At 46.6% G+C, this 56,961-nt stretch carries 57 protein-coding genes and 2 tRNA genes (2 of these 59 running past the window's edge); 23 read left to right on the top strand and 36 right to left on the bottom strand.

The genetic code is table 11. The features are described 5' to 3' along the window. On the top strand, positions 1 to 1,086 hold the 3' portion of the coding sequence (locus SYN6312_RS18410) for a site-specific DNA-methyltransferase (protein WP_015125377.1). The gene continues 1,002 nt to the left of window position 1, outside the view; only the last 1,086 of its 2,088 coding nucleotides appear in the window; its start codon lies off the left edge, out of view; it ends in the stop codon at positions 1,084 to 1,086. 7 nt (positions 1,087 to 1,093) lie between these two features. Then, positions 1,094 to 2,218, top strand: coding sequence for a helix-turn-helix domain-containing protein (locus tag SYN6312_RS13175; protein WP_015125376.1), 1,125 nt, complete (start codon positions 1,094 to 1,096; stop codon positions 2,216 to 2,218). A 320-nt stretch (positions 2,219 to 2,538) separates the two neighbouring features. Here the strand turns inward: SYN6312_RS13175 and SYN6312_RS13170 are convergent, their stop codons facing one another. Beyond that, a complete protein-coding gene (locus SYN6312_RS13170) occupies positions 2,539 to 2,814 on the bottom strand; it encodes a helix-turn-helix domain-containing protein (RefSeq protein ID WP_015125374.1) in 276 nt (91 codons plus the stop codon). Between the two features lie 168 nt (positions 2,815 to 2,982). On the opposite strand from SYN6312_RS13170, the gene SYN6312_RS13165 reads away from it, so the two are divergent. The 4 genes from SYN6312_RS13165 to SYN6312_RS13150 are packed head-to-tail and all read left to right on the top strand — an operon-like array spanning position 2,983 to position 5,182. Further along, positions 2,983 to 3,246, top strand: a complete 264-nt coding sequence (locus SYN6312_RS13165) for a hypothetical protein (protein WP_015125373.1) — start codon at positions 2,983 to 2,985, stop codon at positions 3,244 to 3,246. Beyond that, positions 3,237 to 4,628 carry a helix-turn-helix domain-containing protein gene (locus tag SYN6312_RS13160; protein ID WP_015125372.1) on the top strand — a complete coding sequence of 464 codons (1,392 nt, stop codon included), beginning with the start codon at positions 3,237 to 3,239 and terminating at the stop codon, positions 4,626 to 4,628. The genes SYN6312_RS13165 and SYN6312_RS13160 overlap by 10 nt, the downstream gene beginning before the upstream one ends. Position 4,629: 1 nt before the next feature. Beyond that, positions 4,630 to 4,959: a hypothetical protein gene (locus tag SYN6312_RS13155; RefSeq protein WP_156804797.1), complete on the top strand. Its 330-nt coding sequence runs from the start codon at positions 4,630 to 4,632 to the stop codon at positions 4,957 to 4,959. Then, the gene (locus tag SYN6312_RS13150; RefSeq protein WP_015125370.1) at positions 4,952 to 5,182 is read left to right on the top strand and encodes a hypothetical protein; all 231 of its coding nucleotides are present in this window, start codon (positions 4,952 to 4,954) and stop codon (positions 5,180 to 5,182) included. The genes SYN6312_RS13155 and SYN6312_RS13150 overlap by 8 nt, the downstream gene beginning before the upstream one ends. Here SYN6312_RS13150 and SYN6312_RS13145 read toward each other — a convergent pair whose 3' ends face one another. The 3 genes from SYN6312_RS13145 to rpsF form a co-directional block, all read right to left on the bottom strand. Further along, positions 5,183 to 6,259, bottom strand: a complete 1,077-nt coding sequence (locus SYN6312_RS13145) for a hypothetical protein (RefSeq protein ID WP_015125369.1) — start codon at positions 6,257 to 6,259, stop codon at positions 5,183 to 5,185. Between the two features lie 116 nt (positions 6,260 to 6,375). Next, positions 6,376 to 6,449 (bottom strand) — tRNA-Arg (locus tag SYN6312_RS13140). A gap of 292 nt (positions 6,450 to 6,741) precedes the next feature. Continuing rightward, entirely contained in the window at positions 6,742 to 7,053 is a 312-nt protein-coding gene (rpsF, locus tag SYN6312_RS13135) for a 30S ribosomal protein S6 (RefSeq protein WP_015125368.1), read from the bottom strand. Positions 7,054 to 7,201: 148 nt separating this feature from the next. Between rpsF and SYN6312_RS13130 the strand changes: the two genes are divergently transcribed. Together SYN6312_RS13130 and SYN6312_RS13125 are read left to right on the top strand one after the other, a co-directional pair. After that, positions 7,202 to 7,975, top strand: coding sequence for a fumarylacetoacetate hydrolase family protein (locus tag SYN6312_RS13130; RefSeq protein ID WP_015125367.1), 774 nt, complete (start codon positions 7,202 to 7,204; stop codon positions 7,973 to 7,975). A 101-nt stretch (positions 7,976 to 8,076) separates the two neighbouring features. Next, positions 8,077 to 8,859: a YdcF family protein gene (locus SYN6312_RS13125; RefSeq protein ID WP_015125366.1), complete on the top strand. Its 783-nt coding sequence runs from the start codon at positions 8,077 to 8,079 to the stop codon at positions 8,857 to 8,859. On the opposite strand, the gene SYN6312_RS13120 is transcribed toward SYN6312_RS13125, so the two are convergent. Next, positions 8,827 to 9,831, bottom strand: coding sequence for a CHAD domain-containing protein (locus SYN6312_RS13120; protein ID WP_015125365.1), 1,005 nt, complete (start codon positions 9,829 to 9,831; stop codon positions 8,827 to 8,829). The two genes, SYN6312_RS13125 and SYN6312_RS13120, sit on opposite strands and share 33 nt — an antisense overlap. Before the next feature lie 120 nt (positions 9,832 to 9,951). Here SYN6312_RS13120 and SYN6312_RS13115 point away from each other — a divergent pair, with 120 nt between their 5' ends. Both SYN6312_RS13115 and SYN6312_RS13110 read left to right on the top strand, forming a co-directional pair. Next, positions 9,952 to 11,982 (top strand): asparagine synthase-related protein, encoded by a 2,031-nt coding sequence (locus SYN6312_RS13115; protein WP_015125364.1) that lies wholly within the window; start codon positions 9,952 to 9,954, stop codon positions 11,980 to 11,982. Positions 11,983 to 12,014: 32 nt separating this feature from the next. Continuing rightward, complete coding sequence (locus SYN6312_RS13110) at positions 12,015 to 12,290, top strand: PqqD family protein (RefSeq protein WP_015125363.1); 276 nt, start codon at positions 12,015 to 12,017, stop codon at positions 12,288 to 12,290. Positions 12,291 to 12,331: 41 nt separating this feature from the next. Here the strand turns inward: SYN6312_RS13110 and trxA are convergent, their stop codons facing one another. Beyond that, entirely contained in the window at positions 12,332 to 12,649 is a 318-nt protein-coding gene (trxA, locus tag SYN6312_RS13105) for a thioredoxin (protein WP_015125362.1), read from the bottom strand. A gap of 226 nt (positions 12,650 to 12,875) precedes the next feature. On the opposite strand from trxA, the gene corA reads away from it, so the two are divergent. Continuing rightward, the gene (corA, locus tag SYN6312_RS13100) at positions 12,876 to 14,090 is read left to right on the top strand and encodes a magnesium/cobalt transporter CorA (RefSeq protein ID WP_015125361.1); all 1,215 of its coding nucleotides are present in this window, start codon (positions 12,876 to 12,878) and stop codon (positions 14,088 to 14,090) included. Here corA and rppA read toward each other — a convergent pair. After that, the gene (rppA, locus tag SYN6312_RS13095; protein ID WP_015125360.1) at positions 14,066 to 14,800 is read right to left on the bottom strand and encodes a two-component system response regulator RppA; all 735 of its coding nucleotides are present in this window, start codon (positions 14,798 to 14,800) and stop codon (positions 14,066 to 14,068) included. The two genes, corA and rppA, sit on opposite strands and share 25 nt — an antisense overlap. Positions 14,801 to 15,070: 270 nt before the next feature. Here rppA and SYN6312_RS13090 point away from each other — a divergent pair, with 270 nt between their 5' ends. The 3 genes from SYN6312_RS13090 (at position 15,071) to dapF (ending at position 17,451) form a co-directional block, all read left to right on the top strand. Beyond that, positions 15,071 to 15,871 (top strand): DUF2092 domain-containing protein, encoded by an 801-nt coding sequence (locus SYN6312_RS13090; RefSeq protein WP_015125359.1) that lies wholly within the window; start codon positions 15,071 to 15,073, stop codon positions 15,869 to 15,871. Positions 15,872 to 15,923: 52 nt separating this feature from the next. Next, positions 15,924 to 16,529 carry a hypothetical protein gene (locus tag SYN6312_RS13085; RefSeq protein WP_015125358.1) on the top strand — a complete coding sequence of 202 codons (606 nt, stop codon included), beginning with the start codon at positions 15,924 to 15,926 and terminating at the stop codon, positions 16,527 to 16,529. Between the two features lie 64 nt (positions 16,530 to 16,593). Beyond that, the gene (dapF, locus tag SYN6312_RS13080; protein WP_015125357.1) at positions 16,594 to 17,451 is read left to right on the top strand and encodes a diaminopimelate epimerase; all 858 of its coding nucleotides are present in this window, start codon (positions 16,594 to 16,596) and stop codon (positions 17,449 to 17,451) included. On the opposite strand, the gene SYN6312_RS13075 is transcribed toward dapF, so the two are convergent. The 7 genes from SYN6312_RS13075 to kdpA all read right to left on the bottom strand — a co-directional run bounded on the left by SYN6312_RS13075 (position 17,448) and on the right by kdpA (position 24,156). Continuing rightward, the gene (locus SYN6312_RS13075; RefSeq protein WP_015125356.1) at positions 17,448 to 18,569 is read right to left on the bottom strand and encodes a universal stress protein; all 1,122 of its coding nucleotides are present in this window, start codon (positions 18,567 to 18,569) and stop codon (positions 17,448 to 17,450) included. The two genes, dapF and SYN6312_RS13075, sit on opposite strands and share 4 nt — an antisense overlap. 9 nt (positions 18,570 to 18,578) lie before the next feature. Then, the gene (gene kdpC / locus SYN6312_RS13070) at positions 18,579 to 19,148 is read right to left on the bottom strand and encodes a K(+)-transporting ATPase subunit C (RefSeq protein WP_015125355.1); all 570 of its coding nucleotides are present in this window, start codon (positions 19,146 to 19,148) and stop codon (positions 18,579 to 18,581) included. Positions 19,149 to 19,216: 68 nt separating this feature from the next. Next, positions 19,217 to 19,489: a potassium-transporting ATPase subunit F gene (locus tag SYN6312_RS13065; RefSeq protein WP_015125354.1), complete on the bottom strand. Its 273-nt coding sequence runs from the start codon at positions 19,487 to 19,489 to the stop codon at positions 19,217 to 19,219. Between the two features lie 16 nt (positions 19,490 to 19,505). Further along, positions 19,506 to 21,587, bottom strand: a complete 2,082-nt coding sequence (gene kdpB, locus SYN6312_RS13060; protein ID WP_015125353.1) for a potassium-transporting ATPase subunit KdpB — start codon at positions 21,585 to 21,587, stop codon at positions 19,506 to 19,508. Positions 21,588 to 21,727: 140 nt separating this feature from the next. After that, positions 21,728 to 22,180, bottom strand: a complete 453-nt coding sequence (locus SYN6312_RS13055) for an HNH endonuclease (protein WP_015125352.1) — start codon at positions 22,178 to 22,180, stop codon at positions 21,728 to 21,730. After that, entirely contained in the window at positions 22,167 to 22,409 is a 243-nt protein-coding gene (locus tag SYN6312_RS13050; protein WP_015125351.1) for a hypothetical protein, read from the bottom strand. Before SYN6312_RS13050 ends, SYN6312_RS13055 begins: the two co-directional genes overlap by 14 nt. Before the next feature lie 55 nt (positions 22,410 to 22,464). Then, positions 22,465 to 24,156, bottom strand: coding sequence for a potassium-transporting ATPase subunit KdpA (kdpA, locus tag SYN6312_RS13045; protein WP_015125350.1), 1,692 nt, complete (start codon positions 24,154 to 24,156; stop codon positions 22,465 to 22,467). 323 nt (positions 24,157 to 24,479) lie between these two features. Between kdpA and SYN6312_RS13040 the strand changes: the two genes are divergently transcribed. Together SYN6312_RS13040 and SYN6312_RS13035 are read left to right on the top strand one after the other, a co-directional pair. Then, complete coding sequence (locus SYN6312_RS13040; protein ID WP_015125349.1) at positions 24,480 to 25,550, top strand: sensor histidine kinase KdpD; 1,071 nt, start codon at positions 24,480 to 24,482, stop codon at positions 25,548 to 25,550. Between the two features lie 36 nt (positions 25,551 to 25,586). After that, a complete protein-coding gene (locus tag SYN6312_RS13035) occupies positions 25,587 to 26,255 on the top strand; it encodes a response regulator transcription factor (protein WP_015125348.1) in 669 nt (222 codons plus the stop codon). Between the two features lie 372 nt (positions 26,256 to 26,627). Here SYN6312_RS13035 and SYN6312_RS13030 read toward each other — a convergent pair whose 3' ends face one another. From SYN6312_RS13030 to SYN6312_RS21055, 7 genes are all read right to left on the bottom strand, one after another. After that, entirely contained in the window at positions 26,628 to 27,149 is a 522-nt protein-coding gene (locus SYN6312_RS13030; RefSeq protein ID WP_051021028.1) for a transposase, read from the bottom strand. A gap of 40 nt (positions 27,150 to 27,189) precedes the next feature. Continuing rightward, complete coding sequence (locus SYN6312_RS13025) at positions 27,190 to 27,645, bottom strand: winged helix-turn-helix domain-containing protein (RefSeq protein WP_041430857.1); 456 nt, start codon at positions 27,643 to 27,645, stop codon at positions 27,190 to 27,192. A gap of 122 nt (positions 27,646 to 27,767) precedes the next feature. Further along, a complete protein-coding gene (locus SYN6312_RS13020; RefSeq protein ID WP_015125346.1) occupies positions 27,768 to 28,877 on the bottom strand; it encodes a hypothetical protein in 1,110 nt (369 codons plus the stop codon). A 978-nt stretch (positions 28,878 to 29,855) separates the two neighbouring features. Next, positions 29,856 to 30,962 (bottom strand): tyrosine-type recombinase/integrase, encoded by a 1,107-nt coding sequence (locus SYN6312_RS13010; RefSeq protein WP_015125344.1) that lies wholly within the window; start codon positions 30,960 to 30,962, stop codon positions 29,856 to 29,858. 140 nt (positions 30,963 to 31,102) lie between these two features. After that, positions 31,103 to 31,176 (bottom strand) — tRNA-Pro (locus tag SYN6312_RS13005). A 60-nt stretch (positions 31,177 to 31,236) separates the two neighbouring features. Further along, entirely contained in the window at positions 31,237 to 31,542 is a 306-nt protein-coding gene (locus SYN6312_RS13000) for a hypothetical protein (protein WP_015125343.1), read from the bottom strand. 423 nt (positions 31,543 to 31,965) lie between these two features. Then, a complete protein-coding gene (locus SYN6312_RS21055; RefSeq protein WP_051021026.1) occupies positions 31,966 to 32,301 on the bottom strand; it encodes a transposase in 336 nt (111 codons plus the stop codon). A 3-nt stretch (positions 32,302 to 32,304) separates the two neighbouring features. Between SYN6312_RS21055 and brnA the strand changes: the two genes are divergently transcribed. The 3 genes from brnA (at position 32,305) to SYN6312_RS20135 (ending at position 33,231) form a co-directional block, all read left to right on the top strand. Then, positions 32,305 to 32,550 (top strand): type II toxin-antitoxin system BrnA family antitoxin, encoded by a 246-nt coding sequence (brnA, locus tag SYN6312_RS19055; RefSeq protein ID WP_371257404.1) that lies wholly within the window; start codon positions 32,305 to 32,307, stop codon positions 32,548 to 32,550. Positions 32,551 to 32,669: 119 nt separating this feature from the next. Then, on the top strand, positions 32,670 to 32,957 hold the full coding sequence (locus SYN6312_RS12990; RefSeq protein ID WP_015125342.1) for a DUF433 domain-containing protein: 288 nt from the start codon (positions 32,670 to 32,672) through the stop codon (positions 32,955 to 32,957). 10 nt (positions 32,958 to 32,967) lie between these two features. Beyond that, on the top strand, positions 32,968 to 33,231 hold the full coding sequence (locus tag SYN6312_RS20135; protein WP_216594150.1) for a DUF5615 family PIN-like protein: 264 nt from the start codon (positions 32,968 to 32,970) through the stop codon (positions 33,229 to 33,231). 293 nt (positions 33,232 to 33,524) lie between these two features. On the opposite strand, the gene SYN6312_RS12980 is transcribed toward SYN6312_RS20135, so the two are convergent. The 11 genes from SYN6312_RS12980 to SYN6312_RS12925 form a co-directional block, all read right to left on the bottom strand. After that, complete coding sequence (locus SYN6312_RS12980; protein ID WP_015125341.1) at positions 33,525 to 34,250, bottom strand: CBS domain-containing protein; 726 nt, start codon at positions 34,248 to 34,250, stop codon at positions 33,525 to 33,527. Positions 34,251 to 34,307: 57 nt separating this feature from the next. Next, the gene (locus SYN6312_RS12975; RefSeq protein ID WP_015125340.1) at positions 34,308 to 35,018 is read right to left on the bottom strand and encodes a hypothetical protein; all 711 of its coding nucleotides are present in this window, start codon (positions 35,016 to 35,018) and stop codon (positions 34,308 to 34,310) included. Positions 35,019 to 35,113: 95 nt separating this feature from the next. After that, on the bottom strand, positions 35,114 to 35,929 hold the full coding sequence (locus tag SYN6312_RS12970; protein ID WP_015125339.1) for an N-acetylmuramoyl-L-alanine amidase: 816 nt from the start codon (positions 35,927 to 35,929) through the stop codon (positions 35,114 to 35,116). A gap of 41 nt (positions 35,930 to 35,970) precedes the next feature. Next, on the bottom strand, positions 35,971 to 36,996 hold the full coding sequence (locus tag SYN6312_RS12965; RefSeq protein WP_015125338.1) for a hypothetical protein: 1,026 nt from the start codon (positions 36,994 to 36,996) through the stop codon (positions 35,971 to 35,973). Between the two features lie 46 nt (positions 36,997 to 37,042). Beyond that, positions 37,043 to 38,422 (bottom strand): N-acetylmuramoyl-L-alanine amidase, encoded by a 1,380-nt coding sequence (locus tag SYN6312_RS18405; RefSeq protein ID WP_015125337.1) that lies wholly within the window; start codon positions 38,420 to 38,422, stop codon positions 37,043 to 37,045. A gap of 399 nt (positions 38,423 to 38,821) precedes the next feature. Next, a complete protein-coding gene (locus tag SYN6312_RS12950; protein ID WP_015125336.1) occupies positions 38,822 to 39,064 on the bottom strand; it encodes a hypothetical protein in 243 nt (80 codons plus the stop codon). 17 nt (positions 39,065 to 39,081) lie between these two features. Next, complete coding sequence (gene ileS / locus SYN6312_RS12945) at positions 39,082 to 41,949, bottom strand: isoleucine--tRNA ligase (protein WP_015125335.1); 2,868 nt, start codon at positions 41,947 to 41,949, stop codon at positions 39,082 to 39,084. A gap of 104 nt (positions 41,950 to 42,053) precedes the next feature. Then, positions 42,054 to 42,524, bottom strand: a complete 471-nt coding sequence (locus SYN6312_RS12940; protein ID WP_015125334.1) for a TIGR00725 family protein — start codon at positions 42,522 to 42,524, stop codon at positions 42,054 to 42,056. Between the two features lie 21 nt (positions 42,525 to 42,545). Continuing rightward, positions 42,546 to 43,310, bottom strand: a complete 765-nt coding sequence (locus SYN6312_RS12935; protein ID WP_015125333.1) for a C40 family peptidase — start codon at positions 43,308 to 43,310, stop codon at positions 42,546 to 42,548. A gap of 34 nt (positions 43,311 to 43,344) precedes the next feature. Continuing rightward, the gene (locus tag SYN6312_RS12930) at positions 43,345 to 44,898 is read right to left on the bottom strand and encodes a Gldg family protein (protein ID WP_015125332.1); all 1,554 of its coding nucleotides are present in this window, start codon (positions 44,896 to 44,898) and stop codon (positions 43,345 to 43,347) included. A 170-nt stretch (positions 44,899 to 45,068) separates the two neighbouring features. Then, positions 45,069 to 46,019: a CsgG/HfaB family protein gene (locus SYN6312_RS12925; protein ID WP_172636058.1), complete on the bottom strand. Its 951-nt coding sequence runs from the start codon at positions 46,017 to 46,019 to the stop codon at positions 45,069 to 45,071. A 459-nt stretch (positions 46,020 to 46,478) separates the two neighbouring features. On the opposite strand from SYN6312_RS12925, the gene SYN6312_RS12920 reads away from it, so the two are divergent. After that, the gene (locus SYN6312_RS12920; protein ID WP_015125330.1) at positions 46,479 to 46,835 is read left to right on the top strand and encodes a DUF6464 family protein; all 357 of its coding nucleotides are present in this window, start codon (positions 46,479 to 46,481) and stop codon (positions 46,833 to 46,835) included. Positions 46,836 to 46,849: 14 nt separating this feature from the next. On the opposite strand, the gene prmA is transcribed toward SYN6312_RS12920, so the two are convergent. Beyond that, the gene (gene prmA, locus SYN6312_RS12915; protein WP_015125329.1) at positions 46,850 to 47,773 is read right to left on the bottom strand and encodes a 50S ribosomal protein L11 methyltransferase; all 924 of its coding nucleotides are present in this window, start codon (positions 47,771 to 47,773) and stop codon (positions 46,850 to 46,852) included. Positions 47,774 to 47,808: 35 nt separating this feature from the next. Beyond that, the gene (serA, locus tag SYN6312_RS12910; RefSeq protein ID WP_015125328.1) at positions 47,809 to 49,389 is read right to left on the bottom strand and encodes a phosphoglycerate dehydrogenase; all 1,581 of its coding nucleotides are present in this window, start codon (positions 49,387 to 49,389) and stop codon (positions 47,809 to 47,811) included. Positions 49,390 to 49,579: 190 nt separating this feature from the next. Between serA and SYN6312_RS12905 the strand changes: the two genes are divergently transcribed. Together SYN6312_RS12905 and SYN6312_RS12900 are read left to right on the top strand one after the other, a co-directional pair. Then, positions 49,580 to 50,737 carry an AI-2E family transporter gene (locus tag SYN6312_RS12905; RefSeq protein WP_015125327.1) on the top strand — a complete coding sequence of 386 codons (1,158 nt, stop codon included), beginning with the start codon at positions 49,580 to 49,582 and terminating at the stop codon, positions 50,735 to 50,737. Positions 50,738 to 50,781: 44 nt separating this feature from the next. After that, positions 50,782 to 51,924 carry a S49 family peptidase gene (locus SYN6312_RS12900; protein ID WP_015125326.1) on the top strand — a complete coding sequence of 381 codons (1,143 nt, stop codon included), beginning with the start codon at positions 50,782 to 50,784 and terminating at the stop codon, positions 51,922 to 51,924. Between the two features lie 102 nt (positions 51,925 to 52,026). Here the strand turns inward: SYN6312_RS12900 and SYN6312_RS12895 are convergent, their stop codons facing one another. Continuing rightward, positions 52,027 to 53,526 carry a glycoside hydrolase 100 family protein gene (locus tag SYN6312_RS12895; RefSeq protein ID WP_015125325.1) on the bottom strand — a complete coding sequence of 500 codons (1,500 nt, stop codon included), beginning with the start codon at positions 53,524 to 53,526 and terminating at the stop codon, positions 52,027 to 52,029. A gap of 197 nt (positions 53,527 to 53,723) precedes the next feature. Here SYN6312_RS12895 and SYN6312_RS12890 point away from each other — a divergent pair, with 197 nt between their 5' ends. Next, the gene (locus tag SYN6312_RS12890; protein ID WP_015125324.1) at positions 53,724 to 55,898 is read left to right on the top strand and encodes an HAD-IIB family hydrolase; all 2,175 of its coding nucleotides are present in this window, start codon (positions 53,724 to 53,726) and stop codon (positions 55,896 to 55,898) included. 117 nt (positions 55,899 to 56,015) lie between these two features. On the opposite strand, the gene SYN6312_RS12885 is transcribed toward SYN6312_RS12890, so the two are convergent. Beyond that, positions 56,016 to 56,961, bottom strand: the 3' portion of a protein-coding gene (locus tag SYN6312_RS12885; protein WP_015125323.1) for a DUF2325 domain-containing protein. Its footprint extends 80 nt past the window's final position; the window shows 946 of its 1,026 coding nt (coding positions 81-1,026); its start codon lies off the right edge, out of view — the gene reads right to left on this strand; it ends in the stop codon at positions 56,016 to 56,018.

Here is a 56,961-nt window from a genome sequence, read left to right as displayed (position 1 = left end):
GAAAATCAGGGAATTTTACTACAGGACATTTGGACAGATACAGGACGCATGAAGGGAGGTAGTGATTATCCAACTAAAAAACCGGAGAAACTCCTAGAACGTATCATCAAAGCCTCGTCTAACGAAGGTGATCTAGTTGCCGACTTCTTCTGCGGAAGCGGAACAACAATGGCAGTAGCAGAACGGTTAGGCCGCCGTTGGATTGGCTGTAACTTAGATAAAGTTGGGCTGCAAGTCAGTCGTAACCGGATGGTTGAGCAAGGTGCAAAGCCATTCTTGATGGAGAACATTGGCAACTACCAACGGCACATGATCTATCTCTCTGGCTCCAAGATTGGAGAAATGCAGCGGATCATGCTCAAGCTATATGGAGCCGATCCACGCACTGACCGCACTGACTTAGGTGTTCGCCGATTAGAAGATGGGACAACGGAGTTGGTTTATGTCGGGTATCCAGATCGGCCTGTGACTGCCAGAAAAGTCATCGAACTGGCCCAGGATGCAGAAATTCTGGATGGAACGGGCTACAAAACACTGGTCATCCTTGCTTGGGATTATGACTACAACTACTCCACTGAATACGAAAGCCGAATCAAGAAACAAGCACTTAAAGTTAATGTGAAAGCCCTTACCATCCCACCTGAAATCTATAACTACCTCAAGAAAGCCAAGTCTGAGGCTGATTTAGATGGACTTCGAGATAAAATTACGTTTCACGAAAAACCCTATGTAAAAATCAGTAAGCCCCAGGTTCAAGATGCGGGTAATGGCATGGTGATCATCAGTTTGAGCATTGACCGGTATGTGTTGATGAACTTACCCATCCCTGAAAAGCAACAAGCTGAACTCAGAAAAGTCATTAAGGATAACTTTGCCGCCCTGATCGACTATTGGGCAGTGGATTGGGACTATGACGGGATTACATTCAGATCAACCTGGCAAGCGATTCGGGGTAATGGTAAGCGAGCCAGTACCGTGATTACTACAGCTCAAAGTACAGAATTACCCAGTAAAAAACGAACGATTGCAGTGAGGTTAGTAGATGTGTTTGGCAATGACGCAAGTGTGATAACGAATATTTTGTAGGTTCAAGATGATTAACAAACCCTTAGACTCCATCACTATTGATGATATTCAAGATTTAATTGAAGATAATATCATTGAAAAGAAAACACTTGACTATAAACTAATAATTGGAGACAAGAAAGAATTTGCTATTGATGTGTCCTCTTTTGCAAATGCTTCAGGCGGCAACATCATAATCGGAGTTGCAGAAGAAAAGTTAGACAAAAAGAAAACAGGAAAATATTTCTTGAGTCCAATAAAAGATATTATTCCTGATCAAATGATACAAACCATTGAAGGGATAGTTCGAGATCGAATTGAGCCTAGAGTCTTCATTGACTGTAAACATTTAAAGTATGAGGATGGACATATCTTTATCATCCGAATACCAAAAAGCTGGAATTCGCCACACATGATTAAAGATGCAAGTAGGTTTTATACCCGAAATAGCAATGGCAAGGAAATATTTGACTATATCGGATTGAGATCAGCATTTTTAGCATCTGAGTCACTAAGAAAAGAAATAAAAAACTTCAGAGCAGATAGAGTCGGGCAAATCATAGCGGATGAAGGGAGCATCCCTATAAAGAATCACCCAGGTATTGTCGTTCATGTAATGCCTGTATCGGCATTTTCAACTGGTTTTCTTATTGATATTGCGAATATTGACCCGCAAAATCGGCCTATACCAATTGGAGTTAGTTCATGGGATCGCAGATATAACTTTGATGGAGTAGTGACTTTCGTTAGTAACGAAAATTCTGTCAGCTATGCTCAACTTTTTCGTAATGGAGTCATTGAAGCATTTGAAAGTATTGACTCTCGGCAGTATCCAAAATTAATACATGATGTTTCAGTAAATATTATCAAAGAAATAAAGGGCTATCTATCATTACTTTATAAACTGGAAGTCGAGTTACCTATACTGATTGGTATCTCATTAGTTAATGTAAGAGGAAAAAGGTTTAAGAATGATGGATGGTCAACAGGCGAAATTGATAGAAATATCATTGTTACCCCTGAAGTGATTTTAGAAAATCAACATAAATCTATTGAAGAAGTATTAAAACCAGTCTTTGATACCCTATGGCAAGCATCTGGATACACTAGATCACCGAACTACGATCATAACGGAAGCTTCATAGGCAGATGAATGAGTATTGTTTCAAGTGCCTAAACTACGCCCACTCTAACTACCTTATGTGTGCGATCCACCCCAGCGGGCCACCTCAAGAACCATGTCCTGAGTTTGAATTAAGTCCGCAAGAAGAACAGTGGCAACCAGAAGGAGCCGCTTTCTACAACGGGGAGCTAATCTACCAACCACCAGCATTAAGCTATGAAGAACGACTAGAGCTACTGGAATGGCATCCCCTATTTACGGGACGATGCCCAAACTGTGAAATGCCACTGCATGAAACGGAGCAACCACGCATCCATTGGGATTGCGAGCATTGCGGATGGAAGGATGACTCACTTTGAGAGTAACGCCAACATCCGATGGGAAATTGCTTTAGTTAGCTCAGATAATTCCAGCATAGACATTTGATCTACCTGATCCATCACAGTTGCTGCCTGAGATTCTAAAGGCCGGGCGAACAAGTAGGCCACCAACGCTTCTGTCGTCTCATTTCTAAAAGCAGCGACCCTCGCTAGATTCTCTAGGGAAGGCAGACTACCGCCTGACTCCCACATCTGAATCGCAGATTGACTCACCCCAAGCAACAGACAAAACTCACGCTGAGGCATAGTCCCACGCATCTCTGAAACCATCAGAGAAAAACGAGACTTAAAGATTTCAAAGTCCTCCACGACCACACACCAGAAGCAACACCCTCATTTTGACATGGAATAAACCACTGCAAATGATTATGTGATAGTGTATGATTGATGTATTAATCAAGCATAACTACTTAAATGATTGTCACTATTGAAGACCGCACAGAGAGAAAAAACGTCACGATTCGGATGACACCGCAAGTAAAGCGGCTCATTCAGTTAATAGCGGCTGACGAACAGCACTATGTCTCAGACGTAATTGAGGAAGCAATTATTCTCCGAATTGTTGCTAAACAACTACAAAAGAACAGAAGCATCAAGGAAATTGCCAAAGAAACAGGTCTATCAGTCGAAGAAATCACCCTTGCCGTTCAAGACTTAAAAGAAATCCAATGGAACTAACTCTCTCTCAATTTTCTGCGTGGTCAGACCATCTGAACGCGAGCCAACTGCAGGTGCTAATCACAATCCACTTGCTCAAAAGCAGCAATGCCCAAGAAATTATCAAGATCACTCAGACCTCGAAGCGAAACGTAAACCGCATTATCAAGCAACTGGAAAAGCTGAACTTGATCCGGGTCAGGAGAGAACCAGTCATTGAACCTGTCACACATCTTGCAGAAGACGGCCAAAACTGGCCCAAAAATGCAGCTTTTGTCCCAAGACGGACAAATCTTGCACAAGATGACCGAAATTGTCCCGGTGATGCAGCTTTTGTCCCAGGATGGCCAAATGTCACACACGATGGCCAAGAGAATCGGGACATATATATAGGTGTAAGTTCTGTCGCCGAAGTACCGAATCTTGCACAGCATGGACAAAACGGGCCTACAGATGCAGCTTTTGTCCCAAGAATGCAAGAACCATCGGAACCACTGAAATCCGATGAACCGAATGGAAATCAAGCCGAAAACGAAGCTAAAAACCCTGCAAGCCTTACACTGCAAGCAATTCAAGCAGCTTTACCGAATCTTAACCTAAAAAATACAAATATCAAGGAATTAAATATAGATCTAATACCAGAAGATCCAATCTACACACACGCACACGCATTTCCCGCGAGCGCGTCCGTGCGTGTGTGCGTGAGCGAGGGCGAGGAACGCCAAGAAAGCCCGGAGCCAAAAACCGTGACTGTTTCAGCAGTCGCCGTGTTGGAAGCACCCCCCACCCACCCCGAAAAGAACGATCAATCCCCGGAGCAAATAAGCCCGGATTCGGGGCATATTTCGCCAGCAAGCCCATCCAACTCAGCTTTGAATACGTTTGGATGTCCAGACTATTACCGCAAGTTTGAGGAGCGTTTTGAGACAAAAACGCTCCCGATCTGGCGACATGGCCCTGGAACAGGAGGCATCAAGCCTGGGTTTGTCGAGTTCATTCGCAAGACCCTGGACAAGATGGGGGGAGAGCATACCCGTGGCGATGCAATCATCTACATTGACAGACGCGAAAAAGCCTCCGACTTTGTGACATTAAATGCCCGCGCTCAAGACTGGTTAGACGAAGAAAAGAAACGCAACCAGAATGAATTAGAACGAAAAAAGAAAATGAATACCAATATCTTTAGCGAGGATGGAAAATCGATAGATGTTAGCGATGTTCAAGCTCAGATTAACGTTCATTTGATCCGTTTGAATTGGACAAAGAAAGATGCTCTGAAATACATGGTTGAGCATCACGATTGGGTTGAAAACATCATCATCCGTGAAGGTAGATTTGACCGATTGACAGACGAAGATTTGATTGCACTTTTACTAAAACTGAGGGACGTAGATAATGCTTGAGATGATGACCGCCTCTAAGCAACAGCAAGAAATAGAACAGGAACAGGTTAGGCAAGAAGTCTTAACCTGGCTGAACAAAGAGTACAACGAGGTACTGAAATCCGGGAATATTGCCCCAGAAGGTTGCTGGATTGAAATCGCAAAGTGCCACAACCGCAAAGGATTATTCCAAGTCTTTTACCGCAGCAACCAAGCCATCTTTGATGGCAAGAAACGCAAGTATATCGGCATGAGAAATTCACCGAAGCACCACCAAGCCATAACAGCCATTGACCGCCGTGACTACCTCCATAGCCTGAGCATCCAGATCAAGGAAATACAAAATGTTTAGTAGAAATAAATACAAGGCAGGAGATAGAATCATCAGCCTTGAAAAAGCCAAAGTAATCCTCGAAACCGAGCTTGGAATAAAAGGATGGCGGCGAAACACAATTAAGCAGAAAATCCGCACAGGATGGAAGTTCAAATGGATCGAAGGTGTCCACTATATTAACTCTAGTCGCGGACTTGCCGCCCTTAACATAGATGCCATTAAGCGAGAGATTTTGAAGTAATTAAGTCGTCATCCGTTTATAGGTTTCGAGTAATTGAGCTTCACTCAACCAAGCATGATAAATCCGAGTGTGAACTTCGACACCATGACCCATTAGTTTTGCACTCATCGAAACAGGAAAACCATAGGACACACTGGCACGAATAGCATAAGCATGGCGCAAGCTATAAGGTGGAAACCCAACTTTATTATTTCTGAAATAACGAGCCGTCCGGTCAGCATACACTGACATATTTCCCGAAAACTTAACACGGGGTAATTCATGCAACCAAGGTTCCCAATCAACCCAGTGAGGCGGTAGTGGTAAAACCATCCGCTCTCCCGTCTTGCCTACTAATACCCGACAACGATACGGTTCTTCTGATTCAACTTGACAATGCCAACACTCATGATCCCGTAATCCATATATTGCCATCAATGCAAATACTTTCTGCCATTCAGGACTCTTAAGCAAAAGCCGGGCCTGACTAATCTCCTCATCAGTGGGAATCAATCGCTTGACTACTGAACCATATTGGTAGCTACCCTTCAGCTTCTTAATTTTGTCAATACTATCCTCTGACACCTTGAGAAATCGCAGTATCCTCACCCAAGTCTGTACTGAACGGAACCTCAACCAACTCCCATCTGGACACCCAGAAATCGCTAACTCCACTTGACGTACCTGAAACGGCTGATCCATCTGCACCAACTGAAGTCCAGCCTTATAAAAAGCCAACCACTGCTGGTCTGTCTTATCTCTGTAAGCAGAATTACGGAAGCGTTCAATCACCTCCCCAAATGTCTCTACTTTTTCTTTCTTCACCTCCCACCTGAAAGTACCCTTAACAATTTCTGACCAAATCTGGTAAGCACGAAACTCTGCTTGCTTCACACCCCACTCAGTCGCAGGCAACCCTAACCGAAGACGCTCTCGCTTCTGACCCACACCATCTTTTGATGGCAATGTCCCCCGAACCGATAACGTATTACCCCGGACTATCAACGTTAGCCTAACCCCCGCGTTTCGCAATCTTTGATTGACTGCTGCAACACTCTCTGAAATTTGGCCCGAAATTTGGCCCGAAATTTGTGACATTTCCCGATTTTTGCTGACGTTTAATGCCTAATTTTGACACTAAATGACAGTTAATAAAAACGGATCAAAGCCCCTAAAAAGAAGCCTAGGGGCTGAAAGCATTGATTTATAAGGGACGGGACTGGTGGGAGTCGAACCCACGGCCTAGCACTTAGGAGGCGCTCGCTCTATCCTGCTGAGCTACAGCCCCACATTCTCTATTGCTTACTATAGCGTTACACAGACTGCTCTGACTCATACAATCTTAGATATGGAGCCAGCAACAGACTATTGACGCACCCCTACCTAACCCCCAATGGGTAACGCGATCTGCCCCTTGAGGCGTTAAAGCTAAGACCTCAGATTCTCAAGATGGGTGATTTAGACCAGGCCAAGAATCCTCAACTACCTGAGAGTGAATGACTTAGGCAAAGGCTGGATTAAGTCGAGGAGAAGTCGAGAATCCCAAGATAGCTGGTGGATCGCAGGTGATCAGGGTCAATTTAAGCTGCGTCCGCTTCTTCTGCTTCTACAGCAATCGTTAAAAAGCGAATGACTTCTTCACTCAAGCGCATGGCCCGCTCCATGACACTGACGGCTGTTCCCGACCCTTTGAAATCAATTTGGATATATACCCCTTCCCGAAATTTTTTAATCGGATAGGCTAGGCGGCGTTTTCCGCGGTGTTGGATGGTAACCTCAGTGGCTCCCTGCTCTTGAAGAATAGTTTGGTATTGGAGAATGACCTGTTCCAACTGCTCATCAGAAAGATCAGGGCGAATGATATAGAGGGTTTCGTAGGTTTGGGGAATCATGATCGTTTGGTCTCCTTTTGGACTAGCGGCCGCTGATAAAAATCTACTTGAGGATAGATTATGGATTTTCAGCAGCAAGGTTTTCCCATGAACGGGATGCACAGATTTATAATTCTATCACTGAGTTCGGCCCAGGCCCTGAGCAATTATGGTTCAACGATATGTCCGTGTCCAATCCTCCGCTGGCATTCACTATGGTCTTTTACAACTCAATCGAGAGGTCATAGTTTTAGATGCGGCTCCCTGGGCGGGTGGCCAGGCCAATGGAGAAACCCTAGGCAGTGATGACTATGAACTCTTAACGCCCTGTTGCCCTTCCAAAATTGTTGCCATTGGCCGAAACTATGCCAAACACGCCGCTGAGATGGGGAATGAAGTTCCGAGTTATCCCTTAATTTTCCTCAAGCCGCCCACTGCCCTCCAGGCCCCCCAGCAACCGATTTACTATCCATCTCAACTCACTCGTGTGGATTACGAAGGGGAACTTGCCGTCGTGATTGGTTGCAAAGCCAGTTCTGTGTCCGTAGAAGAAGCCGGAAATTACATTTGGGGTTATACCGTCGCTAATGATGTCACTGCGAGAGATTTACAGCGGACTGAGCAACAGTGGACACGCTCAAAAGGGTTTGATACCTTTTGTCCCCTCGGCCCTTGGATTGTGCCGCAGATTAACCCCGATGCCCTCCTCCAAACCTTTATCAATGACAATCCCCAACCCGTACAGTCAGCACCCATCAATCAAATGGTTTTTAGTCCAGGGGAGTTGATTGCTTTTATCAGTGGGGTGATGACTTTACTGCCCGGTGATGTGATCCTCACAGGAACCCCCCAAGGGATTGGCCCCTTACAAGTAGGCGATCGAGTCCGGGTCGAAGTGGAAGGGATTGGCAGCTTAGAAAATCCGGTTGTGGCCCGGTCGTGAATATCGCAGTCCTACCTGAGTTAAGAATCATTCAAGGCCGTAATCAAATCAGAATCAATGCTCTAGTTCCCAAAACTGATTAGGATTGCCATCGCTGTTGAATGGAATTATTTATCTCAAAATTATTACCCCTGTTTATTTACCCCCTAGGACTGGCTTGTCTGGGCTTGATTGTGGCTATGTGCTGTCTCTGGAAACAACCTCGGATCGCCGCAGTTGCCATGGTTATTAGTTTTGGGGTGTTATTTCTGGGGGGAAATTATGTTGTCGCTCAAAATTTAACGGCGGCCTTAGAACGTCAAAACCCTGCCCCAAACCCACTTCCTAAAGTGGCCGCAATTATTGTTTTAGGTGGGGGAGTCCGGGGTCAAATTCCACCGAGTCCTTGGCTAGATGTTAATGATGCTGGAGATCGGATTCTCTATGGGGCCAAACTCTGGCGGGAAGGCTATGCCCCCTATCTGGTTTTGAGTGGTGGACGGGTTGATTCCACACCAGGGGCATCCGAAGCTACGGATATGGCTAAAATAGCCCAGGCCTGGGGAGTCCCGATCACCGCCATTCTCTTAGAACCTAACTCTCGCACCACCTATGAAAATGCCCAGTTCACCCAGGAATTACTACAGAAGCAAGCCATCAGCGGCCCTGTATTGTTAGTCACCTCGGCCTGGCATATGCCCCGCGCTTTAGGTATTTTTCGTCACTTTAACTTAGATGTCGTTCCCGCCCCGACTGACTATCGCTCGAATGGGACAACGGTTTTAGCCGGCCTGGCCGCAATTCCTTTTTATCTAATCCCCGATGCTGAGCAACTACGTTTAACGACCATCATGCTTAAGGAATACTTTGGCTTAGGCGTTTACTGGCTGCGGGGTTGGCTCTAAGGTGAGGGTGTCAGAGCCTGGGAATCCATTGATCGGAACAGGATGCAAAATCAAATGGCGAAGTTCTTGGCGAATTGGGGCCGTTAGATAATGGACTTGAACATTGCGCCAGGCCTGCCACTGCTCCCGTTGTTGCTGGTTGATCAACGCGGCTAACTCCGGGGAAGACTGACTCAGTTCCAGGCCCAGTTGTCGCTGGAAAAATTGCCCCAAAACAACCCCATCATGCATCGCCCCAAGGAGGTCTTGTAACTGGCCCCAGGCCTGGACTTGGGATTCATAGGCTTCTGGGTAGAGGGGGGTAAAGAGTTCCATTTGGTAGCGGAGGCGTTTAATTTGTTTACGCAGATCATGGAGGAGTTCACCCTCACGTTGGAGTAGATCGCCAGGTTGTTCAACTTCAACGAGAACCGGTTCCTGGGGGGTTAACCATTGAACGCCCATCTGCCAGGCCGGGTGCAGCAGTACCCTGGACAATAAGGGGAGGAGTAAATCTGGGGCAACGGTGCTAACGGAAATTTCTCCTGTCGGTTGATATTGGGGTTGAGCCAGCCACTCCTGTAGACCGAGTTGCAATTTTTGATAGCGATCACCCCGTAAAATTTGAATCCCTCGGTCTAGGAAAATTTCCCGTTGTTTACTAATTTTTTTGATTAATTTACTCAGTTGGCTCTGTTCGGCCTGGGGCAAAGCTGGGTAGTAATCGGTTTTGAGGGTCTCGGCCATCACATCTAAGTCTCGGACTGGACTGAGTACCCCAGACAAATCCTTCACCCGCCGCACCGTAATTGTTTTCGGTAACACCAGGTAGGGAATAAACACTTCTAAGGCCGTCCGTAAACGCCGCAATCCGACCCGCATTTGATGGATCGCGTCCACGTCCCGATCCCGTAGCACCCCCGGTTCAAATTTACTGACTTTGCGCAAATGTCGGTGTAGGGCCTGGTAAGCGGTATTGCTTAGAGTCGTCATAGTCTTAGAACCTAATCTTCAAGCAGCCCATAACAGTAGTATTGGGGTCGAAGAGTGAATCACAAACGCTGGAGTTTGGCCTTAGATTTGACACCTTAATACTACCTTAAGTTCGTTTTAATGACTATTCTGGGCTTTTCCAAGCTTTATGGGATATTCTGCGGCATCTGGATGAGCTTGTCCCTACTTGCGTTTAGTCATTTATTACCGCCGATTATTACAGCCGATGCAGCCCCATGCCCTAAAATTACGCCCATGAGTAGTATCTTTGGCCTCATCCATCACCAGGCCCCCCTTAACCCTGAATATCTAGGTAGAATGCAAACCAGCATGGCCTATTGGGGGCAAGATGGGTCGGGACTATGGTCAGAAAACCAGGTTGGATTGGGGCATCTTTTACGCCATAACACCCCAGAATCAGTTTATGAAGTCTTACCTAGGGTCAGCGCGGGGGGCCTGGTCATCACTGCCACTGCCAGGATTGATAATCGGACAGAACTTTGCCAACTCCTGAGCATTGCCCCACCGGAACAGGCAATGACCCCCGACAGTGAGTTGATTATCCAGGCCTATGAGAAATGGGGGCTGGCCTGTGTGGATCGCTTGCTTGGTTCCTGGGCAGTGGCCATTTGGCATCCTGAACAAGAAAAACTCTGGATTGCCCGCGATGCTTGTGGCACAGGTGGACTGTACTACACCCAACAGGGTGGGCTTTTTGCCTTTGCCAGTTCCCTCAAAGGAATATTAGCCCTGCCTCAAGTCTCTCGACAACCGAATTTATTAGAAGTGGCCCATGTGCTCACCTCCTGGCCCAGTGATGGGGTGCAAACCTGCTATGAAAACATTTTCCATCTGCCCCCAGGCCACACTCTAACCTTGACCCAGGCTGAACTAAACATCCAGCGATATTGGGATATTGGCCATATTCAGCCCCTTGAACTAAGTTCCTCCCAGGCCTATTTGGATGCGTTCTTAGAGGTTTATACCCAGGCCGTGACAAGCAATTTACGCAGTTTCAAACCCGTGGGCGCGACCATGAGCGGGGGGCTGGATTCGGGTTCGGTCTGTGCCTTAGCCGCAAAACAACTCCGAAAACGGCATCAAAATTTACCCGTGTTTACCCATGTGCCCCTCTATGACACTCAAGGCATTACCCATCCGCGGCGGTTTGGTGATGAATCCCCCTTTGTGGAAGCAAATCGGCAATTTATCGGCAATGTGGCGGTTCACTATTTAAGAAGTGAAGGTATAACGCCCCTGGCTAGCCTGGAACAAAAGCTCTGGATCAATGATCAACCCAGTCATGCGGCGGCAAACTTTTTTTGGATGATCGATCTCTTACAAACCGTGCAGAACATGGGCCTGGGAACAGTTTTAACAGGACAAGGGGGCAATGCCACGATTTCTTGGGGCGGGTTGCCTGCCTCTTGGCGGACTCATGTAAAAGAAGGGAACTGGGATGTCCTGTGGAGCAAAGTTCAGCGAGCCTGTGTATCCCCACAGCAAACCTTGATTCGATTCCTGCCCAAATTTTTGCGGCCTCAGTCTCTCGCACCAACATCCTCTGAACCAGTCTGGCTAGATTACTCTGCGATTAACTCGGCCTGGGCAAGGTCATTTCAGATTGATCAAAAAATGGCTGCATCCGGCCACGACCCTACATTTCAACAGTCAGATTTGTTAGCGGAACGCCGTGACCTGATCCGACATACGAGCCAAAAAGCAAATACCCTCTGGCAAGAAATGGGAGCCGCCTACAGCGTTGAGGTTCGGGATCCGACCCTGGATAAACGGGTGATTGAATTTTGTTTAGGGATTCCCACCTGGGTCTATCGAGATCGGCATCTGAATCGGGCTTTAATTCGCCAGGCCATGGTGGGTGTGCTTCCCGACAAAGTCCGCCTGAATCAGACTAAAGGTTTACAGGCCGCTGATATTGCCTTTCGGGTGCGGGATCATCAGGATGAAATTGCCAACGCCTTGCACCAGTTAAGCGCATCTCCCCTGGCCCAAGAGATGTTAGATTTACCTAAAATGCAGCAAGTATTGGCATCCATCCAGGCTGAGATTACCCAAGCCAACTCTGGAGACTGCGGGACAATTTTATTGCGGGGCCTGGGTTGCGGGCTGTTTCTGGCTAGCTTTACATAAATATTGCTCACCATTGCGAGCTTCCATGACCTATGACCTCATCCCTAAAGCTTCAAATTCCTGACCATATTGTCTATCAAGATATTGATGGCGAATTGGTGTTGCTAGATCTCAATCAGGGGGTGTATTACGGCCTAAAAGATGTGGGTAAGCGCTGTTGGGAATTGATTGCTGAGAACCACGATCGGGCTGGGATCATTGAGGCCGTGGCCCAGGAATATGATGTCTCCCCAGAATTGCTGATCAGTGATTTAGATGCACTTTTTGCGGACTTTACAAGCAAGGGCCTGGTGACAATAGCCGAATAGTGGGGCCGGAGACACCAGTCAAATTCCTGGATCAGATTACCCTACTTGAGGGCCTGGACTTTGGCGATTAAGGCTTCTGGAGGCTGGACGCCTTCAATCCGTTCAACTTGTTGGCCCCGATGAAACAAAATTAGAGTGGGTAAGGCATAGATTTGGAACTGACTGGCAATTTCCGGGTATCGCTCGGTGTCAATCTTAACAATTTGGACTTGGGACTTAAGTTGCTGTTTCACCTGCTCTAAGACCTTGGCAATCATTCGGCAGGGGCCGCACCAATCCGCGTAAAAATCTACCAACAAAGGAACCTGGGCCTGGGCGACCAGATCATCAAAGTTTTCAAAGGTTTGTTTCGTGGTCATGGCATGCCTAAATGGACGCACTGAGGTTTATCCTGCTACACAGAGGACTTTGGGGCAATAGAAACTGCCAAAATAATCCCCACAGGTTTTACAGAGTCAGGCTTATTGGCCTGGAGATGGATCAGGAGATAGAACCCGGCCGCTTACTCTAAATTATTTTAGCCTTGACCGCAAGAGCTAGACACTTCAGGATCAGGAGCAGAGACCCTATCTATAAGGCTTTATCGTGAAAAATCTGTTTCAACGGTTTGGGCAGCTTGTCCCGGAACTCCATCACCGGCCAACCGCCAGCGAGGCTCATCTCCCCCAGGCCCATGAGGCAGAGGCCCAAGAAGAATCCTCCTATTTTGAATATTTCTTTGATCAACCGGGGGCAATGCCCGGCACCCTGAGTATTGAAGCAGATGCACCCCCCCCAAATATTATTTTGATTGACTACAACGCTGACGAGGCCCAGCGGGTACACCTGGAGCAACCAGAATTAATTACCCCCTATTTAGACCGAGAATCTGTCTCCTGGATTGATGTCCAAGGCCTGGGAAATGAGGATATTTTGCGCCGGGTTGGGCAAGTGTTTGGTTTACACCCGATTGTTTTAGAAGATGTTGTCAACGTTCCCCAACGTCCCAAGGTGGAAGATCATCAGGATCAGGTCTTAGTGATTACCCGCATGGTCACACCCAAGGAAGACTTAAAAGGGTTTTATGCCGAACAGGTGAGTTTCATTCTGGGCAAATACTATCTCTTAACCGTGCAAGAAGAACCCGATCGAGATTGTTTTGGCCTGGTACGGCAACGGATCCGAACAAGTCGGGGGCTAATTCGCCAACATGGAGCAGATTATTTGGCCTATAGCTTAATTGATGCCATTATTGACGGGTTCTTTCCAGTTTTAGAAGACTACGGCGAGCGAATTGAACTATTAGAAACCCAAGTGGTTACCCATCCCACCCGGCAGACCCTGGAGGAAATCCATAAAGTCCGCCGCGAACTTCTCTCTCTCCGCCGAGCCATTTGGCCGCAGCGGGATGCCATCAACGCCTTAATTCGAGATAGTAACGATCTAATTAGTCCCGAGGTGCGGATTTATTTACGGGATTGCTATGACCATGCCATTCAAGTCTTGGATATGGTGGAAACCTATCGGGAACTGGCGGCGAGTTTGATGGATGTTTACCTGTCTTCAGTGAGCAACAAAATGAATGAGATTATGAAGCTCCTAACGATTATCTCGACTGTGTTTATTCCCTTAACGTTTATTGTTGGGGTGTACGGGATGAACTTCAATACAGAAATTTCCCCTTGGAATATGCCGGAGTTAAATTGGCGCTGGGGCTATCCGGCCTGTTGGGCGGTGATGTTGAGTATTGCCGGGAGTTTATTCTATTTCTTTTGGCGCAAAGGTTGGTTTCAGGATCAATCCCAGGTGGAATTGGACTGAGCCAGGCCGGGTAGGGGTTCTTCTGGTTGTTCCCCAAACCGATAGCCTTTCCCATAGACCGTATGAATCAGGGCTGTTTCGCCGGGACGTTCAATTTTACGCCGGAGTAAGCGAATTTGGGCCGCTAAAACATTACTGCTCGGTGGATGGTTCCCCGGCCAAAGGTAATTACGAATGTCATCATGGGTAAGGACTTGGTGGGGGTGAGCCAAAAAATAGGTCAACAGATGGGCTTCTTTTTCGGCCAAGGTAATGACTCGCCCATTGCGATAGGCCAAGCGATTCTCACTATCCAATTCCAAGCCCCCAATTGCGGTTATTTGGCTAACATTGGCCAGGCCTCCCTGTCGGCGCAACAAAGCCCGGACGCGCGCTAACAACTCCCGTAGCTCAAAGGGTTTAATTAAATAGTCATCGGCTCCAGCATCTAGGCCTTGGACTCGGTCGTCTAACGTATCTCGGGCGGTTAAAAATAAGACTGGGGTGAGATTGCCCATCTTCCGTAAATGTTGACAGATCTCCAGGCCAGAAACCTGGGGTAACATCCAATCCAAAATAACTAGGTCATACCCGTTCACGGTTGGCTGAGATAGAACTTTGAGTGCTGCGGCTCCATCATGCACCAATTCCACCTCATACCCCGCTTGTCCCAAAACCCGGCCCAAGGGTTCGGCCAATTCAACTTCATCTTCAGCAAATAAAATCCGCACAGCCTTAGTTAGCTCTATCAACAATAAAGAGCATAATCTCATCTTGACATGGGGGCTGCTCTGGAGGTAAAAAACCTCAACTATAGTTCGCCGGGATTGGGCAATTTTAGCGATTGGATTTCACTGGTTAGATCAGAAGTTAAACTGTGCCCAATTTATAACTATTGTTAATTTCTGGGAATTTACCAAAGGTAACAACAACCTAGTAACTATAATATGAGGGTAGATAAATAATCTAGTTTTTTAGAATCAGTAGGATTACCCTGCTCCATGAACCGACAACCCCTTGTTCTTAAACTGTCATTTCTGATATTACCCCTCCTGGCCTGGGCAACAACAGCAACCGAAGCTCATTCCCAAACTCCTCCCAGTGTCAATCCGGTTGATCCGGCCGCGATTAAAATCATCAAAGCCATGGGTGAACGATTACAGGCCGCGAAAACGTTCTCCTTTACAGCCACTACAGCCTATGAAAGTCCATCTCGGATCGGGCCACCCCTAGTCTATTTTTCATCCTCACAAGTTCTGGTTCAACGTCCTAACAACCTCCGCGTCATTACCACAGCCGATGGCCCTAAAAGTGAGTTTTACTACAATGGCAAGACGATGGTGGCCTTTGCTCCCAATGAAAATCTTGTCGCTGTAGCTGCGGCTCCTAATAACTTGGATTCAGCACTTAAGGAAGCCTACCAGAAAGCCTCAATTTACTTTCCTTTTACAGATTTCATTGTCTCTAATCCCCATGAAGACCTCATCAAGGAATTAAAATTTGCCTTTGTTGTGGGTCAATCTCAAGTTGTGGGAGGAACAGCCACTGATATTGTTGCTATGGGTAATGATCAGATCTTCGCTCAGGTTTGGATTGGAACTGAGGATCACCTACCACGGGCATTACGGGCTGTTTATCGCAATGACCCCTCTCGGTTACGACATCAGGTTGAATTTTCAAATTGGTTGATTAATCCCCCAGTGACTGCCACTATGTTTACCCCAACCAATACTGCCAAGGCCCTAAAAATTCCCTTTGCTTCCCCTGTGATTCTTAATCCTCCAAAACCTTCTAACAAATAAACCTGACTTGCCAGCATTCTCATTCACAAAAAATTTCCTAGGAGACTCGGACATGAAAAGAATCCCAACAGCCTTAATAACGATGTCTGTTGCCTGTTTAATGTTTTTGCCCCAAGTTGCTCAAGCCTACTTTCATGCGGCAGGTGGATCCGTATCCCATAGTGATGGGTCTTGGAGTGCCTCAACTTCAAGGGGGGGATCCGCATCTGGTGGTGATGGGTCTTGGAACGCAACCGGATATCGAGGGGGCACTGCTTCCGGGAATGACGGCACTTGGCACGGAACAACAGCATCTGGAACAACAGCCTATGGAGATCACACCTATTACGGGGGGACTTACTCAACCTATCATCCGCCGACTGTAGTGAATTCCTATTACGGCAGTGGATGCTATAACTGCGGGGGCTGGGCGGCGGCCGGGGCGGCGGTGGGAGTTGCGACAGGGGCGGCGATTTCTTCTGCTGCGAGTGCCAATGCCTATGCTGCTGGGGCTGCTGCTGCAAATGCCTATGCTATGGGTGCTATTTATCCGGTGTTACCGACTGGTTGTCAAGCCATATCTACACAAAGTGGCACTTTTTATCAATGCGGGACAACCTGGTTTAGTCCAGCCTATGGAGCTAATGGGGTTTACTATCGGGTTGTCCAAGCCCCTTAGAGTTTTAGGGAAATTGTCGCGACGCTAAGCTGGAGAGGAAAAGAGGTTTGTTATAATCGGCTCTATGAAACTAGCATTTAGCAAATACCAAGGCCTGGGCAATGATTTTATCCTGATTGATAATCGTCAACAGGGAGAGCTTTACCTAACTGCTGACCAGGCCAAGACTTTGTGTGACCGACATTTTGGCATTGGGGCCAATGGAGTTATTTTTCTCTGTAGCCCTGCTGATGCCACCTGTGACTACCAAATGGCCATGTTTAACAGTGATGGCTCCGTGGCTGAAATGTGCGGGAATGGGATTCGCTGTTTGGCCAAGTTTATTGCGGCCTTAGAGTCCCATGCTCCTGACCAGGCCTGGATCTATCGGGTTGAAACCTTGGCGGGGGTAATGACTCTTAACTTACAAACTGATGGCCGGGTCAGTGTCAATATGGGAACTCCCAAATTACTCGCCAGTGAAATCCCCACAACCTTGAGCGACCCCGATCAAAAAGTGATTGATGTGCCGTTAGAACTAGCTGGACAGACTTGGCAACTCACCTGTGTCAGTATGGGAAATCCCCACGCAATTACGTTTGTTGAGAATGTCGCTGCTATCCCCCTGGCTGAATTGGGGCCGCGGTTTGAACATCACTCCATGTTTCCCCAACGGACGAATACGGAATTTGTCGAAGTTATCCGACCTGACTATCTGAAGATGCGTGTCTGGGAACGGGGGGCTGGGGCGACCTTGGCCTGTGGAACGGGGGCCTGTGCAACGGTGGTGGCTGGAGTCTTAACTCAACGGGCCTTACCCCAAGCTACGGTTGAACTTCCCGGTGGTTGTCTGGATATTGACTGGCAGCAAACAACTCAAGCCATTTATATGACGGGGCCGGCTAACCATGTGTTTGATGGGGTTACTGACTTAGAGAACTAGGGAGTATTAGCAATAATGTGTAGATCCACTGTCGCCAATTTCCGCATAAGTTTCTGACTAACTGAGCCACGTAATAGGGTTTGCCAACGACTGCGACGACTTTCACCAATGACAATTTGAGTGATATGTTTTTCTTGAACAACTTGGGCAATCGTCCCGACAATATCAACTGACTCAATGCGAATAAATTCTCCTGGCAATTCTTGACACAATCGTTCACAGGTTTCGATATATAAGGATTCAGATTTTGATAGGAAGCGATTAGGGTCTGCAACGAATAATACATATAATCGCGCATTCATATAGTGAGCAATTCGTCCTCCCCGGCGCAATAATTGAACAGAATTAGGATAAGTCGAAATACAGACTAAAACTCGCTCTTGAATATTGCAATAGTCCTGCTGCATTTCTCGAACATCTTCTTCGACACTATCGGCAATCTCACGTAATGAAAGCTCTCGGAGTAAAGTCAATGTTTGACGTTGGAAGAAGTTTTGTAGGGCCTGGTCAATTTTTTCTGGGGCGTAAATTTTTCCTTCCTTTAAGCGTTGTTGTAAGGTTTCCGGCGTGACATCCACAACCACCACTTCATCAGCTTCATCCAAAAGTCGATCTGGAATTCGCTCGCGCACAACCACACTAGAAATTTTGAAGACTAAATCATTGAGGCTTTCTAGGTGTTGAATATTGACAGTCGAGTACACATCAATACCCGCTTGTAAAATCACTTCAACATCTTGATAGCGTTTTTCTCGTTCTGATCCCGGCACATTGGTATGAGCTAATTCATCAATCAAGGCAAGTTGGGGCTTACGTTCAATAGTCGCTTCTATATCCATTTCTGTAAAAGTTTTCCCTTGCCAACTCAATGCTTTGCGGGGAATTAACTCCAGGCCAGTGGCTCGTTCTTGAGTTTCTTTACGACCATGGGTTTCTAACAGGCCAATGACTACATCTAAGCCTTCTTGCTTGAGTCGTCGTCCTTCTTCTAACATCCGGTAAGTTTTGCCAACCCCTGGACACATCCCAATAAAAATCTTATGTTTGCCGCGGCGAGATGGGCCAAGATGATTCTTCGTGGATAGAGTGTGCAGTTCTGTCTCAGAAGGATTTTTCATTGGTTGACTCTAACGCTGATCCAAGGCAAGATTCAGTTGCAAAACATTCACCCCTGGTTCACCGAATATTCCCAAAAAGCGTCCATCTGTATGTTGATTGATCAGGGTCGTTAGGTTTTCCGGGGTGAGGTTGCGGGCCTGGGCAATGCGGTTAATCTGGGCCTGGGCTGCGGCAATGGAAATATGAGGATCTAAACCAGAACCGGAACTATAGATTAAATCGGCGGTGGGTTTAACTCTGGCTTGTTGTAAACGATCAATCTCCGGTTTGATCCGGTTTAATAATTCAGGATTGCTCGGTGCTAAATTACTGGCCCCTGATAAACCGGTTGGATTTGCCTCTTTATTTTCACTGTAGTTAACCACGCTGGGTCGGCCCCAGAAATAACGCTCTGAGGTAAAAGTTTGTCCAATCAGAGTCGAGCCGATAATTTGTTGACTAGAGTTAGTGAGTAGACTGCCATTGGCCTGGAATGGAAATCCAACTTGAGCAATCCCTAAAATCACTAGAGGATAAATTAAAGCGGTTAAAAGCCACAAAACAACAGAACTGCGAATAGCAATCACGAAATCACGCATAACGTTGAACCCTCCAAATGAGCGATAGAGCATCCAAAATTGCAAAGGCAATCAGCATTAGATCATCCTTAAAAACGTTCTGGTTCAATAATCACCACCATTAAATAGATTCCCAGGCCCATAACTAAAATCAATAATCCTGCGATGGCATAAGCATTTCCCCGTTCTAATCCTGCCTGGGTAGCCGCATAAACTCCTTCTGCTAACAATAATTGCAGCAACAATAGAGTCAAAATTGTCAGAAATCGGTTACGGCTTTTCGGAGAGATATCAGGCAGATTGAGCGAGCTAATTTTTGGCCAATCCTTGATCCTTAAATTTGTATGAGAATGCTTTAACATGATTTACCTCAATACCTTAAACAATACCAACGTTACCAATCAAAACATCAATGACTTTAATGGCAATAAACGGCGCAATAATCCCCCCCAGGCCATAGATGAGAATATTCCGTTGCAATAACTGATTTGCGGTTAAGGGTCGGAAATTTACCCCTTTTAATGCCAAGGGAATTAAGGCCGGAATAATCAAAGCGTTATAAATCAGGGCAGACAACACGGCGGATTCTGGGCTTTTTAACCCCATAACGTTCAAGGCTCCAATCCCAATCGCCGCAAACATGGCTGGAATAATTGCAAAGTATTTAGCAATGTCATTAGCAAGAGAAAAGGTGGTTAAGGCTCCCCTAGTAATGAGTAATTGCTTGCCAATCGTGACTAAATCAATCAACTTTGTTGGGTCGGAATCTAAATCCACCATGTTTGCAGCTTCTTTGGCGGCTTGTGTTCCCGAGTTCATGGCTACCCCGACATTGGCCTGGGCCAGAGCTGGAGCATCATTAGTGCCATCTCCGGTCATCGCAACTAACTTTCCGGCTGCCTGTTCCTGTTGAATGACTCGAATTTTGTCTTCTGGGGTCGCTTCGGCAATAAAGTCATCCACCCCGGCTTCTTGGGCAATATATTGAGCCGTGATCCGGTTATCGCCAGTGAGCATGACGGTTTTAACCCCCATCCGCCGCAGTTGAGCAAAGCGTTCGCGAATCCCTGGTTTGATGATGTCTTTCAGGTAAATTACCCCGTAAATTTCTTGATCCTGGCAGACGGCTAAGGGCGTTCCTCCTTGACGAGACACCGTTTCATAGGCTGTTTCCACATCTGCCGTGGCCTGGCCTCCCCGCGAGCGGACAAAGCCTCGGATCGCATCTACAGCTCCTTTGCGAAATTCTGCGCCTTGGGGTAAATCTGTCCCACTCATCCGGGTTCGGGCCGAAAATTCAATCCCGGTGGCCGTTTCTAAAGCAAAGTCAACCTTAGCTCCCAACTGTTCCGCGAGACGGACGATGGATTTTCCTTCGGGAGTGGTGTCAAAGATACTGGCAGCTAGAGCAACACTGGCAACTTTCTCTAATGAATGACCATTCACGGGAATAAAGGACTCAGCCAAGCGATTACCCAAGGTGATGGTTCCGGTTTTATCTAAGACCAGGGTATTAATGTCACCACAGGCCTCGACTGCTCGCCCCGATGTTGCGACAACATTAAACTGCGCCACCCGATCCATTCCGGCAATCCCAATGGCACTCAACAGGCCCCCAATCGTAGTGGGAATTAGCGCAACTAGTAACGCAATCAACGTGGCGACACTGACGGGATTGTTAATGTAATTAGCAGGGGGCGGTAACGTGGCAACCACAATTAGAAACACCAGTGTTAAAACGGCTAACAACACGGTTAAGGCAATTTCATTAGGGGTTTTACTGCGTTCTGCACCTTCGACTAGGGCAATCATCCGATCAATAAAGCCTTTACCCGGATCAACCGTAATCCCAATCAATAGCTCATCGGAAATCACCCGCGTTCCCCCCGTTACCGAACTGGCTACATCGGATCCGGGTTCTTTGAGGACTGGGGCCGACTCACCTGTAATGGCAGATTCATCCACGGCTGCTACCCCGGACAACACCTCGCCATCCATCGGGATCATTTCTCCAGCGACAACTCTAATCCGATCTCCTTTACGGAGCGCACTGGAACTGACAGCAACGAAACTACCATCAGGATTTTGCTTTTGAGCAATGATATCAGAACGGGTGGATCGTAAGGCGTCGGCCTGGGCTTTTCCGCGTCCCTCGGCAACCGCTTCAGCAAAATTGGCAAATAGAACGGTGGCCAACAAAATGAAACAAATTAAGCCATTGAAAATATGCGACCGATCACTGGTAACTACCCCAAACAGGCCTGGGTTAAGGGTTAATAAAAACGTGATGATTGTCCCAACCCAGACCAGAAACATGACGGGATTTTTGATGGCAACACGGGGATCTAATTTCAGAAATGCCTCTGTAGCGGCCCGTTGATAGAGTCCAGATAAGTTGGCCTTTGGGGTGTGACGGCGGGCTGAGCGGGGGCCACCAGGTTGAGGTTTTATGATCTTCATGGATTCCTTTTGTAGTTAGTTACAAATCGAAGAGAATGAAAAAGATTAAAAATCATCAAACTAATGCCTATAAGTCCTGCTCTGAATAAGTGCTATTTGCTGCTGTTTTACTCAATATTCTGTTACCGAAAAGCAAATCTTCAGTCTTCACATAAATCTTCTGCTGGTGGATGTAATCCTGTCTTGAGCCAAAATCGCCTAGTTTCTCGAATTGAATCGGCTTCTGGGTAACGGCTATCATTCAGATCAAGGCGAATACAAGTTGCACGGCCAATAGGTGTAATTCCTTTAATGAGAAGACCCCGATTTAGCCAAATAAAGTGTTCCTGCCATTGATTTTGGCGTGGGTTAAAAAGCGGAACAACCATCTCAGTCTCAGGATCAAATCCGGCAATAAAGTTATAACGTCTCTCATTACAACGGCGACAGGCGAGAGCAAGATTTTTTGGATCATCAAAACCACCTAGCGACTTTGGAATAAGATGCTCAATCGTAAACCTCCCCGCACTGAGTCGTTCTGAAGAGTGACAATACTCACATAAGTAATTGGCTCGCTGACGAATGGCTTGTTTGAGTTCATTATTGATTGACATTTTGACTAGCCAACATTGCATTAATGTGAGTGAAAATCCGGTCTAGTTCACCAATGGCCTCAAGTTCAGTGACTTCTTCAAAGGTCAGTTCATCAGCTTTCTTTTTTTCCAAAAGGTTCTCCATTCGCTGTTGCAGTGAGTCGCTAAATTTAAATAAAGTCCAGTGATCTACCTTCTCAAGTTGAATTTCATGGATTAATGCTGATGGCTGACTAACTGTTGTGAACATCTTGACCTCATCAATAAATTACATAGTCATAAAGATTTAGATTACTTCATGATACTTAGTTTCCACTCAAGTGAATTAGCTCAAAGGCTTCTGTAATCGGGCCCAAGGCTAAGACAGGTAAGAAAGTTAAAGCTCCGAGAATTAAAATCGAACCACCTGTAACTGCCGTAAACAAAACAGTATCGGTGCGAAGAGTGCCAATGGTTTCGGGAACGGGTTGTTTCTGCGCCAGGCCCTCTGCCAAGAAAATCAAGGCCATGATGGGGATATAGCGACCCGCCAGTAGGGAAAATGTCGCACTTAAATTCCACCAGACAGTGTTATCCCCCAGGCCCTCGAACCCAGAACCATTGTTAGCGGCAGCAGAGGCATATTCATAAACCACTTGGGAAATGCCATGAAACCCCGGATTACTGATGCCTGCTAATTGCTCAGGAAAAGCTAGGGTAATCGCGGCTGGAATCAGAATTGCAATCGGATGGATCAGTAAAATCACACTGGCTAAGACAATTTCTTTCTTTTCAATTTTCCGTCCGAGAAATTCTGGGGTACGTCCCACCATAAGGCCTGTCAAAAACACTGTGAGGATTAAAAACACAAATAAATAGGCTGTACCTGTACCTTGCCCACCCCAAATAATTTGCAGAAACATATCCGACAGTGCCGAAAATCCCCCCGGTGGCATTAACGAGTCGTGCATCCCATTGACTGCCCCACACATTGTCCCCGTCGTCGCCACAGCCCAGAGTGCCGTTAAAGCCCAACCAAATCGGACTTCTTTGCCTTCCAAGTTTGGGGCTGATTCTCCTAGAAGCTGATTAACTATCGGATTTCCTTCAAACTCTCCAATAGCCGTAATGACAATCAGAAACGTAAAGATCAAAAAGACTAACCAGAATAGCAACCAGCCTTGTTTGGGATTGTTAGCCATCTTGCCATAGGTAATTACCAGGCCAGCCGGGATCACCAGCATGATCACCGTTTCGAGGAGATTACTGAAATTATTGGGATTTTCAAAGGGATGGGCCGAGTTAATCCCAAAAAAGCCGCCGCCGTTTTCTCCTAGTTGCTTGATAATTTCAAAATGAGCCACGGGCCCGCGGGCAATGAATTGGGTAGCTCCTTCTAATGTGGTTGCTTGGGCCGGGCCAGCTAGGGTTTCCGGAACTCCAGCAATCACCAAAAGAATGGCTCCAATCATTGAAATGGGTAAAAGAATCCGGGTAATGGCTAAAACCAAATCCTGATAAAAGTTACCAATGGGTTGCCCTGTTAGTCCCCGAATAAAGGCAATAGCCACCGCAATCCCAGTCGCCGCCGAAGTAAACATGAGATAGCCTAAGCCCCCGGCCTGGGTCAGATAGCTGTAGGTGGTTTCGCCGGAGTAATGCTGTTGATTGGTATTGGTGATGAAAGATACGGCTGTATGCAGGGCTAAATCCCACGTTGGTTCGCCTAAACCAGTCGGATTGAGGGGTAAAAAACCTTGGGCCAGTTGTAGGACAAAGACAAATAAACCCATCACCAAGTTACTCATCAGCAAAGCCCGAATGTATTGCCAGGCTGTCATTGAAATATGGGGATTGATGCCACTGGCCTGGAATAACAAGCGTTCAACTGGCTGAAAAATTCGCCCTAATTTGGCTTGTTCACCAGAGAATACACCCGCCATGTAATAGCCCAAGGGAGGAGCTACCAGAACCAGAATGATTAGAATTAAAGAAATTTGGAGAAAGCCAAACAACATAAGTTCTTAACCGTAATATCGGGGACGCAAATATAGAACAGATGAGCATTTTGGTGGCATAACTTCCCTCTCAACTTATGAGGTGACATGGATACTGATTGAGATTATCTTAGTTCTTATCTTGCCGGATCATCATCATAAAAACACCAAAAAGCCAGGTTTAATATAAATTTATAACGGCTGATTTAGCTGAGTGCTTAGAGAGCAGATAAAAGACTATACCAAATGATATAGATAACAGTGATTTAGATAACCTTTGTTCAATAATTCGCTAGATTGAGGCGATAAAGAAACCAGATAATCAATAACGGAAACATAAGTATATGACATTAAGTAAGTGCATCTATTGGTTAATCGGAGCTTTATTCCTAATTATCATTATTCTCGAATTTAGTACCCCGCCACCCTATGTCTTTGGTTATCTCTATATCAGTGTTGTCATTCTAGCTAGTACTCAACTCAGTCAACGGGAAACGGTTATCATTACAGGCCTAGGGGTGTTTTTAACCCTTTTAAATTTAGCCGTTCCCGGCCTGGAGCATATCAACAGTATTACCTTAGCAAACCGTTTATTGGTAGCTTTAGCATTAATCGTCACAGGCTGGTTGGGGCAACAACTCCAGAATTATAAGTTTCGCCTTCTCCAGCAAGAAGTCCAATTAAAAAGTCAATCTGAGTTAGCTCGGATTCGAGAAGATTTTATTTTAACCTTAACCCATGATCTGAAAACGCCCCTCTTAGGAGCTATTGAAACCTTAAAGGCGATGGAAATAATTCAGTTTGGCCCAATCACAAATGCGCAGAAAAATGCAATTCAAATTATGATTCGGAGTCATCAAAAAACCTTGAAATTGGTTGAAACGATGTTAGATGTCTATGAAATTGATAACCAAGGTTTACAACTGCATTTACAACCCATTGACTTAATCGATTTAATTGCTGAAGTGATTGCCAAATTAACTCAACTTGCGCTATCTCGACAGGTGCATCTAAGATTGATTCAAGGCGAATCAGAATTTCGATCTAATTGTTGGATACTAGGAGATTCAATGCAACTAGAACGAGTTTTAACCAACTTGATTGCCAACGGCCTTAACTATTCTCAGCGCGGCGGTAAGGTGGAAGTCCAGATCAGCTTAAAACAGTCTTTTTATCAAGTGAATATCAAGGATGAGGGCCTGGGAATTGCCTCCGATGAGTTGCCGTTTCTATTTGAACAGTTTTATCAAGGCCATCATCACCGTCAAGCCAAGGGAACAGGTTTAGGTCTCTATCTCAGTCGGCAAATTATAACAGCTCACGGAGGTAAACTATGGGCAGACCCTTTGGTATCAGGAGCTAGTTTTAATTTCACCCTACCTGGTTACTTTGGGGAGCGGTCAACCTCGGCCTAATGTTTGATTACTTCTACAAGTCTTGAGTTCATAGTTATGGTTTCTGCTCCTATCAGAATTTTATTAGTCGAAGATGATGAACTTTTTCGCTTGGGCCTTTCAACTCGGCTGCAACAGGAAGTAAATTTCCAAGTTATGGCCCAGGCCGAGGATGGAGAAACGGCTCTTGATTTCTTACGCACTAATGTTGTTGATGTGGTGATTTTAGATGTGGGTTTACCCGGCCTGGGGGGCTTAGAAACCTGCTACCAAATCAAACAAAATTATCCAAAATTGCCTGTCTTAATTCTTACCTCCCACAGCAGCTCGAATCTAATTACAGATTTAATCAAAAAACAGGCCCAAGGGTATTGCCTAAAAGGAGGAGCCAGTGAACATTTAGTCTTAGCAATTCAGTCAGTAGTTGCTGGTGCTTCATGGTGGGATACCCAGGCCACGGAAAACATTCAATCTACTTATGAAATGCTACCAAAAACTCTTGAAACCAATGCTGATTTGCCTCTGACTAAACGAGAAAAGGAAATTCTGTCACTGATTGCCACGGGTAAGAGTAATATCGAAATTGGGCAAGAGTTATATATTGCGCCGGGGACAGTCCGGGTTCACGTTCATGCTATTTTGCATAAGCTCGGGATGCGGGATCGGACTCAGGCGGCAATTTGGGCCATGCAGCAGGGTTTAGACATTCCATCTGACCGTAACTAAAATCTTTAGTCTAGACTTTAAAACTGTAAAGCCCTATTAACGCCTGAATTAATTTAATGGAATAATCCATGGAGCTAACTGATTGTGAGTTTCAACCACTACATATCCCTCACCTAAATCATCATTTTTCAAACCTTCCTAAGATAATGAAAACTATAGCAAACAGTAATGATTCATGAGAAGATACCATGCATATTAAGTTGCACAGAACGCAGAATAAAACGATCAATAAACCATTGAAATAACCACTTGACAGTTTTAAATGTTTTAAACAGATGCCAGACTTGTCTCAAGAAGTTTTTAGCTTGTAGCTACATCGCTTCAATTGGATTTTGTTCAGGCGCATAGGGAGCTATAGCAAACATGAATTATTCATGAGAACATACCATACATACTGAGATGAGAAGAATGGAGAAAAAAATGACTTAAAAACTGTTCAAGCAGCCATTTAGTAATCTTAAATGTTTTCAATAAATGCCACTCATTCCTCAAGAAGTTTTTAGCTTGCAACCACACTGCTTCAATCGGATTTTGTTCTGGTGCGTATGGGGCTAATTTGATGCAGTAAATAGGCCATTCTTGTTCTGGCTTATCTCCATTGACTTGATGTAAATAATTACGAAAATCATGACTGCTATGATATGCTGCACCATCCCAAATCACAATAACTTTCTGATTGGGATGAATCGCTTTTATCACTTTGATAAATTCAATAGTATTCTGACTGTTTCCAGTTGAATAAGGCTTCACAATTAGATGACCTGTGACATAGTTAATTGCACCATAATACGTTTGCCTCTCCTTTATATTTTTGATGGGAATCTGTACTCTTTCATCCGTTTTATCCCAAGCATATCCACAAATATCCCCGGAAACAAGATGACACTGATCCACTCAGTAGACAACGGTTTTTTCCGATTCAATTGAAACTCGATTAGCTTCTAAATACTGACAAATCTCTTTTTTTTAAGGCGACTTTATCAGGGTCTTTCAAGGGATGAGTGACCTGTGCTTTTTGCCAGGATAGACCCGCTTCATGTAATAAATTATAATAGCTAGACTTTGCAGAATAGATAACATTAAATGTATCTAAAATATACGTCTCTAACTCTTCAAGATTCCAATAATTCTGTTGCTTTAACCAATCCAGTACCTGTTGTTTTTCAACCTCTGTCAAATAAGCAGGCTTACCTTTATACGCAAGTTTTAGCCCATTCACACCTGATAATAGAAACGCTTGTTTCCATTTTGTGATGAATCCTGATGAAACTCGGAGAATATTCATAATCTGCTGATGCGTAAATCCTTCTAGTGTCATCTTTACCGCTAGAGCGCGCTTAGTCTCTCTTGAATCTAGACAAGCATCAATAAATTGGTTGAGTTCATCCATGAGACCATCCAAATCATGCTCTAATTGTCTCATATCTAAAAACGGAATGCTATAGAACGTTGATTTTGCTATGATGACAGCCTCAAATGATCCTTGATTCAGGTGGGATTGCGATCCAACAGTTAAGTCAGTGGGCGATGTTCCGATCCGCTTAACGCCATAATTAAACCACTATAAAGTTGAAACGCATGATCCCAGTAGCAGTCCTCCCGCCGAAAAAGATCTAGATGGGGATTAATTTTTTCTAACAGGTCTGTATGCTCTAGGACTGTTTCAGCGAAGGAGGTAAAGTCACTCCAAATAGGAATTCCCGGCCGACAATGGTTAAAGACTGCCAACAATTGCCGCCAGTTAGCCCATGAGGTTTCTTGATCCGCGGCCACTTCGCTCCCCTGGACTGGCGTGAGATCAATCCCCCGATTAAATTGGTAGTGGCCACGATAAAAGCGGAGAATGGTTTGGCGGCTAGGTAAGTGTAAGTCACAGCATTGGGCATGGTCTTGAACTTGCGATTTGTATGTAGCAGTGCCTCGACTATCGCGATCCACCACGGTTTCAAAAATCGGTAATTGTCCTTCCACCCGCTGCGTTACCTCTTCCCAGTTAAAGGTAAAAATATGTTGCGGCGGTTCTGAGCCATGGCCACCCCACCCGGCCTGGACTTGGGGCGATAAACTTTGGAGAAAACGCACTTCAATGACGGTTAACTCTTGGAGCGGATCCAGAGGCAACCAAAACGCGGGAATGCCTGCGGCTCTTAATTGCGAGCCATAGACGGCCAACTCTGCCATTGTCCCATTCCGCAACAATCGCCATCCCCGACTGGGTAAGAGCAACCGGGCTGCATAGGGTTCGATGTCCATAATCCGGGTAAGCTGTTGGGCTAACTTGGTTTTAACTTCTGGGTTAGGGACGGCTTCAAGGACGAGGATGGCCCGTTGATCACCACCAGGGGCCTGGGCCACTGTCGCTAGCGCGTCCATTTGTTGTTGCTTGCGAGTTGTTGCAATCCGTTCCAGGCCTTGGCGGGCCCGCAGAATAATTTTGGGGCCACAATCTTGACGAAGAATATCGCGATACCGAGTTTCCGCCGCTTCGAGGTTTTGCTTTTTTTCCTCTAACCAAGCCCAGCCCAGCATTACTTGGGGTTGATCCGGTGGCAGAGTTTCTAAAAGAGCCATGGCCTGGGTTAAGTCGCCGGACTCAAGGGCTGCCATTACCGCCGGAATCATAGAATTAACCTCTAGCCTGGTTCGTCTCTCGGTGTTATGGATGAAGACAAGTAGGACTCGCTCCTTCTATCTTAGAAGGTGAGTTTTATCTCATCAGCATTGACGATTACATTGGCCTGATTATGCAACTGGAGACTGACCAGGAGTAGCTCCAAGAGACTGGATTTATCCGATCCTCAAAATTTTAGCGACTTAAAAGAGAAAGTATCCCTGGGCTATCGGTAACACGGTTGCGGGTTCACGGGTGAAAATTTTCCCGATAATGCCCCCATCGGCCTGGGTACTGCCGCATTCCACAGGCTTTACAGTCACGCTGTTTTTCAAATGCCGCTACCCATTGATCAGCTGGATTGAGTTTTGCTCGCTGAGATTAGCGACCATAAGCTTTCTCACAATTCAGATCGCCGCAATGGGAAGGAGCTTTAGTAATTCCTGTTCCCCTGTTAAAGGTGAAAATCACACCACAGAAAGGACATTGGGAGGTGGAGGGTAAAGAGTCTTTGGGAAGTTTCTGCCACTTCTGATAATCCGCGAGGCTTTACCTCTGCTGTAAACGGTCATATTCAGACACAAGAGGGTGGTGCAGCACAACATCATCGGAAGTTTTCCTATCATTTAAGATTTTTGCGAAAGCATTAAAAACATTTTCAGTATTCCGGTAGCTGTCGAATCGCTGTCCCAGAAATTCATCCATCCTAGTGTTAGCCCAAAATGCCCCAAATAAGATTTGGTAGTACGCTCGAATCCAACGCGCTCAGAGCAAAGCAGAAAACCCTAGCCTAGACTGATCACAAATGCTTTCAATTAACCGTAATTCCGGCTGGGATTCTCGAAAAAAGTAGAACAGCAACCGCTTCATGGTCACTGCATGATGCCCACAAAAATCCTCCCAATTTGGGATTATTGCTCGCATTTCTGAAAAATCAAGTTCACTAGGGAATGGCTTGTTATCAAGGTTGATCTGGGGTAATGACATTTTTAAAACTCCACAAAAACGGATTGATTGCGAATTGTACTTGCATAGTTTTGAAACAAAATTCTGGGATCATGGCCGCTCTGGCTTGCAACACCTAACGGGCTTGCTCCATTCGCTAGAGCGTGGGAAATTACGCTGTGTTGGCTGAAGTAAGGTTTCCTGTACGGAATGTCTAGCCGCTTGAGAATTGTTGACCAGGCCCGCCGCCGGAAATTCTTGTCATCCATTGGCTTCCCTTTTGGGCTGGGAAAAATCAAATCATCGGGTTTCGGTTTCCGTTTCTCATGGAGTGATTGCAACATAGCCACCAGGCCTGGGGATAAAATAACCTCCCTTGATTTGCCCGTCTTTGTGGACTTGCGATGATTGCCCCGGCTGATGGTTTCGCCAATCCAGGCCAGGGAAAAGTCACTCGATAAATGCTTCCATCGCAACGCCGCAACTTCCCCGAGTCTTGCCCCGGTTCCAAAAAGAAAACAGATCATCTCGAAGTAGTGGGAGTAATATCGGTTGGTCTTGAATGCCGCCAGAATCGTCTTAACTTCAGCCTCAGTAAAGGGTTTCACTTTTTGTCTGGGAGATGCCTTGATTTTGCTTGCCAGGCCTGCCCAAGGGTTTGATTCTCCAATGTGATATTTCCCTTTAGCCCATGTCCAGCATGATTCCAGCAACCAAAGATACTCCTTAGTAGTACGGTCACAGACTTGTTCCATGAGTACCGCCGTCAAGTTTCCCGCCCGTTGCTGGCTAACTGCATGGGCTTCAATATTGAGTGACCGCTTGAGATGGGCCAGCACACCTTGATACCGACACAGTGAGCCTGGGGATAGTCCTTTCTCTTTGCTCATGGCCTGGGTAAAAGCCTGGAACAGTTCGGGACAGCTTAATTCAGTCCGAGTCTTGCCCAGTTTCCGGGGTTTATACGCCAAAAGGGTTGGGTCAAAATGCCCAGTCGCCATATCCTGCTCAATCCGGCCAGCAATCTGTTTTGCTTTAGATCGCCCAACTACAGAGTCAGGCATCCCCACCGCTAAGGTGTAACGCTTCTCTAAATACTGCCAACGGAGCTGTAATCGTGATCCGTGTTTCTCAATCGTGACCTTAAACATCGGGGTAAATTCCGGGGTAAATTTACAACCCCAAACAACCCATAACGGTCTTTGTTCTCTGTCTTATTGACATTAAAAATGACCTTTAGAAGTCGTTTGGAACTCCCAAAAGCCTTATTGTGTAATGGTTCCCCAACCTATCGGGATGACAGGATTTGAACCTGCGACCCCTTCGTCCCGAACGAAGTGCGCTACCAAGCTGCGCTACATCCCGTAGTTTTTTCAGCATAGCATCTTGACTGAATTGACGGAAAAGCTAAGGCATCTTTGTGCTTTATTTCGCTGGAGGTGTTACGTCTTCCTCTAAGTGGCGGCAAAATTCACCCAAGGGCATGACTGGGATGTAGGGCCAACCCCGTTCTTTTTCAATGGTTCGTAGTAATTTATAAAGGGCTTGACGATTCTTGGGCAAGGCGGATTGAAAGGCATAATCCCGAATGTCTCGATGCAATTGCTCTAAGACCCGTAGAAGTTCTAGCAATTTTTCACTATCCCCTAAACGGGCCTGGACAAGGGCTTGCACACGGTTAATGATGTCTACTAATTCTTCGTTTGACTCAGGACTGTTGCAATTATCCATCCCACTTCCTACACACAACACATGGAAAGCATCTTAGCTGACTTCTATGGGCTATGCTCATGGGTATTATGCTGAGTCGGGCATCTGCGAGGCAATGAGTACAAACAAATGGTCAGTGAAGGATCAAGGGCAATTTCACCCTGACTGCTATGCAAACATCACAAGAAGAGCCGTATCTAACCTTATGTAGCTCTCATAGATTGTCTACACTCCGTTGATAGTATATTTTTGTATCTGTTAAGTTTGGCGAAGGGCTGAGAAGTTAGTTAATTTTTATAAAAACGGAAAGGAAGATACGCTGGCTAGATCAGGTGGCTCTCATTGGAAGAGGGTGATAAGTAACACTAATGAGAGAAGTAAGCCATGAACCTCATTCGTAGATGTCTAAAACTTGTAAAGCCATAGGCCTGACGTTTAATCCCCCTAAATCTTATTATTAATCCCTTCCATAACCCCACTGGTAGTTCGACACCAAAAATAGTTACAAATTCCATCAATGTGATTTTTTATTATTTGAGTTGATGCATGAAATAACTGACTAGATTTTTCCATCCATTTTTCAAACGTCAACCTAGCCTTGTCAGGAGGTTGGTCAGTTTCATAAATGCTACGAAATTCTTCTTTTAACTCATACGCCAACCTTAATTTTTTCAAGCAATTGAGAACGTACTCTAGATTTTGCTTCTCTTCCTTTGTTAAACTGCTGTGATTTTTTAAGAGTAGGTGCTTGATGTGTTTAATCTTGATTTGGCAAATCACTAAATTACACTGCTTCCTAATTTTCTTGTTTTCTTAAAAGATGAAGGTGGCGAAATTCTTGAAGACTTTGATTTGAATTCTGCAAAACGTCCAGGATTGGAAACTAAACGTGTTAATGTTGATTTCCCAGTGTGGATAGTTGAGGCTTTAGATAAAGAAGGTGCACGATTGGGAGTTCATAGACAGGCAATTATCAAGACATTATCAAGACTTGGATTGCACGGATATTTAGATGCCAAAGTAGTTTAAGGGTTGAATTCGACGGACAACAAATTATTTTTCATCACAGCAAAAGCGTATTTCTCCGCTCTGGTGCAAAATGTTAGACTGATATGAATAATTTGTAGCTCATCACCACGGTATAAACTATGTCTGCTGCTACTGATATCGGCACATTAGTCACTGGTTCCCCAGATATTGGTAATGGTCGCCCAGTCATTACAGGGACAGGAACCTCTGTTCGTCGAGTTGTTGTTTTATACAAGCAAGGTGCAAATGCAGAAGAAATTGCTCGTCGGATGAGCCATCTAAGCCTTGCCCAAGTTTATGCTGCTTTGGCTTATTATCATGCGAATCGTGATGAGATTGAAGCAGATTTGGCTGAAGAGGACGCTGAATACTGGAAGCTCGCAGGATTCCACAGCAAAAGGGTTTAACGAATTTTAGATGAGCAAGATACTCTTGTACCTTGACGAGAACTCAATGGATGAGGACTTTGTCCAAGCTTTGAGATCTCGCAATGTGGATGTCCTGACAGTTGGGGATATAGGAATGCTCCATAGATCGGATGAAGATCAGCTAAATTGGGCAAAGGAAAATGGTCGAGTTATTTTTAGTTTCAATACTAGAGACTTTTACCGATTGCACACTACTCTAATCGAGCAAGGCTTGTCTCATGGGGGAATTATCTTAGCTCCGCAGCAACGATAGGGGGTTGGCGACTTGTTACGGGGAGTGCTGAAGCTGATAAATACTAAGTCTTCGGTAAAAATCTAGGGAGAGCTAGAATTTCTGAGTAATTGGATTTAATGGGAATGGCGGACAGATAAAGCCTCTTGCGCAAATATAAAAGGTTGTCTTCATTTGTGAGAATAATTGAACATCACAGGCCTTGGCAAAGAACAGCCCTTGACGGAATCTAGGGTGAAACCAAAGCTTTTCAAGCACAAATAATTTCATTGAAACATAACAAATCAATACTATTTATTATGTTCTTCTGGCAATTAGACTTTGGAATATTTTTCAATATCTGTATTGGTTAATAAACCGACAACTTCACTGTCAGAACGACCATTCTTAGTTACAAATACCTCATGACAATCTGGAATTTTGTCCATTGCTTCTTTGGCTGCGGCCAGAGTTGAATCTTCTCCAACGATTGCAAACGGCCTCTTATTCGCAGTTGAATCATCTAGAAAATTTTGTAAAGTTAGTCCATCACGATCCTGTTGTGACTTATCAAATAAATAGTATAAGATATCATCTCTATAGATTAGAAATTTAGGGAAGGCTGAAGTTGTCAGAATTGGAATACGTCTAAAACCTCTGTCATTTGCTTCCTTCAAAATTTCGACTAATTTCGCTTCGTTTTTATCCGCAGAAAACATTTTGCTTTTGGCAGTCATAGCAACTGCAACTAAAGTAGATTGTAACTTTTCCTGTGGAGACAATTGAACAAGTCTTTCAGCGCTGCGAGAAGCCGTCTCAAAATTCTCTCTGGCAAAATAGTAAGCCAAAACTGTGCCAACCCATGTACCCAAAAGGGGTAGGGTCGCATTAAAAACAACCTGTGCCCGCTCACTAACTTTATTATCTTCACTATCAGTAACTACAATTATTGTTATTGATATAGCTGAGATACCAAGGATAGCAGCAACAACAATGAATCCAGCCAAAATTGTTCTTGTATCAAACCATTTTCCATTGTTCTTATCAAGTTCAGAAGTCATTTTTTCTCCTTAAACTTTAAATTTTGAAAATATTTGCACAGAAATCTGAAATATACTCTACTTATTTTTTGGAGTCTGGTGCATCTCTCTAGATTTTATGTTCTCTAGGAAATCTCCAGCTATTCTTGATAAAGTTCTTAAAACGCTATCTGAAAAATAGCCAACCACAAATCCATATCCAGCACAAAAGGTCGGAGAATAGAATTGATTTTCCCTGAACGGTGCTAAAATTCCTCCTAAATTTAACAATGCAAGAAACGTAGCAACAACACCACCAATAAAGGGGAAACTGATACGCCAAAGAATGCGATCTTCATGCCAATACCTTAAAAATATAAGGTTTGAAACATTTCGGAGAGCAAATAAAGAACCTCCAGCAGCACCTGATAAAAAAACTATTAACAGTCGAAATAATGAAGCAGCTAGATAGCTCCTTGATCCCTTGTAAGGAGAAAGAAAAGGAGACTCATAATAGGCTTCTAAATTTTTCTCATATACAACTAGTGCTAAAAATAACCCGAATAAGAAGCACATTGTTAAAACGGCTACCAACGCATAAAATCTGGTTTCATTTCTATAAATTTTTCGGGCATTCTCTGGATATACAGATTTGTAATCACCAGGCAGTCGTCCATCTGAATAATCTATTTCGAGGAATTCCTCAAGTTGCTCTTTATCGCGAACAGATTTTGCTTGTCCTTCCTCAGATTTTTGAGTATGTTCTTCGGAAGCAAGATTATCTGATTCATTAGTTTCTTGCTCCTCCACTCTAGATATCCTCCTAATATTTAAGATGATGAGCTTTAAAAAATTGAATGTTTATGCGTTAACTAAGGGTTTATCAGCTAAGACCCAAAAACCTCTTAAGCCAGAAAAGCCTCGACACCCTCAGCAATCGCCTTTGCAGCATCATTAGTCCATTGATCTAGAGTTTGTATATCAGGCACGGAATCGATGAAGAAGCTCTCTACAAGAACGGCGGGAACAGGAAGAGGTACTCCACTTAGAACACCGAGCCCAGCCCGCTTGACTCCTCTGTTAGTAATTGGTAAGGCTTTATCAAGCGCATCGTTGATCTTGGTAGCCAGTTCCACGTCAACTGATGTACCTGCGGTGTGAGCAAATACTTCATGACCCTGAGCACTTCTATTAAACGCATTAAGGTGAAGAGAAACAAAACAATCGGCACCCTGACCTTCTGAGCCAATTTGGCCTAGGCTTTTGCCAGTATTATTCTCGACAATTTTGACTGTTGCCCCATTAGCCTCTAATTGCGCTTTGATAATATCAGCCTGTTTCCGTACTTGATCTCGTTCATTTTTTCCAAGAGGGACGTTAACAGCTCCCGGATCGTTCACACCACCATCAATTTCTCCATGGCCTGGGTCAAGAACGATTCGCTTGCCAACAAGAGTTTGACCAGCAGTAGTTGCTATGGAGACCGGGGTACTTGCTGCTGGGGTAGGTACAGAAACAAGACAAGCATCAGGCTCATCACTTTCTAGGTCAATTACCATAGAGCCAGGCACATCTCTGCCCGAAAACCAATCTAAAGGAATAGAAAGCCTCAGCTCCGAAGGTTTTGAATTGGAGGAAGAAACATCTACTTTTTTGACAAAACAATTAGAGTTACTCCCCATCAAGTAAAGCGACTGTTTTGTTAGTTTTAACCAAGACATAATTTTAACCTCTAGAGTATTTAAGAAACCTTCACGCTAAACTAGAATTGAGGTGGCAGAATATCTATGTGAGCATGATTATCATGTACTCCACCATCATTTAAATTTTGACAAAGACCTTTTGCAACAAGAGAAAAGTCATTAAAGAAAATTCGATTGATCCTATATTTATTCTGCTTTCTTATTGCACGCAACATTGCTTCCATGGCAGCTTGATCATATTCAATACTTCTAAATGTAATCCCACCAAAAGTCCCATTTTTCTTGGGAAGTAATATGTCACATGATAATCCTGTCTCATGAGTTGCGTGTATAGGCGTATCTCCACCACGAGCAACACTTAGATTATTAGTGACAATTAGAGCTGAATTTGGGTTTGAATTTCGATGACTAGTTGTATAAATTCTAGCTGACTCCTGGATTACTTCTACCATCCAGCTAGTTCCAAAATCATGAGTATCCCCTTGCATATTATCGAAGTTAATAAATCCTTCTCTAGATGAGCCGCGCGGCATTTCTTGCCATCTTGGAGCTTTAGCGGATTCTAGGTACTTTTTTGTTTTACCATTCACATCAATCCGGCCATCAACACCTAAAACATTGACTTTTCCATCAATAATGGCCTGAAACAGTTCAATAGTACGGATTGTCTCTTCATCCATAGTTCCATTTCGACCAATCCAGGAAAATCCCAAGTCACACAAGCGATTTTTAACAGCTGCCACATCTCTGTTGATGTTATCTCCACCTCTACCTACACTTCCACTTAAATTTAGGTTTATGCTAGCTATTGGCTGAGGGATAGAAAGCGGAGCTGAGATTTCTAGTAGCTTCTTGGCGAAAGTTCGACCAAACAGCTTTGTGGTCATATTATTCAAAAATGCTGAGTCACAAAAAGATGATAAGGCTGTCTCTGTAGCGGTTTTCCAAACTCCATTAACTGTCGAAACATCAATTAGATTCAGTTCGCTTAACCTTGTTTCAATCTGCTTTAATAGCTCTGTATCTTCTTGAAGTTGCTCTAAAGTAAGCACCAGGTTGTCATTAAGAATATCTTGCAATTTCATGTTTGATTCCGAATCTCATCAAGGTGAAAATATTGAAAGCACTTAATTAACTCACGTTTCGACGAATCCAATCTTCTAAGCTGCCAATGCTTGGCCATAAATCTCCTGGACAAGGAGTTCCACCTGGTACATTTGGGTTCCAGCGATGTCCATAGATTTTATTCGTTGGAATATTATATTCCTTAAGAAGCCATTTAATAAGGGCTGCAGATGATTTTTCTTGAGAAGGAGTTAATTTATCGCCAGCTTCGGCAGAATGTTCAATACCTATGGAGTTAGAATTGAAGCCAAAACAATGCCATGCTTTATCACTATCCCTAACCATCTGAACAATTTTTCCATCTTGTCCAATAATATAGTGAGCCGATACTTTAGAAATAGGGTTCTTAAACCACGAGATTGTGCCATTAATATTGCGTGAAGTTGTGTAGTGAACGACGATCGATGTAATCAGCTGGCCATTGCGAGAACTAAAGTGGGGACAACCTGCCTCCCAGGTTACAATGGGTTTTGATATAGAGTCAAAAGAGCCTGGCCCAGGTTTAACTTCTGGATCATCAATCTCGGCGACTTCAAATGTCTTTGCATTTGAGTATTTATCAAGAAAGCTTAATAAATCTGCTTTTAGTTTACTTCTGAGGATATCTACACCCTTACTACTTGAGTCTAGGGCTACGACTGCTGGAGTTGCAGTTGACTCCCGATAAAACTTGAATGCCGTTGCAGGGTGTCTGGCTGCTGCAAAAATAGCATCAGCTTCACTATCTGAAATTAGCTTGCTGTCTGGTGCAACTGCGTACGTGCGAGCGTTAGGAAATGCCTTTAAAAACGCTATTAAATCTTGTTTTGACGAAGAAGCGATACTGTCAACACTTTTTGAGCCCGACATGGCATGAACAAGAGGCGCATCTCCTGGAGAGATAGAAAATAGGAACCAAGTGGCTGAAGTTGCAGCAGAAACTTCTGAAAAATTATTAGAGACTGCTCCACCTGAATTTGCAAGCAATTCATTCGCTTCTTCAAATAGTTTTGTTACTTTATCTGTATATTCGGGATCAGTAGCATATCCACGTTTATGTAAATGCCTAATGTACCCTTTTGGATCGTTACCATGAGCTTCCCAGCCACTGTAAACAGGACGGGAGATAAAACGCCAATATCCCTTGATTGCGTCTTCTGGTTTACGCCAAAGACACCATTCTGGCCCGTCAGGCTGAGTTGGCGTTACAAGCATGATCCTTTCAGCAAAACCATTCATTTCGTCACGCCATTTCATTCCAGTTGGATTACCAGCCTCATTAAATAAGAAACTAGTTCCTCTGCCTGATTCAAGAATACATTGGGATAAGTAGGCAACCTTTAGTTTTGGAAACTGAATGGGAGTTGTTGCCACTGCCCTAACCAACTCATTCCATGTGTAAAACATACCTGATTCCTCAGTGTTAAGCTTAAGTTGGAATTTTTAAATTTTAAAGTATATAAATACTTGATTTGTTTTCCATCCTTTAATATTGTTTAGAAAATAACCCCTATGCTCAAAAAACATAAGGTGATAATGCTGTTTGATAAGCTTTGACTAGGATAGTAGTAGCTTACTTCCTAAAAGTGTTCAATCTCGACACAAAAATTTACAAACTTAGAGATTTACGACGAATTCAGTCTTTCGTTAATGAGAATGGGGCCAATAGCCAGTCAAATTCGATATCACTATATGATCAACTTCAAGACGGGCTGCACTGGCTTCTTCAGAAGAGTGACAGTATTTACATAAGATACTTGGCCCGCTCTCGAACGCTCTGACGAATCTCTTTGGAAATCGCCATATCTAGGCAGACTCGGCAATAATCTTTGCATTAAGCAGTGTAAAAATTCGGTCGAGTTCCAAAATTCCCGTCAGTTCTACTTCTTCATCTTTTGATAATGTGGATTCCCGTCGTTTATCGTTCAGAGCCTCTAACCGCTCTTCTAAATTTTCGCTGAATTTGAACAAGAACAGCCCTCGAACTGGCTTTATTTGGATTCCAGCATCAATAAAGGAGGAGGGTTGAATCATCAGTTGGGCATTCATGTTTCACCTCATCAGGATCAAAACTGTCCCTGTAAAGCCGCTCCACATCGCTCACAAATCAGAGGATGAGCCTCAATTTTGCCAACTCGCTCTGAATAATTCCAACAACGATCGCATTTTTCACCATCGGCTTTGACAATTCCAATCCCCAGGCCCCCTGTTTCTACCTGATACTTCAACTCGGATAATAAACTGGCAGAATCCAATAACTCAACTTGAGAGGTCAGGAATAAATAGCGTAATTCATCCACGCCATTGCCGCTCAAACTATCAGGATTAAAGTCCGTTAAACTCTCTCGCAATTCAGGATCAGCAATATGAAGTAAGAGTTTTGCTTCTAAGGGTGAACCAATAAATTTATCAGCCCTGGCCTGTTCTAAAACCTTGTTAACTTCGGTGCGAATTTCCCGGAGTTTTTGCCAACGAGTTGCCAGTTGTGGATCATGCCAATTTTCGCTCAGGTTAACCCAACCGGATTGAAACACTGATTTATGGGGCGTTGAGTAGGGAAGAAACTGCCAAATGTCTTCAGCCAAGTGGCACAACACCGGGGCAATGGCTTTGGCTAAATTTTCCAAGGCAATAGCGAGAACGGTCTGACAACTGCGGCGGCGGGGGGCATCGACAGCACTGATATAGAGGCGATCTTTAGCAATATCAAGATAGAAATTGGACAAATCCACAACACAGAAGTTTTGCACCGTCTGGAAAAAGCGAAAGAATTGATAACTTTCAAACGCATTCGTGACATCCGTAAAGACTTCGCTAATCCGATGCAGCATATAGCGATCCAATTCCGGCAGTTGGGCATAGGGAATCGCATCTTGGCTGGGATCAAAGTCGTGGAGATTTCCTAATAAGAATCGGGCGGTGTTGCGAATTTTGCGATAGACATCCGAGAGTTGCTTGAGAATGTTTTTCCCGACCGGAACATCCGTAGAGTAATCCACAGACGACACCCACAGACGCAAAACATCAGCCCCATAGGCTGGGTCTTCTTTTTGGTTTTTACCACCTTCAATGACAATTTTCGGATCAACGACATTACCGAGGGATTTGCTCATTTTCCGGCCTTGCTCATCCAGGACAAACCCGTGAGTCAAAACTGATTTGTAAGGGGCCTGGCCTTTGACGGCAACACTCGTGAGCAAACTGGATTGAAACCAACCCCGATGCTGATCCGACCCTTCCAAATACAAATTCGCTGGGTATAAGTCTTCCCCTAAGACTGCTGCCCAAGAGGAACCAGAATCAAACCAAACATCCATCGTATCCAGGCCCTTGCGATACTGATCCGCCACCTCTTGGTAGGAGTCTGGCAATAGTTCTGCTACCGATAATTCCCACCAAATATCTGAGCCGTGTTCTGCAATCAGGGCCTGGACGTGGGCAATGGTTTCGGAGTTTAACAGAGGTTCATTGGTTTCGGTGTGATAGAAAACGGGAATCGGGACACCCCAACTTCTTTGTCGGGAAATACACCAATCGGAACGCTCGGCCACCATGGAGGTAATCCGGTTTTCCCCTTGGGCTGGGATCCATTTCACCTGGGCAATCGCTTCTAGGGCAGCATCCCGGAATCCCGCAACGGAAGCAAACCACTGTTCTGTGGCCCGGAAAATCGTCGGTTTTTTGGTGCGCCAATCGTAGGGATATTTGTGGTTGTAGGGTTCTTGTTTGAGGAGTGCGCCAACCTCTTCTAAGGCTTTAATAATGGCGGTATTACCTTCGCCCAAAACATTTAATCCGGCAAATTCCCCCGCTTCTTCGGTAAAACTCCCCCGATCATCCACGGGCGACAAAATCGGTAATCCATAGCGTTGACCGACTCCATAGTCTTCTAACCCGTGGCCTGGGGCGGTGTGGACTAAGCCAGTTCCGGATTCGGTTGTGACATAATCCCCACCAATCAGGACTTCACTTTCACGCTCAAACAGGGGATGCCGATAGCGGGTGTGTTCTAGGGTTTTGCCCATGACCGTGGCCTGGATTGTCAAGGTTGTTCCTAAAACCGTTTCCAGTTGCTCAACTAAATCCTTAGCCACAATGAGATACTTAAACCGGCCTGGGGCATCTTGACCAACTTCGACAACGGCATAGACCAATTCAGGATTAACACTCACCCCTAAATTACCGGGAATTGTCCAAGGAGTCGTGGTCCAAATCGCAACTCCCAATTCCCCCAGAAATGAATCCAAGGGAAGCTGTAGCGGTTGGGAGAGAAAAGTGACTTCAAAGGCCGCATACAAACTCTGGGAAACATGGCCTTCTGGATATTCTAACTCTGCTTCCGCCAAAGCCGTTTGGGAACTCGGACTCCAATGGACAGGTTTTAGGCCCCGATAGATATAGCCCTTGAGCACCATTTCCCCAAAAACCCCAATCTGGGCCGCTTCATAGGCAGGGTTGAGTGTTAGATAGGGATGATCCCAATTCCCCCAAACACCATAACGCTGGAAACTTTGACGCTGCTCATCCACGGTTTTGAGGGCAAATTCCTTGGCTTTTTGACGTAATCCCAAGGCATCCAGGCCCCGCCGTTCTTCCGGTTTCAGGTTTTGCAGGACTTTCAGTTCAATCGGTAAGCCGTGACAATCCCAACCCGGAATATAGGTGACTTTTTGACCCTGGAGCAGTTGGTACTTATTGATGATGTCCTTGAGGGTTTTGTTCATCGCATGGCCAATATGGAGCGCCCCATTGGCATAGGGAGGGCCATCATGCAGGGTAAATCGGGGGCCGGGGTTAGTTTGGGAAAGAGTTTCGTAAATCTGCTGCTCTTGCCACCAGGCCTGGATTTCAGGTTCTCGTTTTGCCGCATTGGCCCGCATATCAAAGGCTGTTTTGGGCAAGTTAACCGTATCTTTGTACAGGCTCTCAGACATAGGGGGTGGCTTATGGGGTGATGAATCTAGGAACTAAGGGGCACAAAGGTCGAAAATCGTCAGATTCTTACCATTGTATGATCGAAAATTCCGGGAACGGGTTCTTAGACTAAAGCTTTTAGGAGAGCTATGGCCATCTGCGGATCTTCGGCCATCTGAATAGTCTGATCCAACTCACCCTGACGATAAAGCTGCCACGTCCCCAGGCCAATCACGGGTTTTCCTAACTTTAAGGCAAAAGCAATTTCTGAGAGGGTGCCAAATTCCCCACCAACAGCAATGAGTCCCGCGGCGGCCTGGGCAATGATAGTGTTGCGAGCTTCTCCTAACCCCGTGGCAATGGCAATATCTACCCAAGGATTGGCCGCGTTGGGATCTGGCCCCGGCAAAATTCCGATAGTTTGGCCCCCAGCAAGTTTAGTCCCCCGACAGGCCGCCACCATGACCCCTCCCAGGCCCCCACAGATTAAGACCCATCCCTGACTTGCGATTAATTGACCCACGACCTCGGCCTGGGCCATTACCTCCGCGTCTGCAACACCTGCCCCGACCACTGCAATTAAGGTTTGAGTCATCCATTTACCTCGCAGTTTTGCTCAATCAATCCCCTCAAGATTTGGACTAAAACTAGTCATGACTCGGCCGGCCCCGCGAAATTGCTGATAGTAGGCCTGGGAAATCGGATCAGGGTTGGGGTGATCTTGAAGCAGTAGTGAATCCATGCCAATTCCATTGCGACCTTGATCTTTGCCGGAACTGTGGAGATACTGTCCATCCCCAAGATACAAGCTCACATGGGTTGCTTTTAGAGGCGGGCCAAAGAAAACTAGATCCCCCGATTCTAAATATGGGACTACATCATCGGGATTTACACCAGGATTAGGAATTGGGGCCACAACTCCCTCCTGTTGATAGGCATCACGAGGCAACCAAATTCCCATTGTCGCAAAACTGGCCTGGATTAAGCCAGAGCAATCATAGCTTGGCCCCAAGGTTCCGCCCCAAAGATAGGTATGACAGCGGGTTTGGGCCATGTGACAGAACTCGATAATTGCCGGAATTCTCTGGAGAATCTCGTCCCGTTTAAGTTGTTTCGGGGGGGATAACAGGGGGGTCGGCTCTAAATGGGCTAAATCTTCCCCGGCCAGCCAACCTGGATACTGATCTTCCCAGAGTAGAATTTCATAGCCTGTCCGGTAACTCGGTTTTTCGGGTGGCAGATTGAAAAGTTGTAAATAACGCCCTGCCCAGGCCTGGGTTGCCAAGGAGCTTAAGGCCGGCGAATCATAGATATTTAAGGGGTGGGTAATCCGATAGAACTGGGAAGCGGGTAAACCGATCAGTTCGGCCCAAGTCACCATAATTTAGTTTCCCAATGAATAGTCAGGAGGGAGATCACCGCCGTTGCCACCAGGCCCCGACCGCCAGCCCAAATCCCAACAGCGGCAACAATAAAATACTAATCAAAATCACCCAGCGATTCGTAGCCACACTCAGGGATAGACGGCGATTCGTGGCATCTTTGGGCCGGATACTCAGGGGTTGATCATCCCGTTCCCCTAACCAAAGAATGGAATTGACAAATAAATCGCCATTAATTCCCTGTTCAAAGAAGCTATTGCTGGCAAAACCGGAATCTCCAAACACAATCAAACGGGCATCTTCGGGCTTGGTTCCATTGGCTTGATTTTGAGGCGAGAGTTCACGAGTAATGGCGACCCCCAAGGCTAAGGGGCCGATTTGATCTTGGTTGGCATCATAACTAAAGCTCTCGGCCTGAGAATTTGATTCTGCCCAGGTTTGCGGGCTACTGCTGACTAGATTGACCACTGTATCTTTTGGATTGGGAGCCACTAAGACCGCCTGTACCTTAGGAAAAAGAGCGGGGCCTTGGGCAAATTTTTGGGTAATGGGATGAGTCCCGTAGTCAAAGGCCACTACCGTATCCGGCCCCAGGCCCACCTGTTGTGCCACCCCAGACCCATCAATGATCCAGCGGTTATCTAGCTTTACGCCCCAAGCATTGAGCAGTGGTTCCAGGCCAGCATCCACATCGGGATCCAGCATCAACAAAACACTGCCACCTGCTTTGAGAAACGCCTCCAAAGCCCTGACTTCCGGGGCCAGGAAACGTTGGCGCGGCCCAGCCACAATCACCACATTGGCATCGGCTGGCACTTGGGGATTTGTCAATAAATTCAGGGGTTCGCTTTGGATATTGCGCTTGTTTAAAACATCCACGGCCTGGGAGAGACTGTCATTACCCCCAGACAACGGTAACTCGCCATGACCCTGGGTAAAGTAGGCTCGGGTCGTTTGATCTCCAGTCACTTTAACCAAGGCAGGGGTGAGGTTGGCTTCCTTTAGTTCTCCTTCTAGGGGCTGGCTGCGATTCCCTGACTCGAGAATGACTTCCCCAGTTTGTTGAATATTAAATTTTTTGGCTAACCCCGGTTGCTCAGTCGGATCAATGAATTGAAAACTCACATTCCCTTGGCTTTGGCGTTGAAATTGCTCCAAAAGCAGACGCTGGCTACTGGGGGGATTGCTCTCAAAAACTAGGATATTAACTGGCTGTTTTAGATCTTTGAGAACCTCCTGAGATTCCAATGCTAGGGTAAACTGCTGGTTTTCTGTCAGATCAAATTGAGTCCCGTAGCGCACCCCAAGAAAATTGAGGATACCCAAAAGAGCCAGAACAGCAATTAAAGACAAAAGGTTATTTGCACTGGTTTGGGTCGAACGCCGTCCCCAGAATCCAGGGGAAATTCGGGTTTGCATCACTAACCAGGCCAGGAGAAGTCCACCCGCCAGACCCAAGAGAAGGATTGGAAGTAACCCCCAACTGCCACTGACGATCCCGGCGGCAATACCCATAATCAAGAGAAAGAGGGCAGCAACACCGAGAAGCTGTGGATTGAACTGACGGGGTAAAGACAAACGTTTCAAGACAATCGCCCTAAACTTTGGATAGATTCTGTACCAATCTCCAGGCCTGGCCGGGTCGCGACGGCTACCGAAGTTGGCAATAACACCCTTAATCTTAATAAAACGGAATCACAATTCAGCATTATTTAACTGAAGACAAAGGCTATGACCTGCAAAAAGTTCGTGATTCCCTAGGGCGAGGATGAAATCGGTTTTGCGACATCACCAACTTTTATACCGACTCCAGAGTTCACAATCCCGAGGGATGAGCGAGCATCCACCTCCGTTAAGGTCATTTGTCCGATGGGTTGAGTAATGGTTCGTAAAACTTGGCCACTGGTGGGGTCTTTGACCTCTTTGACGATCCGCTCAATTCGCAGTTTCATCCCTGGACGATAGCCATCATTCCCACCTCGGTTGAGGGTAATTTGCGGCCCTGTAACATCGGCGATGACCGCATTCAGGGCGGGTTGGACGGCTGGCAGTAGGCTAATTTTCTCGGCATTACTGTTGATTTCCGTCACCAACTGACTCACCGCGATCTCTGCTGCACCACTCAATAAAGAGTCAATATTATTGGTATTTGACCCGCCCCCAAATCCAGCCACAGACACTTGATTCTCCCGCTTTGAGGTTTGTCCCTCCCCTTGGGCTACTGCTAAAATTTCGGCAGTGCTGGTGCTAACTAAGCGGGCTGTGAGTTGGACAATCGCATTGGCCTTAGATTCGTTCACCGAAACCGCAATGCCAAACCCACCAAAGCCACCGGATTGTTTTTGTTCCAGGTTGAACTTCGTAATTGACCCCAAAATGACAACGTCAACCCCAAGAATCCTACCGATTTGGGCCGCTGTTGCTGCATCCACCCGCCCCGAAGCCCCAAGATTTTGCTCCTGAATAATCCTTTCAATTTGACTGCGTTCAACAACAATAAAGTTGCCACTTTGAACCAGCTTATTGGTCAACAGGTCACTAACGCCTTTCGAGGGGCCATAACTTCCATAGGCACTGCCACTTCCTAACCCTGCCCCAGTCAGGCCGGTGCTAGCAAATTCAAAGTCTAAAACAGCAATACGTCTGCGGGAAGGATTAGGCTGCGACCAGGCCACAGTCTGATTAATGGATAAGTTTGCACCAGTCATCCTAGGCAAATCAAGTTGGAGTAGGGCTGAAGTTGCGGCAACTAACAAACCAAACCGCATTATTCTGGATATTTCCATTTGATCACGTCTGGGATAGATTTTCTAAAACCTAACCCCAGCATAAACCCAAAATCGCGGCGCAATTGTGGCCTGAGCCGTTGTCTAAGGCGTTATCTGGCACCTGGGCAGAGCTTCCCGCCGTAGTTCACAGGCCATGCTTTTGCAGTGCCATACTCTGAGACTCACTCCCGCTAGAGGATAGCGAGTTATTAGGATCTGTTGCAATAAAACTGCCTGTAATTTTCTGGAGGTAATTTATTTGGCTGAATTGATAATAAGCCCTTGGCATCTTGGCATTCGCGCCATAAGTAGCAAGACTTCTGGGTTGCCAGACTGGGAAAAAAGAACTAACAAGGGCATAATGGCGTTTAATGAAAAGACCGATTTTTGGCTGTTGACATGACTGCGGCTGACCTCCCGACTGAACTCCATCTCGTCAATCCCCGGCAAGTCTTAGGACAAGTTTATCTAGATTGGACACCGCAGCCCGGATCTTGCTTGGATCATCAGGGACAAACCTATACGGTCTTGGAACGCCGACATCGCTATCAACTCCGGTCAGGCCGCTATCAACTCAATAAAATTGCCCTTTATTTGCAGACGGCCCCCCAGGATGGAGATCGCCAGTTGCTCAATGGGGCCTGGATCATTGGCGATAGCTCCTGCAGGTTTAATGCCCACTCACCCATTTTGCGCTGTGCGGTCAACCCAGCTGGCCCCTGTCAGGACTGTCCCTATTATCAAACCAAACCCTAGCAGCCCCAGGCCATCTATCCCACTTCTGTTGAGCGCAGGGCATTTAAGCAACACCAATCATCCCGCCGCCAAACACTACTGACCGTCCAGCCAATCTCCTCCAGGGCCGTAGTCACATCAGGCGCTTGGGACAGCAGCAGCCCACTAAAAATCCCCCAGGCCCCGGGTTTTGTCACCGCATTTAACCTGGGCACTAGAGAGATAATCACATCCGCCAAAATATTGCAGATCAGCCCATCAACGGGTTGAGGAATTGTTTCAATACTCCCCTCAGTAACAGACCATTGTTCCGGCTTGAGATGATTCAGGGCAAAGTTTTCCTGGCTGGCCTGTACCGCTAAGGGATCTAAGTCCACGGCATAGACAAATTCTGCCCCCAGTAACAAAGCTGCCACGGAGAGAATTCCACTGCCACAGCCAATATCAGCCAAGGTCAACTGTCCCAAGGGTTCAAAGGTATCATCCAGTTGCATTTCCAGAGCTTCCAGACAAAGTTGGGTGGTTTGATGAGTACCGGTGCCAAAGGCCATGCCTGGATCTAGGAGAATTAAAAATCGCTCATGGAGCGGGGGTGTAGTTAACCAGGCCGGACAAACCAAAAACTTCTCACCAATTTCCTGAGGATGCCAATATTGTTGCCAACTGTGGGCCCAGTCTTCCTCATCCATTAACTGCCATTGCAACCGTGGGCGGGCCTGGTGTAGTCCCATCACGTCCTGTTGCACCCAAACCCCTAAGGCAGAAATATCCAAGAGGCTGGCCTGGTGGTGGGGTAAATAGGCCCGAATGGTTAAGCCCCGACTCACTTGATATTCTGTGGCCATGCCCTGACAGCCAAAGGTTTGCAGTCGCCAATAGATGGTTTCTTCGGCTAATTCCCGTTGTTCCGAACTGACCGGGGGCAGTGTTACCTTAATTTCCCACCAGCGGCTAATCACGGATCAAACCCACGGCTCAAAAAGCAGAACTTGACTTACAGGTTAACGATATAGGCATCCCGAATCCCAGAGACCTTGGTAATTTCCGTCAGCAGGCCTTCGGGTAACGGGTCATCAATACTGAGCACCATCACCGCATCGCCGCGGACTAATTTCCGCCCCACCTGCATACTGGCAATATTGACATTAAAACTCCCCAAAAGTGAACCAATCTTACCGATAATACCGGGCATATCTCGATGCACAGTCAGCAACATATAGCGGGTTGGCGGCACATTAATCGGAAAATCATCAATACTGGTGATCCGTAACTCATCGGCCCCCAACAAGGCCCCCGTGACAGAGCGAGTTTCCAAGGGGCCCTTGGCAATTAACTGCAAAGACCCTGTGTAGTCCCGTTCATCAGAATCCCGTGTTTCCACCACCCGGATGCCCCGCTCTTTCGCTTCAATCCCGGCATTGACGTAATTCACCCGTTCCCGCAGAGCCGGAGAGAGCAATCCTTTCAGGGCCGCAATCACAATCGGTTGACTATCATTGGTTGCGAGTTCCCCTTGTAACCGGACTTCTAGGGACTCCACCCGGCCGCCCGCCAACTGCCCAACCAAATTTCCCAGGGTTTCTGCCAGTTGCATGTAGGGGGTGAGTTTTTCCAGGACATCCGGGCGCAATCCGGGAATATTCACAGCCGACCGGGCCGGTAAACCCAGCAGGACATCCCGAATTTGTTCAGCTACATCAATCGCCACATTGGCCTGGGCTTCCTCCGTTGAGGCTCCGAGGTGAGGGGTGAGAATTGTTTCCAGGCCCAGCTCTTTCAAGGGAGATTCCTTCAGGGGTTCCGTTTCAAACACATCTAGGGCCGCCCCGCCTAATTTTCCAGCTTTTAAGGCATCTGCCAAGGCCGCCTCATCAATAATCCCGCCGCGAGCACAGTTAATAATCCGGCAAGTCGGCTTCATCTTGGCTAAGGCTGCGGCATTAATTAAATGCTGGGTTTCCGGGGTTTTCGGTAAATGGAGCGTAATAAAGTCAGATTCTGAGAACAAAACATCCAACTCCACCAACCGACAGCCCAACTGCTCTGCCCGCTCAATCGAAAGATAGGGATCGTAAGCTAAAATCCGCATTCCCAACGCCCGCGCCACCGTTGCCACATGGGAGCCAATTTTCCCCAGGCCAATCACCCCTAGAGCTTTCTTATAAACTTCAACCCCGGTGAACGGTTTGCGCTCCCAGGCCCCGCTTTTTAAAGAGGCGTTGGCATCGGGAATGTGACGGGCTAAAGACAGCATCATGGCCAGGGTATGTTCCGCCGCCGCAATCGTATTGCCTTCTGGGGAATTAACCACCACAATGCCTTTGCGCGTCGCTGCCGGGACATCTACATTATCTACACCCACACCGGCCCGACCAATAATTTTGAGTTGATTGGCCGCCGCGATCACTTCGGCCGTGACCCTGGTTCCAGAGCGAATCATCAAGGCATCATAGCCCGGAATAATCGCGACTAATTCGGCTGGAGATAAATTCGTTTGGACATCTACCTGGGCCACTTGCGCCAACAAATCTAAACCCACCTGTTCAATCGGATCGGAAACAAGAACCTTTGGCATAATTTTTGGTTGAGAATGAGTAAATGAGTAAAGTTTGACAGGATCGGATTTGGCCTGGCAACGGCTGGATGGCCCAACATGACATTTTAGCAAACAGTGTCCCGCTCCCACGGACTGAAGTTAGGCGAGAAGGTTGCCGGAAGGGTAATGGGCTGGTGAATAATAAGAGCAGTCCCTCTGGAGTGTGGTCATGGCCCAGTCCCACGGCTTTAATTGGTGGCAGCAGCTATCGTTACCAACGCGTCTGTTAATTATTGGTTTAACCGGGCCGATCCTTACCCTCAATTTTTGGGCCTTTGCTTCGATTTCCAGTTACTTTGGCACCTTGGTCGGCGTTCTCGTCCTCGCCTCGCTCCTGGCCTTTATTCTGAATTACCCAGTCACCTGGATTGAATCCCAAGGGAATTTACGGGGGCCAGCAGCCATTGTTGTTTTTCTATTGACTTTGTTAATTCTGGCTGGCCTGGGCGTAACCCTAGTGCCGGTAGTCTTGAATCAGGCCCAGCAATTGGTCGTCCGCTTACCGGAGTGGGTCGGTTCAGGGCAGCAGCGGCTCTTAGAGTTTGGTCAGTGGTTGGATACCTTAAATTTACCGATCACTGTCGATGTGGATGCCCTGGCCAATCAACTGCTGGAACGTCTCAAAGAACAACTCCAGGCCGTGGCCCGGGAAGCCCTTAACCTTCTCCTGGGAACCGTCAGCAGTGTGGTTGATGTAGTTATTAATGTGATTCTAACCACTGTTTTGACCTTCTATCTGCTTCAGCATGGGGATGAACTGTGGGATAGTCTCGTGACTTGGCTCCCCAGCCCGATGCGTGGGCGCACCTCCGAAACCATTCGCAGCAGTTTTCAAAATTACTTCATCGGGCAACTGATTCTCGGGACTTGCATGGGGGTGGGCCTGGTAACCATTTTCCTATTTTTGAAAGTTCCCTTTGGGTTGCTTTTTGGGATCACGATTGGGATTATGGCGCTGGTTCCCTTTGGCGGTACAGTCGGGATTATTGCCGTGACTTTATTGGTGACTTTACAGGATGCTTGGTTAGGGCTACGGGTCTTGGCGGGTTCATTTATCTTGCAGCAGATTTTAGAAAACCTAATTGCCCCCCGCATCATTGGCAGTGTCACCGGTCTGAATCCGGTCTGGGTGTTTTTAGCCATTTTAGCGGGGGCCAAGGTGGGCGGACTCTTGGGGGTGGTGGTGGCTGTGCCAATTGCCGTGGTGATTAAAACCGCCCTGATCAGTCTGCGCTCCCGTTGGGATGAACCCTTAGCAGCCCCCGAAAATCTAACCCCCACTGAGGCAGAACCCATCGGCCGTGAGGGACTCTCCCCGCTATCTTAGAGGAGGTTTCCCTCTTTTATTGACGTTGATATGTAGGACAACCCATGAGTAAGTCTGGCGACCCATTACCCCCCTTTTGGCCAAGTACCCTCAGACAAATGAGCAGTATCTTCTTTGGCACCTTTAGCTTTTTCATGAGTTTGGCGGTGATTGGCACAGGGTTTACCCTCTTGATTGTGATTTTGGGCTTGTTGCTTGGGGGCGGCCAGGCCAAGGACAGCGAGCCCTACGAATTCATTTCTGGCCAAGAAGACAGTCCGCAGCGAATTTTAAAAATTAATATCAACGGCCCCATCCTCGGTAGTCCAACGGAGGGAAATGATCCCTTTAACTTTGGCAGCTTGATGGGGATTACCTATGGCTATGACATTCAGGCAGACCTCAAAAAAGCCGCTGACGATAAAACCATTAAGGCCGTCTTCCTAGAAATCACCACACCCGGCGGCACCATCTTTGGCTCCCAGGCCATCTATGACGGTATCAAAGCCTATCAGGAAAAAACAGGTCATCCAGTCTATGCCTTTGTCGAGGGACTGTCAGCCTCTGGGGGCGTATGGGCAATGGTGGGGGCCGATAAAATTTATGCCGACTATGGCAGTTATGTGGGCAGTATTGGCATCTTAGGCCCGAATCTCACCTACTACAATAAACCCACAGCCATGAATGAGGGCTTACTGGGAGGGGGCGTAACCACCACTGGCGGCATTGAATCGGTGACCATTTCCGGGGGGCGGGGCAAAGATCTAGGCAATCCCTTTCGGCGGCCAACCCCTGAAGAACTGCAACAACTCCAGGCCGGTGTGGATCAGGAATACAGCAATTTTGTCAACCATGTCGCCCAGGCCAGGCCAATCAAACCCGAAACTATCCGCGAGAAAATGGGAGCCATGATTTTTGGCAATCAGCAGGCCCAGGCCTATGGCTTAATTGATGGCACCAGCAACCGACCCCAAGCCCTAGAAGCCCTGGCTAAAGCTGCCAATATTCAAGGTGACTATGCCCTCGTGCGGATTCGTCCTGACCGTCAGTCTCTCCTCAGTCAAATTTTAGGGGCACGCCAAAAAACGATCGCAGAGCAACAGGCCTGGTTAAATGTCCAAACTTGCACCCTCACCCAATATCGCGCCCTGGCCTACTACGGCAACCTTCATCAACACTGCCAAACCCTACCCCCAGCCCAGCCCTAGACCACCATGTTATCAAGACTGTGATCAGCAACCCGGCTAGGGTGATGATGATTAACGGCCCCCAAGCCGCTTCTGACATTCCTTAAACTTAAATGAGTCACCCTATCCTGCTTGTAGTGCTTGTTTTTGCCGAATTAAGGAACCCAATGAGGGCAGGTTCATAATCTGTTTATCTGCGGATTTGCGAATGAGGAAATGCTCCGATAACAGCAGGCTAGTAATCGTCCAAGTTTGATAGGCACGGGCCTGTTGACCAATCCAAACCCCCGTTGGCCCGTCAAAATACTCTGCCCATTGTTGTTCTGGTAAACGGGATAAAAGGGTTTCGTAACCGTCCTTGAGGAGGCGATGATAGGCATAACTGTCGGCAACTAATTCATCGGTGGGAGATTCTTGCCGTAAGATCGCAATGACTAAAAACCAAAATAAACAGGGCCAATGCCCCGCATTGTGATAACACCAGACCTTATTTTTGGGATCGTAACCGGTTTTATTGCGCCAATCCTCATGATCTAAAGGAGGATGGCAGATGCGCAGGGGCATTTCCGCAAAGAGTTCATGCCGGTTCTGGGAAATCAGGTGAAACAGGGCTTTCTGTTGGGGGCGGGGCAGCAGATCAAAGATTGCCGCCAGACAGTTACCCAAGGTAAAGAAACGAAAATCTAAGCGACCCGTCCGAACATTGCCAATTAAATACCCCCCTCGATCGCCAAGCCAGGTTTGCAGCCAATGGGGAATGGTTTCAGTGCGAATATTGTACTCATTGACAATTCGATCGCCATATAAATCTGTCGGGCGGCGGCGGAGAATTTGGACAATCCGGGAATTAAGCCAATAATGTTTGAGGAGATAGCGGCGTAAGCGAATTGCTAAATCTAAAGACTGCTCCACCTGCTGACGTTCATCCTCCTGAAGTTCTCGGCCTCGCCCCTGTAATATTAAATGGGTTGTACTCAATAACGCCCCATACAATAACACCTGAATTTCTAAGGGCGCGCCCCAAACATCTAAGGGACGATCAATCATAAACGCACCATCGGGCACGTGCAGGGTAGGGGCTTCCCGAAACCCTGGATGTAAAATCAAGCGCAAAAACCGTTTTAGTCCCTGCTGGACTGTTTCTTGGGCTGCCCATCCCCAATCCTGAGTCCACTGGCTATAGACTTGGGCCAAAATTAACCACCACAACGTCGCATCCACAGAAACAACTCGCCCAATCGCCCGTTGCCCATAATCAGCAGTGAGTTTTGTGGCGGACACATGAAAACTGGTGGGAAAAATACCTGCGGTCTGGGGCTGTTGACTTTGCAAACTCAGGCAAATATCGAGAAAATTCCGAACAATTTCGGGACGATCATCCACCAAAAAATAGAGCATGGAGGGGACATTATCCCGAATAAACACCTCTGTGTAGTTCAAATCCTCGCCAGGAATTGAGACCGATACCTGACCATTACTGTAGTTGCGAACTTTTTGGGGAAGTGCGGCGATAGTACCAATGGGTTTGCCCTGGAAATAGACAAGGGCCTTGTTATAGAGGAGGTGGCGGGCAGTTTCGAGGATGTCCTGGGAGGTACTGGGCAAAGAGGCGGTGGGAGACATTCAATAATTGTCCAACAAGACAGTGGAGGGGCCTGGCTTTATTCTAAGAGGGGAAGTCGTTTCATCTGGAGAACTGTAGCTGGCGTGGGCGGATTATATTCAGCTCAGGAGTATCTTGAACTTTGGTCAGAAAGCCGGTGTGGGCATCACTGGCCCTCTCCCCCCTGAGCAACACGCTGGCAGCAGTACTATAAATCATGATCCAAGACCATCCCCTTTACCTCGTGTTAATCAGTGTCCATGGTCTGATTCGGGGGCACAATCTGGAATTGGGGCGAGATGCAGATACGGGGGGACAAACCAAGTATGTGGTAGAGCTAGCTCGAGAACTGGCTAAACACCCCCAAGTTGCCCAAGTCGATCTCGTCACCCGGCTGGTGGATGATCCCAAAGTTAGCCCTGACTATGCCCAGGCCATTGAACCCCTCTCAGAAAAAGCGCAGATTGTTCGTTTAGCCTGTGGGCCCCGCCGTTATTTGCGGAAGGAAGTTCTTTGGCCCTACCTGGATGTTTTTGCCGATGAATTACTAAAGTATCTCCGCACCGTGGCCCATAAACCCACTGTCATTCACGGACATTATGCTGATGCCGGCTATGTGGGCTGTCGGGTCGCAGGTTGGTTGGGGGTGCCCTTAGTGTTTTCAGGCCATTCTCTCGGCCGAGTCAAACGTCAACGGATGCTGGCTCAGGGGGCTAAGGCGGATGTCATTGAGGAGCAGTTCCATTTTGCCACCCGGATTGAGGCCGAGGAAACTACCTTAGGCAGTGGGGATCTGGTCATTGCCAGTACCCACCAAGAAATTGCCGAACAGTACCGTCTTTACGATCATTATCGGCCGCAGCAGATGGTGGTGATTCCCCCAGGCCTGGATATTAGTCGCTTTTATCCCTACAACCGAGATGATGTTTTACCTCCGATTCCAATTCAGGCCGAGCTAGAGCGGTTTTTATTAGAGCCGGAAAAGCCGATGATTTTGTGTTTGTCCAGGCCAGTGCCCAAGAAAAACGTGGCGGCCCTGGTGAAGGTGTATGGGGAAGACCGCGAGTTGCAGGCCTGGGCTAATCTAGTCTTGGTGTTGGGCAATCGCCAGGACATCGCCAAAAGTGAAAGTGGCCCCAAACAGGTTTTAACAGAGCTACTCCTGCTGATTGATCGCTATGACCTCTATGGCAAAGTGGCCTATCCCAAAACCCACCAGGCCGATGATGTGCCCGAACTCTATCGCTTAGCAGCCCGCTTACATGGGGTATTCATCAATCCAGCCCTGACGGAACCCTTTGGCCTGACCCTCATTGAAGCGGGGGCCTGTGGCTTACCGATTTTAGCAACTGCGGATGGGGGACCGCGGGATATTATTGCCCACTGTCACAATGGCCTGTTGTTTGACCCACTCAACCCAAATGACATTCGCCAAGCCCTCCACCAAGCCCTAGAAAACCCAGCCCAATGGCAGGCCTGGTCAGCCCAGGGAATAGCTGGAGTCCGTCAACACTATGCTTGGACGAGCCACGTTCAACAGTATCTCCAACAAATTCGACATCTTTCCACCAACACCAGCATTTCAGTCCTCAACCCAGTGCGCCAACTCCTCACCCTCGCCCCGCCCCATCCCGTTCGCCATCGCCTTTTAGAAACAGATCGGATGCTAATTAGCGATATTGACAATACCTTACTGGGAGATACAGAGAGCCTGCGGGAGTTAATGTCTGCCCTAGAGCGGGATGAAAATCTCGGCTTTGGTGTGGCTACCGGCCGCCATTTGGAAAGTGCCATTGCAATTTTAGATGAGTGGAATGTCCCATGGCCGGATGTGTTTATTACATCTGTGGGTAGTGAAATTTATTACGGCCCGAAATTAACCCCTGATACCAGTTGGAAGCACCATATCAATCATCGTTGGCGGCCCGATTTAGTCCGTCAGGCCATGGCCGATTTTCCTGGAATTACCCTCCAATCCCAAGAGAATCAACGTCCCCATAAAATTAGCTATTTGGTTGAGCCTGATATTGCCCCAGCCCTGACCCAGATTCTCCGCCACTTAAGACGGCTAAAACTCCATGTCCAAGGTATTTATTCTCATGAACAATTTTTAGATCTACTGCCCCTGCGCGCCTCTAAAGGGGATGCCCTCCGCTACTTTGCCCTCAAATGGAACTTTGCCATGGGAAATTTAATAGTGGCTGGCGATTCTGGCAATGATGAACAAATGTTGATGGGCAATACCTTGGCTGTAGTGGTGGGTAATCACAGTCCCGAGTTGCAGAAACTCAAAAAACACGACAGCATCTATTTTGCCCAGGCCCACTATGCCGGGGGAATTTTGGAGGGGATGGCCCACTACGGCTTTTTAGAACCGCCTCAAAAACTCTAATTTGAGAACCTGACCAAGCACTGCCCTAGAACCTTAGATCTCCCAGTAGCATTGCTGATCAACCTTTTTCTGTAGGAGCCCCCTAGCCGCATCTGGGTAATCCAATCCATGCCAGGCCTAGGACGCAAAGCGTTGGGCCAACAGCCGAGTTTTCAGGCCGACTTCAATGGCTTCCAAGCACCGAATCATTCCTGTGGTGTTGATCATCTCAACGGTTTTACCAGATTTTTCAGCCGACTTCATCGCCTTCTCCGTCAGTTTATGGCTGGCATATCCGGTGACAACAATAACTAAATCAGCGGAACTCACGTGGGATTCAGCTTGCTCCATCAACTGGGGGCCGGCCTGGGCCGTACACCACACCAAGGTCACACCAGAGTCTCTCAGGCGATTGCGGACTGCCGTTTCTAGGCGATCATGCCCCCCAAAGACCACCACTTTTCCGGCCAGATCACTATAGGGATTGGGGCGCTTATCCGAGGGACGATGCCGGACTTTGGGCTGAATTTCGTAGGGCCGCTCAATCTTAGAGCGATTGTCTAAGGCTTTGTGATAGATAAAGTTCAAGCTATTTTCATAGGAACCGCGCATTTTTGCCACTGCCCCTTCTTTACTGAGAGAGTTAATTCGATCCATCAGGGCCATCACAATCTCGTCGAGGGCGTTAATCGCTTTCAAGTCTGCCACGTAGCCCCGAATCGCAATGGCCGCATCTGTGGCGGTAAAAAAGTCATCCTGCTCCTCAATCATCTCCAGTAAGTCTTCTTTGAGTTGTCGCCGCCAAGCATTGAGTTGTTCACTGGTGCGCTCGTTGAGGAGTCTTTCTTCATTGAGAATAATTTGTTGCTCGACATTGAGCACCGCCAGGGTAGGGGCATCGGCAATTTTCTCCCGGAGTTCTGCTGCTTTTTCCTGGAGTTTTTTGTAATTGATGCTGTCGGTAAATCCCTGTTCTGTAAATACTTTCAGGGATGATTCTACCTGTTCTAGGAGTGGTTGGAGGCGATCGCGAATTTCCTTTGTGGCTCGCTCAATCTGTTCTTCCCGTTCTTGTTGGAGGCGG

The organism is Synechococcus sp. PCC 6312 (genome assembly GCF_000316685.1).
In the GTDB taxonomy this organism is placed as follows: domain Bacteria; phylum Cyanobacteriota; class Cyanobacteriia; order Thermosynechococcales; family Thermosynechococcaceae; genus Pseudocalidococcus.
The sequence above is the reverse complement of the archived record's forward strand: the minus strand, read 5'-3'. Positions and strand labels throughout refer to the sequence as shown.

What these genes read in the sequence shown, in the direction of transcription:
- SYN6312_RS13175 (WP_015125376.1), top strand. Translation starts at nt 1,094, where the DNA reads ATGATTAACAAACCCTTAGACTCCATCACTATTGATGATATTCAAGAT.
- SYN6312_RS13170 (WP_015125374.1), bottom strand. Translation starts at nt 2,814, where the DNA reads ATGCCTCAGCGTGAGTTTTGTCTGTTGCTTGGGGTGAGTCAATCTGCG.
- SYN6312_RS13165 (WP_015125373.1), top strand. Translation starts at nt 2,983, where the DNA reads ATGATTGTCACTATTGAAGACCGCACAGAGAGAAAAAACGTCACGATT.
- SYN6312_RS13160 (WP_015125372.1), top strand. Translation starts at nt 3,237, where the DNA reads ATGGAACTAACTCTCTCTCAATTTTCTGCGTGGTCAGACCATCTGAAC.
- SYN6312_RS13155 (WP_156804797.1), top strand. Translation starts at nt 4,630, where the DNA reads ATGATGACCGCCTCTAAGCAACAGCAAGAAATAGAACAGGAACAGGTT.
- SYN6312_RS13150 (WP_015125370.1), top strand. Translation starts at nt 4,952, where the DNA reads ATGTTTAGTAGAAATAAATACAAGGCAGGAGATAGAATCATCAGCCTT.
- SYN6312_RS13145 (WP_015125369.1), bottom strand. Translation starts at nt 6,259, where the DNA reads ATGTCACAAATTTCGGGCCAAATTTCGGGCCAAATTTCAGAGAGTGTT.
- rpsF (WP_015125368.1), bottom strand. Translation starts at nt 7,053, where the DNA reads ATGATTCCCCAAACCTACGAAACCCTCTATATCATTCGCCCTGATCTT.
- SYN6312_RS13130 (WP_015125367.1), top strand. Translation starts at nt 7,202, where the DNA reads ATGGTTCAACGATATGTCCGTGTCCAATCCTCCGCTGGCATTCACTAT.
- SYN6312_RS13125 (WP_015125366.1), top strand. Translation starts at nt 8,077, where the DNA reads ATGGAATTATTTATCTCAAAATTATTACCCCTGTTTATTTACCCCCTA.
- SYN6312_RS13120 (WP_015125365.1), bottom strand. Translation starts at nt 9,831, where the DNA reads ATGACGACTCTAAGCAATACCGCTTACCAGGCCCTACACCGACATTTG.
- SYN6312_RS13115 (WP_015125364.1), top strand. Translation starts at nt 9,952, where the DNA reads ATGACTATTCTGGGCTTTTCCAAGCTTTATGGGATATTCTGCGGCATC.
- SYN6312_RS13110 (WP_015125363.1), top strand. Translation starts at nt 12,015, where the DNA reads ATGACCTCATCCCTAAAGCTTCAAATTCCTGACCATATTGTCTATCAA.
- trxA (WP_015125362.1), bottom strand. Translation starts at nt 12,649, where the DNA reads ATGACCACGAAACAAACCTTTGAAAACTTTGATGATCTGGTCGCCCAG.
- SYN6312_RS13090 (WP_015125359.1), top strand. Translation starts at nt 15,071, where the DNA reads ATGAACCGACAACCCCTTGTTCTTAAACTGTCATTTCTGATATTACCC.
- SYN6312_RS13085 (WP_015125358.1), top strand. Translation starts at nt 15,924, where the DNA reads ATGAAAAGAATCCCAACAGCCTTAATAACGATGTCTGTTGCCTGTTTA.
- dapF (WP_015125357.1), top strand. Translation starts at nt 16,594, where the DNA reads ATGAAACTAGCATTTAGCAAATACCAAGGCCTGGGCAATGATTTTATC.
- SYN6312_RS13075 (WP_015125356.1), bottom strand. Translation starts at nt 18,569, where the DNA reads ATGAAAAATCCTTCTGAGACAGAACTGCACACTCTATCCACGAAGAAT.
- kdpC (WP_015125355.1), bottom strand. Translation starts at nt 19,148, where the DNA reads ATGCGTGATTTCGTGATTGCTATTCGCAGTTCTGTTGTTTTGTGGCTT.
- SYN6312_RS13065 (WP_015125354.1), bottom strand. Translation starts at nt 19,489, where the DNA reads ATGTTAAAGCATTCTCATACAAATTTAAGGATCAAGGATTGGCCAAAA.
- kdpB (WP_015125353.1), bottom strand. Translation starts at nt 21,587, where the DNA reads ATGAAGATCATAAAACCTCAACCTGGTGGCCCCCGCTCAGCCCGCCGT.
- SYN6312_RS13055 (WP_015125352.1), bottom strand. Translation starts at nt 22,180, where the DNA reads ATGTCAATCAATAATGAACTCAAACAAGCCATTCGTCAGCGAGCCAAT.
- SYN6312_RS13050 (WP_015125351.1), bottom strand. Translation starts at nt 22,409, where the DNA reads ATGTTCACAACAGTTAGTCAGCCATCAGCATTAATCCATGAAATTCAA.
- kdpA (WP_015125350.1), bottom strand. Translation starts at nt 24,156, where the DNA reads ATGTTGTTTGGCTTTCTCCAAATTTCTTTAATTCTAATCATTCTGGTT.
- SYN6312_RS13040 (WP_015125349.1), top strand. Translation starts at nt 24,480, where the DNA reads ATGACATTAAGTAAGTGCATCTATTGGTTAATCGGAGCTTTATTCCTA.
- SYN6312_RS13035 (WP_015125348.1), top strand. Translation starts at nt 25,587, where the DNA reads ATGGTTTCTGCTCCTATCAGAATTTTATTAGTCGAAGATGATGAACTT.
- SYN6312_RS13025 (WP_041430857.1), bottom strand. Translation starts at nt 27,645, where the DNA reads ATGGATGAACTCAACCAATTTATTGATGCTTGTCTAGATTCAAGAGAG.
- SYN6312_RS13020 (WP_015125346.1), bottom strand. Translation starts at nt 28,877, where the DNA reads ATGATTCCGGCGGTAATGGCAGCCCTTGAGTCCGGCGACTTAACCCAG.
- SYN6312_RS13010 (WP_015125344.1), bottom strand. Translation starts at nt 30,962, where the DNA reads ATGTTTAAGGTCACGATTGAGAAACACGGATCACGATTACAGCTCCGT.
- SYN6312_RS13000 (WP_015125343.1), bottom strand. Translation starts at nt 31,542, where the DNA reads ATGGATAATTGCAACAGTCCTGAGTCAAACGAAGAATTAGTAGACATC.
- SYN6312_RS12990 (WP_015125342.1), top strand. Translation starts at nt 32,670, where the DNA reads ATGTCTGCTGCTACTGATATCGGCACATTAGTCACTGGTTCCCCAGAT.
- SYN6312_RS20135 (WP_216594150.1), top strand. Translation starts at nt 32,968, where the DNA reads ATGAGCAAGATACTCTTGTACCTTGACGAGAACTCAATGGATGAGGAC.
- SYN6312_RS12980 (WP_015125341.1), bottom strand. Translation starts at nt 34,250, where the DNA reads ATGACTTCTGAACTTGATAAGAACAATGGAAAATGGTTTGATACAAGA.
- SYN6312_RS12970 (WP_015125339.1), bottom strand. Translation starts at nt 35,929, where the DNA reads ATGTCTTGGTTAAAACTAACAAAACAGTCGCTTTACTTGATGGGGAGT.
- SYN6312_RS12965 (WP_015125338.1), bottom strand. Translation starts at nt 36,996, where the DNA reads ATGAAATTGCAAGATATTCTTAATGACAACCTGGTGCTTACTTTAGAG.
- SYN6312_RS18405 (WP_015125337.1), bottom strand. Translation starts at nt 38,422, where the DNA reads ATGTTTTACACATGGAATGAGTTGGTTAGGGCAGTGGCAACAACTCCC.
- SYN6312_RS12950 (WP_015125336.1), bottom strand. Translation starts at nt 39,064, where the DNA reads ATGAATGCCCAACTGATGATTCAACCCTCCTCCTTTATTGATGCTGGA.
- ileS (WP_015125335.1), bottom strand. Translation starts at nt 41,949, where the DNA reads ATGTCTGAGAGCCTGTACAAAGATACGGTTAACTTGCCCAAAACAGCC.
- SYN6312_RS12940 (WP_015125334.1), bottom strand. Translation starts at nt 42,524, where the DNA reads ATGACTCAAACCTTAATTGCAGTGGTCGGGGCAGGTGTTGCAGACGCG.
- SYN6312_RS12935 (WP_015125333.1), bottom strand. Translation starts at nt 43,310, where the DNA reads ATGGTGACTTGGGCCGAACTGATCGGTTTACCCGCTTCCCAGTTCTAT.
- SYN6312_RS12925 (WP_172636058.1), bottom strand. Translation starts at nt 46,019, where the DNA reads ATGACTGGTGCAAACTTATCCATTAATCAGACTGTGGCCTGGTCGCAG.
- SYN6312_RS12920 (WP_015125330.1), top strand. Translation starts at nt 46,479, where the DNA reads ATGACTGCGGCTGACCTCCCGACTGAACTCCATCTCGTCAATCCCCGG.
- serA (WP_015125328.1), bottom strand. Translation starts at nt 49,389, where the DNA reads ATGCCAAAGGTTCTTGTTTCCGATCCGATTGAACAGGTGGGTTTAGAT.
- SYN6312_RS12905 (WP_015125327.1), top strand. Translation starts at nt 49,580, where the DNA reads ATGGCCCAGTCCCACGGCTTTAATTGGTGGCAGCAGCTATCGTTACCA.
- SYN6312_RS12900 (WP_015125326.1), top strand. Translation starts at nt 50,782, where the DNA reads ATGAGTAAGTCTGGCGACCCATTACCCCCCTTTTGGCCAAGTACCCTC.
- SYN6312_RS12895 (WP_015125325.1), bottom strand. Translation starts at nt 53,526, where the DNA reads ATGTCTCCCACCGCCTCTTTGCCCAGTACCTCCCAGGACATCCTCGAA.
- SYN6312_RS12890 (WP_015125324.1), top strand. Translation starts at nt 53,724, where the DNA reads ATGATCCAAGACCATCCCCTTTACCTCGTGTTAATCAGTGTCCATGGT.